The organism is Yersinia mollaretii ATCC 43969, from assembly GCF_013282725.1.
Taxonomy (GTDB): domain Bacteria; phylum Pseudomonadota; class Gammaproteobacteria; order Enterobacterales; family Enterobacteriaceae; genus Yersinia; species Yersinia mollaretii.
In genome coordinates, this window is sequence record NZ_CP054043.1 from 2,133,844 (window position 1) to 2,191,514 (window position 57,671).

The window sequence follows — 57,671 nt, forward strand, 5'->3', positions numbered from 1 at the left end:
GTCTGCATGGCCGTGATAACAGCCTTCAAACTTGATGATTTTATCGCGCCCTGTGAAGCCGCGAGCCAGACGGATAGCACTCATAGTCGCTTCAGTGCCTGAGTTGACCATGCGCACCATATCCATGGTTGGCACTAAATTGGTGACCAACTCGGCCATTTTCACTTCTATCGCTGTTGGCGCACCAAAACTTAAGCCGCGCTCGACAGCTTCAATCACCGCCTGACGGATCGCCGGGTGGTTGTGGCCCAACACCATTGGCCCCCATGAGCCGACATAATCAATGTAAGCTTTACCATCTACATCAAACAAGTAAGCGCCATCAGCACGTTCAATAAATAGTGGGATACCACCGACCCCAGTAAATGCACGCACCGGAGAGTTAACCCCGCCTGGAATTAACTGTTTTGCCTGGGCATACAGACTTTCGGATTGACTCATAAACTGGCTCCTGAATTGGGGGGCAATACTCATGCCACCTATTCTAAAGAACTGACAGCGGTTATCAAATGATTGGGCACATTTAACGACGAGCTTGCGCAGCGTGCCGCAAATCCAACTCAATACCCTTCAAACCGCCTTACTGAGCCAGATCATTTCATCAGCGTTTAAGCAGGCGCATCATGGGCGGCTAGACTAAACTTAGGCCACTGTTTATTTGTATTACTTATAATTTGACTGAAAAGCATACAAATCATGACTGATTCAACGCAAAATAGATCTGCCGAAAGCGAGACTGAGCTCAAGCGTGGGCGCTTCATCCGTGCGCTGGTTAACCGTGATAAAACCCCGCTGGTGATTCTTATCATGGCGGCTCTCGTCGGGGTGGTGACAGGGTTACTGGGTGTCGCCTTTGACCGTGGTGTCGATTGGATTCAACAACAACGATTGGCGACACTGGCGAAGGTGGCGGATTCTGCCATTTTGGTGTGGCCACTGGCGTTTATTATGTCGGCACTATTGGCGATGGTGGGCTATTTTCTGGTGCGTCGTTTTGCGCCCGAGGCAGGTGGCTCGGGGATTCCCGAAATCGAAGGAGCAATGGAGGAGATGCGCCCGGTGCGCTGGTGGCGGGTCATTCCGGTTAAGTTTATTGGTGGCCTTGGGACATTAGGGGCGGGCATGGTATTAGGCCGTGAAGGGCCGATGGTGCAGATGGGGGGCAACAGTGGGCGCATGATTGTCGATATTTTCCGTCTGCGCAGCCCTGAAGCACGGCACTCATTGTTGGCGACCGGTGCGGCAGCGGGGCTTTCTGCCGCTTTTAATGCGCCGTTGGCGGGAATTTTGTTTGTCATAGAAGAGATGCGTTCGCAGTTCCGCTACAGCTTGGTCTCCATCAAAGCGGTATTTGTTGGTGTGATTACTTCAACCATCGTTTACCGCTATTTTAATGGCGAACGCGCGATTATTGAGGTGGGTAAACTCAGTGATGTTCCCCTAAATACTTTATGGCTTTACCTTTTGCTCGGCATTATTTTTGGTGCCGTAGGGGTGATGTTCAACGCCTTGATATTTCGCACGCAGGATCTGTTTATGCGCTTCCACGGCGGTGATTGGCGCAAATTGGTGCTGATTGGCGGCTTATTGGGTGGAATGTGCGGCTTACTGGCATTGATTCATGGCGAGGCGGTGGGGGGAGGATTTGCATTAATTCCTATCGCGCTAGCCGGTAACTTCAGCATCGGCATGTTGATCTTTATCTTTATTGCTCGAGTCGTTACCACTTTGCTCTGTTTTGGCTCAGGTGCTCCGGGCGGAATATTTGCCCCAATGCTGGCGTTGGGCACCATTCTGGGGACGGCTTTTGGCCTGACTTGCGCACACTTTTTCCCAGAGTACGGTATTGAGGCTGGGACATTTGCTATTGCCGGGATGGGGGCGCTGTTTGCCGCTTCGGTCCGTGCACCTCTGACGGGGTTGGTATTAGTGTTGGAAATGACCGATAATTATCAGCTTATTTTGCCGATGATTGTGACCTGCTTGGGGGCGACATTAATTGCCCAGTTTATGGGGGGTAAGCCCTTGTATTCCGCCATTCTGGCCCGCACTCTAGAGAGGCAAGAGCAGGCTGCATCTGCGGCAGCACAGCAACAACCGGTGGTTGAAAGTGAGGCTCGAACAGGTAGATAATATGTAACATTAGTCAGCAATACTTGAATGAATTACTCAGGTATTGGATAATTGATACATAGATCAGGCTGCCATTGTAGTAACCTGCAACTCGAATATCGGTTGGGAGTGATGAGTATGAGCGATGAAACAGTACTGCCCCTACAGTTTACCGAGGCCGCAGCAAAAAAAGTTAAACTGCTGATTTCTGATGAGGAAAATCCAAATCTGAAGCTGCGGGTTTACATTACTGGTGGCGGATGCAGCGGGTTCCAGTATGGCTTTACTTTTGATGATCAAATCAACGATGGTGATATGACCATTGAAAAACAAGGCGTTGAGCTGGTCGTTGATCCGATGAGCCTGCAATATTTGGTCGGCGGTGCAGTGGATTACACCGAAGGGTTGGAAGGTTCGCGCTTTATCGTGACTAACCCGAATGCGAAGAGTACCTGTGGGTGCGGTTCTTCTTTCAGCATCTAACTTACCCTTCGTCCTTGACGTTGGATATCAAGTCCCGCCAAAATTTTGATAAAAAAAACCGCAACTTGGTGTGAGCTGCGGTTTTTTTACATCTGAATCTTACCATTCTACCGTAATCAATTGCGCCATCTGGCGAGTGCTGCTGGTGCTGTTTTTACTCAGTAGCACACCGTCTGGAGCAATAAAGGCATGGCTGATTTTAGGTTCTGTAATCAATCCACCGCCTTTATGACACTGTATTTTGGGGTAATTCACTTTTGTATCAGTAGCGGTGTGTGCACTCTGATTCGGTGGTTGTACCTGACAAGATGACACAATCGTCAGGCGTAAATCTAGGGTGCCGCCAAGCCCCTGAGCCAGCGACGGACTGGTAAAAAATACCAGCCAAAACATAAGGAAAATAGATTTCATAATTTTAACTGTGCTTATACTGTCGGTGTCCCATTCAGTCAGCTAAACGGGGATATCCTTCTTCCTTGATGCCGCAGCGTTGTTAGCTGCTCTCATTCACCCAAATCACTGACGAGTGTCAGCTCATTGGGATTCATTCATTGGCTGCCTAGCTGCAACACCAATGAATTTGGATAACATCCTTCTTCCTTGACGCTGCAGCGTTGTTAGTCGCAAGCAGCCATTATTTTGATTGATATCGGCTAATTATTTAAAAACTTGAAGATTTAAATCACACTAATGCAGATGTTTTATCTTGATTGGTGGGATCATAAAGAGAGCTAATAGACTCGATGAGAGCCGAAAAGTTCGGCAATAAGACTAAAAACGCAGCGTATTGTACAATAAACGCTCTCCATTTGACAGTGAATCTGCTGGGAGTCGCTATCAATGCTCTATTTCAAATGTGGGCAGTTTTAAGCGCCAGCGGATGGCGGCTAGGCGGATACCGAGTGTTATTACCATGCCCAACATCATGGCTTGCTGCAATGGCATCCCAAAAGTATAGAACGCCGTGGCATGGACGATACCGCCAATAATGCAGGCTGTGGCGTAGATTTCAGTCCGCAGAATCATTGGGATCTCGCGGGCTAAGACGTCGCGGATAATTCCGCCACCGACGCCGGTTATAACACCCATGCAGATAGCAACCAGCGGGCTGGCACCCGCAGCAAAGGCTTTATTGACGCCAATACCGACGAACACGGCCAAACCAATAGCATCGAGCACCGGCAGTATCCATTTGGGGGTTCGCCTCGGCTGACGTACCAGCAAAATCGTTGCCAGACAAGTCACCATCGCAACCACCAGATCAGTAGGATCCTTTACCCAAAATACCGGGCCGTTGGCTAATGCCATATCACGTATTGTGCCACCACCGACAGCGGTCACCACACCCAAAACCAGCACGCCAAACGGGTCCATTCGCAACTTCCCCGCCAGCAATACACCAGAGATAGCAAATACCGCAGTACCTAAAATATCCAGCCAATAAACCAGCATTAATGTGACTCCGCCACTGGGGATGGAAGGCTGGCCATTTGTTGGCACAGCTGCTCAGCGGCCAGCAGAATACGTGGACCAGCGCGATTAAACCAGTCCTCATTAAGGGTTATCACCGATACAGCAAGCTGAGGCTGCCAGAAGGCGCTGACGTTTTCGGCCTGAGCCTTATCACCACTTACCACAATCACCTGAGGTTGGCGGATCATCACTTGTTCGCGACTCACCTGCGGCCAAGGAACCCGACTACCTGCAAAAATATTCTCTCCACCACAGAGGGAGACGATTTCGCTCTGCAATGTATGCCCAGAGCTGGTAAACAGGGGCTGTGTGCCAAATTGCAGGAAGGTACGTAATGGGGTTTTACGGGCATAATGGCTGCGTAACTCAGCCACTTGCTGACGTAGCTGCTCAGCAGCTTGATGGGCTTGATCAGGATGGGGGCTGTATTGTGCCAATTTATCCAGATCATCGGCAATTTGATCAATATTCACCGGATCAGAATAGAGGATCGGAATACCAAAAGAGGCCAGTTGATCCAGTGGGCGTTGTGGGTTACCGCCACGCCAAGCAAGGATCAGATCAGGTTTGAGTGCCAGAATACGCTCGACATTGACCCCTTGCCACGATGCCACATGCTCCAGTTTCTTTGCTGCTTCCGGGTAATCGGAGTAAGCGCTTACAGCAACCAGCTTATCCCCCAATCCAGCGGCATAGGCCAGCTCGGTGGTACTGGGTGACAAACTGATCACTCGCTCTGCCGCCAGTGCCCGTGAAGAGAATAGAGTAAAGGCAAGCAGCCCGAGCAATAATAGGATAATTGCTCGGGGCAAGGTAATTGTGGCTCGTGCCGAAGGGGCACTATTGAACAGCCCCATTAACCGCGTTGAGCCAGTGTGGTTAACATGGTTTCGATCATCAGTGTCGACTGTTTAGCAGCGACAACTAAGAATTCATCAAAACTTAGGTGGGACTCTTGATCCGCTACATCTGAAATAGCGCGCACGACAACAAATGGTGTCTTGAATAGGTGACAAACATGGCCGATAGCCGCCGCTTCCATTTCAACTGCCGCCACGGTCGGGAAAGTGGTGCGAATACGCTCCAGAGGGGTGGCACCATTGATAAATGCATCGCCGCTGCAAATCAGGCCACGTACTGCGTTTAAATTCAATTGCTTGATGCAACTCTCTGCCAATGCAATCAGGTCAGCATCAGCAACGAAAGCCGCTGGACAACCCGCCATTTGGCCCGGCTCATAGCCGAAGGCCGTGACATCGGCATCGTGATAGCGAACTTCAGTCGAGACCACGATATCGCCCACTTTCAGGCTGGAAGCCAAGCCACCCGCAGAACCGGTATTGATCACGATATCAGGCTGGAAATGTTCTAGCAGCAAGGTCGTCCCCATGGCTGCGGAGACTTTACCGATACCTGATTTCAGCAATGCGACGTCCACGCCATTGAGTCTGCCACTGTAAATTTCGCAACCCGCACGTGTTAAGGTTTGGCGATTTTCAATTTTGTCACGTAGCAGTGTCACTTCTTCTTCCATTGCACCAATAATGCCGACTTTCATAAGGATACCTGCTGATTTTAACGAATGGATTAATCTGTAATTATCGGCATACAGTTTATCAGCTAAGTGAGATAGTCGGGTAGCTAAGCAAAGATAATGCGTAATGCGCCGCAGTTCATACGTTATCAATTGCTTCTACGGACAAGAGTGGGTATCACTGTTTGTATTGAAATATCAGGGGGGCAATATGTCTGGGATCGACTTTAAGCAGAAAATCAGTGTTCAGCGGCCATTTGGTAAACCCAGTTCGGCGGAAGAGGAATATGAGATTACCCGGGTATTTGAAAGCGACCGTGGGCGTATTGTAAACTCTGCCGCTATTCGCCGTTTACAGCAAAAAACGCAGGTCTTTCCGCTGGAGCGGAATGCTGCCGTGCGCAGCCGCTTAACCCATTCGCTGGAAGTCCAGCAGGTGGGCCGTTACATTGCCAAAGAGATCCTTAATCGCTTTAAACAGGATAAGAAAATCACGGCTTATGGGCTGGATAAGCTGCTTGATCCTTTTGAAAGTATTGTGGAAATGGCCTGCCTGATGCATGACATCGGTAACCCGCCCTTTGGCCATTTTGGTGAGTCCGCGATCAATAACTGGTTTACCCAGCAGATGGACCCGAATAGCGGGGGCAGTGAACCCCGGAGCAAGGATAAATGCCAAGTTGATGCATTAAAGCTGCGGGAGGGGGAAGCCGAACTTAATGTGCTGCGCAGTAAAATTCGCCACGATTTGAGCCAATTCGAAGGTAACGCGCAAGCGATACGGCTAGTTTACAGCTTATTAAAACTGAATCTGACCTATGCTCAGGTGGGTTGTATCCTTAAATATACTAAGCCAGCTTATTGGTCAGGCGCTATTCCAACTTCCCATCACTATTTGATGAAAAAACCCGGTTTTTATCTTGCCGAAGAAACCTATGTTAAAGATTTACGTCGTGAACTCAATATGGGGGAGTTTGATCGTTTCCCGCTGACATATATTATGGAAGCCGCCGATGATATTTCTTACTGTATTGCTGATTTAGAAGACGCCGTAGAAAAAAACATTTTTAGCGTCGAGCAACTTTATGATCATATGATGCAGGAGTGGGGCGATGTCGCTCATGGCGATCTGTTTGATAAAGTCGTGGGCGGTGCATTTCGGCAATTAGGGCGCGAACAAGGTCGGCGCAGTACCGAAGATCAATTCTTTATGTATTTGCGGGTCAATACGGTGGGAAAATTGGTTCCCCATGCCGCACAGCGTTTTATTGAAAATCTACCCGCCGTCTTTTCCGGCTCGTTTAATCAGGCATTATTAGAAGATGCTAGCGCGGCATGTAAATTACTGCAAATTTTTAAGAAGGTCGCCGTAAAACACGTATTTAATCATCCGGAAGTAGAACAGCTTGAATTACAAGGGTATAGAGTTATTAGTGGATTGCTTGATATTTATAGTCCGCTATTAGCTATGCCGCAAACGGCATTTACGCAATTAGTCGCAGAAGACACACACCGTAAATATCCTATTGAGACCCGACTATTCCATAAGTTATCGACTAAGCATAGGTTGGCTTATGTTGAATCAGTGGATCGGTTGCGTGATTTAATGCCAGAACAATATGAGATATATGAGTATTATTATCGTGCTCGTTTAATTCAGGACTATATCAGTGGTATGACCGATCTTTATGCTTATGATGAATATCGGCGCTTAATGGCAGCGGAATAGTTTGCGAACAACTTAAATTGTCCGCTTAATTAACTGTAGTTTTGTAAAGACGGACAATATTTTTTACTATTCTAATTCTTGGGTCTGTGAACTTCATCCCCCATATTTAATCTTACTATGCAAGACGACATTAGTCTGCCACTCACCATTTATTGAATCATTATTAATTGTATAGCGAGAAACAGAATAGATGAAGAAAACAACTTTAGTGTTAAGTGCATTGGCATTGAGCATCGGTTTAGCCATGGGGCCGGTTTCTTCTGCCATTTCGGCAGAGACGGCATCTTCTAGCAGCCAGCAGCTCCCTAGCCTGGCGCCAATGCTAGAGAAAGTGATGCCTTCCGTTGTCAGTATCAATGTGGAAGGCAGCACCCAAGTCAGCAATGCCGGTGCTGGTGGTATACCCCCCCAGTTCCAGCAGTTCTTTGGTGACGACTCACCCTTCTGCCAAGATGGTTCTCCGTTCCAGGGTTCTCCAATGTGTCAGGGAGGGCAAGGCGGTAAAGGTGGCGTGCCAAGCAAGCAGGAGTTCCGAGCGCTAGGCTCGGGGGTAATCATTGATGCTGCTAAGGGTTATGTTGTTACCAATAACCACGTGGTGGATAACGCGACCAAAATCAACGTCAAGTTGAGCGATGGCCGCAGTTATGAAGCGAAAGTGATCGGTAAAGATCCCCGTACTGATATCGCGTTGTTGCAACTGAAAGATTTTAAAAATCTGACCGCAATTAAAATGGCAGATTCTGATCAACTGCGCGTAGGTGATTATACCGTTGCTATCGGTAACCCATATGGCCTGGGTGAAACCGTCACCTCCGGTATTGTCTCTGCCTTGGGCCGTAGCGGCTTGAACGTGGAGAACTACGAAAACTTTATCCAGACTGATGCGGCGATTAACCGTGGTAACTCTGGTGGTGCGTTGATCAATCTGAACGGCGAGCTGATCGGGATCAACACGGCGATTTTAGCTCCGGACGGCGGTAACATCGGTATTGGTTTTGCCATCCCAAGTAACATGGTGAAAAACCTGACATCTCAGATGGTTGAGTTCGGTCAGGTGAAACGGGGTGAGCTGGGTATCATGGGTACTGAGCTGAACTCTGAGCTGGCAAAAGCGATGAATGTCGATGCACAAAAAGGGGCCTTTATCAGCCAAGTCGTGCCGAAATCTGCTGCGGCTAAAGCTGGGATTAAAGCGGGCGATGTGATTGTCAGCATGAATGGTAAGGCAATCAATAGTTTCGCCGGCTTCCGTGCTGAGATTGGCACTTTGCCTGTTGGTAGCAAAATGACCTTAGGTCTGCTGCGTGACGGTAAACCAGTCAGTGTTGAAGTGACTCTGGAGCAGAGCAGCCAGACACAGGTTGAGTCAGGCAATATCTATACCGGTATTGAAGGCGCTGAATTGAGCAACTCTGATGTTAATGGCAAGAAAGGCGTGAAAGTCGATAGCGTGAAGGCCGGGACTGCTGCTGCGCGCATTGGCCTGAAAAAAGGCGATATCATCATTGGGATTAACCAGCAACCCGTTCAGAATCTGGGGGAACTGCGCAAAATCCTCGATACCAAGCCATCGGTATTGGCATTGAACATTCAGCGTGGTGATACTTCACTCTATTTGTTGATGCAGTAACTGATATTCACGCCGTGCTAAGCACCAAATAACATGCTAAGCACCCAATAAATAGCGCCAAAAAGGGCACAGTGTTTTATTGCTGTGCCCTTTTTATTTCCGCCGCACACCCTGCTCAAACTATGGTTACACTTCCCCCCAAGTAGCTTTTGGCGGCATAGCGGACATTCTCTATTTCATCTAGCAATTCAAGCCATTCAGGTTGCAGATCCTGCAAATCTGTTTGCTGACGCAACTGCTGTTCGATGGTCATGCACAACTGTTTTAGCCGTGGTACACCACTACAGGCACAACTACCATGGAATTTATGAATCAGATTCAGGATATCTTCGTCATGGGTTCCCGCCAGAATAACCTGCACGCGGTCTATGACTTGCGGCATAAACGCCAACAGCATGGTTAACAGATCCTTAGCGAGCGTCTCTTTATTTGCCGCTTGCCTGACGGCTAATGGCCAATCTATTACCCCTGCATATTCAAGTGGCGCGATAGGGCGATTATCAGCCGCTACCTCATGCGGTGGCGAGTTTTCATGCTGATAACGGGAGAGCGCTTGTATCAACCGAGTTTCATCTATAGGTTTTGCCAGATAATCAGCCATGCCCAATTTTAATAATTGTTCTTGCTGCCCCCTGACCGCATGAGCGGTGACGGCAATGATCGGCGTGTCCAGATGATGGGACATCTGATGAATGATTTCACTGGCGCGGATGCCGTCAATTTCTGGCATTTGAATATCCATTAAAATGATATCCAGTGTGTGTTCGCGAGCGTAAGCAATGGCTTTCGCCCCGCTGTCGCAGAGCACGGTTTCTGCAACTTGCTCTTCCAGCAGGGTGCCAATCAATTTTAGATTAGCCGGATTGTCGTCAACGGCCATCACTTTAAACGGCAATTTCAGCGGCTTCTCTGCTTGTTCTTCAACCAGTGACACACCGAGCGGCTCTTCAGATAACAGTGTAGGGATCAATCGATTAGATGATAATGGCTTGATGAGACAGGCTTTGGCTCCTAGCTGTTTAAGCTGCTCGGCTTCCACCTGTGACTGACTTGGCAGCGCCAAAATAACGCGCTCGGAGATTTTCATCGCCGCAACCAATTTATCCTGATGAACTGCCATATTATTCCGGAACGGAATGGGCACGCCGACCAGCAGAAAATCATAATGTTGAGCTGGCAATAGCGCCAACGTCGGGCTATGCGTGATCAGCAATGGTGTGATGCTGAGAATATCCAGAGCGGCTCTTGCTGCAGAGGCGTTGCGCTCAATATAGGCCAGCGTTTTCCCCTCTAAATAGGACATGTCGGGTTGGCGATAAGAGAGGGATTCGTTGAGATCCAAAGTGAGGTGGAATCTGAAGGTTGAGCCGCGATCCACCTGACTGAGGAAGCTGATATCACCGCCCATCTCTTTGACCAATCTTTCGGTAATCACCAGCCCAAGCCCTGTTCCACCATGGCGGCGTGAGATACTGGCATCCGCCTGACGAAATGCCTGGAATAACTGAGCCTGTTGCGATTCGGAAATACCGATGCCCGTATCGTGAATCTCGACCACCAGCGTCACTCTCTGCGCGGTTAATGCTTGCACGGCAACCAGAATATCAATATTGCCCTGTTCGGTGAATTTAATGGCATTACCGAGCAAGTTCGTGACAATTTGCTGCAAACGCATCGCATCCCCAACCACCTGTTCTGGGACATCATTGTTAATGTGCAGTGTCAGTTCCAGTCCCTTCTCATGGGCCGTATGTGCCAGCAGGATAACTACCTCATCCAGCGCACCACGCAGCGGGAAGGGGATGTGCTCAAGAATCAGTTTTTCGGCTTCCAATTTAGAGAAGTCCAGCACGTCATTAATGATGCACAACAAATTATTGGCCGAGCGCTGGATCGTTTGTAAATAATCGGTTTGCGTCGGTGTCAGTGAGGTTTTCAGTGTTTGACGGGTAAAGCCAATCACCCCGTTCAATGGGGTTCGCAGCTCATGAGACATATTCGCCAGAAACTCAGATTTAATTCGCGCAGCTTCCTGAGCGCGCTTATTTGCCAACCCTAACTCAACGTTTTGTATCTCCATCTGTTCCAGCGTTTCACGCAAATCAGAGGTGGCTTGATCAATATTTTGCTGCATCTCTTCGTGATAGGCCGCCAATGACATTGCCATTGAGTTGATACCATTTTTCAAAATATTCAGCTCACCGAGCATATGCCCCTCAACCCGGCTATCTAATTGCCCACGGCGAATCCGGTCGACAGCATTCACCATGTTGCGGATCGGGCCGGTGACATCGCGCATTAGGCGATAAGCAAACAAAATGGCCACACACATGCAGAACAACAGCAGTAGGGTCGAGATAAAGATCTCTTTATATTGCTGCAAACGCACGGATTGAAGATCCAGATCGATGGCGATATAGCCCAATGGCCGACTGGTAATGTCTGAATCTGACTCCCGATCACTGGCTAAACTCGATTCGGAGACAATGGGCATGCGCATGACCAGAGAGTCGCCGCGATAGGAGAGCATCAGTGAACGAGGGATAGGGTCGCCCTTGGGTAACCTTAATTGTGAGGAGTTGTAATTATAGTTAGAGGTGACAAAAAGATTATTATCTGCGTCGAAAACAGAAATTGACCGAACAATATTTGAGTGCCGACGGTGAAAAAGATTTATCAACTGGCGGACGGTATCGCGGTTACGAAAGGTCATTCCGTACTCACTAGCAACGGCCAGTGGCTCGATAATGTTAGTGCCGGCATTAACTATTTGATTTTGCAACTCATTATAACGATTGACCATAAAGGAGGTGCTGAGTAACAGCCCAAGCAGCAGCGTGGGGGCCAGGATTAAAATCATCATGCGCGCGCGAAGACTGTATTTGGTCATGGTATTCCAATGTGGGAGAATTGACAGCTTACAAAACTGACGCTCGATCAATCATTATGGCGCAATTCTACCCTGCAAACCGACGTGTGACGACCCGGCAAGCAATAACTGTGACAGTAAACTCTCTATACCCTTTGGGGCTGGGGGTGCCCGCCACCAAGGTGAAGCTATTTTTATCCTCGGTGCTTTGCAGAGAGAGCAAGCTGAAATTAAGCAGATCGAGCAAAAGCACCTCGGTGAGGAACCCTTTTACCGGATAGAGGGTCTACGATTAGGATTTCATCTGTAAGAAGACGTTATCGGGGGGAAGGAGTTGCGGCGCTGGTGGCGAATGGGCAGTATAATGCGCGGAACAATGCATTTACCGTCTTGCTCAGGTGCGAATGTTGGATATGTTCCCCACACCGGGCATCTTGAATCTATGGCGCTGTTCATGCAGGCGTCAGGGGTCGCAAAGTAGGGAGAAGTTATGGTTGCGGTACGAAGTGCACATTTGAATCCAGCGGGCGAGTTTGCTCTCGACGACTGGATCGCCAGTTTGGGGCTTCCCAATCCGCAGTCATGTGAGCGATTAGCCGAAACCTGGCGTTACTGTGAGCAACAGACGCAAAACCATCCCGATGCCTCGTTGCTGCTGTGGCGTGGCCTTGAAATGGTTGAGATTCTTTCCACCCTGAGCATGGATAACGACAGTATGCGCGCGGCGCTGCTGTTCCCGCTAGCGGATGCTAATGTGGTGGATGAAGCCACATTGACTGAGCAATTCGGCAAAGGCATCACCTATCTGGTGCACGGTGTGCGCGATATGGACGCCATCCGTCAGTTGAAAGCTACCCACAATGACTCTATGAGCTCTGAGCAAGTGGATAACGTGCGGCGTATGCTGCTGGCGATGGTGGAAGACTTCCGCTGCGTGGTGATTAAACTGGCAGAGCGCATCGCGCATCTGCGTGAAGTGAAAGATGCGCCAGAAGAGATTCGTGTTCTGGCCGCCAAAGAGTGTTCCAATATTTATGCGCCGCTGGCGAACCGCTTGGGGATCGGCCAGATCAAGTGGGAGCTGGAGGACTTCTGCTTCCGCTATCTGCACCCCGATGAATATAAGCAAATTGCCAAATTGCTCCACGAACGGCGTATTGATCGTGAGCAATTCATTGATGACTTCGTGGCTTCATTGCACAAAGCAATGGCGGATGAGGGTATCAAAGCGGATATTTATGGCCGCCCTAAGCATATCTACAGTATCTGGCGCAAAATGCAGAAAAAATCGCTCGCCTTTGATGAGCTATTTGATGTGCGTGCGGTGCGGGTGGTTGTGGAGCGCTTGCAAGATTGCTACGCCGCGCTAGGGATTGTGCATACTCATTTTCGTCATTTGCCTGATGAATTTGATGATTATGTCGCTAACCCTAAACCTAATGGTTACCAGTCTATCCATACCGTAGTCCTTGGGCCACGCGGAAAAACGCTGGAAATTCAAATTCGTACCCGCCAGATGCATGAAGATGCCGAACTGGGGGTCGCCGCACACTGGAAGTACAAAGAAGGGGCTGTGGTCGCAGGCCGCTCTGGTTATGAAGGGCGAATTGCGTGGCTACGTAAACTGATTGCTTGGCAGGAAGAGATGGCAGATTCCGGCGAAATGCTGGATGAAGTGCGCAGTCAGGTCTTTGACGATCGGGTGTATGTGTTTACCCCGAAAGGCGATGTTATTGATTTACCTGCCGGTTCTACGCCACTGGACTTTGCTTACCATATCCACAGTGATGTGGGCCATCGCTGTATCGGCGCGAAAATCAGTGGGCGCATTGTGCCCTTTACCTATCAGTTGCAGATGGGTGATCAGATTGAAATCATCACTCAGAAACAGCCAAACCCAAGTCGCGACTGGCTGAATCCTAACCTCGGTTACGTCACCACCAGCCGTGGGCGTTCCAAAATACATAACTGGTTCCGAAAACAAGATAGAGACAAGAATATTCTTGCTGGCCGGCAGATGTTGGACGACGAACTGGAGCATATGGACATCAGCCTGAAAGAGGCTGAGAAGCTACTGGTGCCGCGCTACAACATGAATTCTATGGATGAAGTGTTGGCAGCCATTGGTGGTGGTGATATCCGTCTGAATCAGATGGTGAACTTCCTGCAAGGGAAGCTGAATAAGCCGACGCCGGAAGAGGCTGATTTAGAAGCATTACGCCATCTGAAGAATAAAACGCAGCAACCGCCGCGTAATGCCAGCAAAGACAGCGGGCGCATTGTGGTTGAGGGTGTTGGTAATCTGATGCACCACATTGCTCGCTGCTGCCAGCCGATCCCCGGTGATGAAATTATTGGTTTTATCACGCAGGGGCGGGGGATATCGATCCATCGTGCCGATTGCGAACAGTTGACTGAATTGCAGTCTCACGCGCCAGAGCGGATTGTCGATGCTGTCTGGGGTGAGAGTTACTCCAGCGGTTATTCGCTGGTGGTGCGGGTCACCGCCAATGATCGCAGTGGCCTGTTGCGCGATATCACCACCATCTTGGCGAATGAAAAAGTAAACGTGCTGGGTGTTGCCAGCCGTAGCGATACCAAAAAGATGATGGCAACCATCGATATGGATATCGAGATCTATAACTTGCAGGTGCTGGGTCGGGTGTTGGCGAAGCTGAATCAGTTGCCGGATGTCATAGACGCCCGTCGCCTCCACGGCAACTAAGTTTTTAATCTGGACGGCTACTGCGCTTTGCCATTTTAGTCTTGGGCTGTGCTCGGCTTCCTCATGTACTCAAGTACATTCCGGAGCCCTGCGCGCAGTCCGCAACTAAACTGGCTGCGCTCGCTACGCCTAGACTTACAGAGTGAAAATAATGAATAAAAATCAATCCACACCTGATACTACCGCTCTAGCTCTGCAACGTTTGTTGGATATTATGCGCACTTTACGTGACCCGGAGCAGGGTTGTCCGTGGGATCGCAAACAGACATTTGACACTATCGCTCCTTATACGTTGGAAGAGACTTACGAGGTGCTTGACGCGATTCAGCGCAAGGATTTTGACGATCTACGTGATGAACTGGGTGATTTGCTGTTTCAGGTGGTGTTTTATGCCCAAATGGGGCAGGAGCAGGGGCTGTTTGCGTTTGATGATGTGTGTCATGCCATCAGCGACAAACTGGTGCGCCGCCATCCACATGTGTTCCCAGATGAAGCGCAGCAGGCCGCCGAGGGGACGATAGGCAGTGAGGCTGCACTGGCTGGTTGGGAATCCCGTAAAGCAGAAGAGCGGGCCGAGAAGGCGCTGTATTCGGCCTTGGACGATATCCCCGATGCGCTACCGGCGTTGATGAAAGCCCATAAAATCCAGAAACGCTGTGCCTCGGTGGGATTTGATTGGGATACGCTAGGGCCAGTGCTGGATAAAGTCTACGAAGAGATCGATGAGGTGATGTTCGAGGCGCGGCAGGCGGTGGTGGATGATGAGAAACTGGGTGAAGAAATTGGCGATTTGTTGTTTGCTACGGTGAACTTATCCCGCCATTTAGGCCATAAAGCGGAAAATGCCTTACAGGCCGCCAATCGTAAGTTTGAACGTCGTTTTCGTCAGGTAGAACAAATAGTTACAGCATCAGGTCAGACCATGGAGAGTGCTACGCTTGATGAAATGGAAGCCGCCTGGCAACAAGTTAAAAAGCAAGAAACTGAAATGTAAGGTGTTTTAATTCATTTCACGGATGGTTGTGGAATTTTAATTACGTTAATATATTGAATTATAACGAATAGCAAGACGACGTTCCGTGCGGTTTTGGCAGCGAAAACCGCCATGGTCGTGGAGATCATTTGTAGCGAAACCCAGGTTCCGGTATACTACTTTCCCGTCCTGGTACTTCCATCGTCTTTAAACCTAAACTCTCAGGTTCAGCATGACAACTAATTATATTTTTGTGACCGGCGGGGTCGTATCCTCTCTGGGTAAAGGCATTGCCGCAGCCTCTCTGGCGGCTATACTTGAAGCCCGTGGCCTCAACGTTACCATCATGAAACTGGACCCGTATATCAACGTGGATCCGGGCACCATGAGCCCGACTCAACACGGGGAAGTTTTTGTCACCGAAGATGGTGCTGAGACCGATCTGGACTTAGGGCACTATGAGCGCTTCATTCGCACCAAAATGACCCGTCGCAACAACTTCACTACGGGCCGCATCTATTCCGAAGTCCTGCGTAAAGAGCGTCGTGGCGACTATCTGGGTGCAACTATTCAGGTTATTCCTCATATCACCAATGCTATCAAAGAGCGCATCATCGAAGGCGGCGAAGGCCACGATGTGGTATTGGTTGAGATTGGCGGCACTGTCGGGGATATCGAATCCCTGCCATTCTTGGAAGCGATTCGTCAGATGGCGGTTGATGTTGGCCGTGAGCACACGCTTTACATGCACCTGACGTTGGTTCCTTATCTGGCTGCTGCCGGTGAAGTGAAAACCAAGCCAACGCAACATTCGGTAAAAGAGCTACTTTCCATTGGTATTCAGCCAGATGTGCTGATTTGCCGTTCTGATCGCGCAGTTCCTGCTAATGAGCGGGCCAAAATCGCCCTGTTCTGCAATGTGCCAGAAAAAGCCGTTATCTCCCTAAAAGACGTTGATTCCATTTATAAAATCCCAGGGCTATTGAAATCACAGGGCCTTGACGATTATATTTGTAAACGATTCAGCTTAACTTGTCCTGAAGCAAATCTCGCAGAGTGGGAACAGGTATTATACGAAGAATCAAATCCGGGTGGCGAAGTGACCATCGGGATGATTGGTAAATACGTAGAACTACCGGATGCCTATAAATCTGTGATTGAAGCCTTGAAGCACGGCGGGTTGAAAAATCGCCTGACGGTGAACATCAAGCTGATTGATTCGCAGGATGTTGAGACACGCGGCGAAGAGATGCTGAAAGGGCTGGATGCTATCCTTATCCCCGGTGGCTTCGGTTACCGTGGTGTGGAAGGCAAGGTTCTGGCGGCACGTTATGCCCGTGAACACAATATTCCATACCTAGGCATTTGCTTGGGGATGCAAGTTGCACTGATGGAGTTTGCCCGCAATGTTGTGGGAATGGAAAACGCGAACTCCACAGAATTTGTGCCAGACTGTAAGTATCCGGTGGTTGCATTAATCACCGAATGGCGTGATGAAGACGGCAACGTTGAAGTCCGTACGGAAGAGAGCGATTTGGGCGGTACTATGCGTGTGGGTGGGCAGCAATGCAACCTGACCGAAGGGAGTCTGGTACGTCAGATGTATGGCGAGCCAACCATCGTTGAGCGCCATCGTCATCGCTATGAAGTAAACAATATGTTGTTGAAGCAAATTGAAGCTGCCGGGTTGCGTGTTGCCGGGCGTTCTGCGGATAACAAACTGGTGGAGATTATCGAGTTGCCAAACCATCCATGGTTTGTGGCTTGTCAGTTCCATCCAGAATTTACTTCGACGCCACGTGATGGTCACCCGTTGTTTGCCGGCTTTGTGAAAGCGGCTGGTGATTATCAGAAGCGCCAGGTGAAATAAAATATTTGGTAGAAGGGGCGGCAGCGATGTCGCCCCCTCTGTCTGGAGTTTTAGTTTAACTTGTACTGAGGAAAATCTAATGTCCAAAATCGTTAAAGTCATCGGTCGCGAAATCATCGACTCCCGTGGTAACCCAACTGTAGAAGCCGAAGTTCATCTGGAAGGCGGTTTCGTTGGTTTGGCTGCGGCACCATCAGGTGCTTCTACTGGTTCCCGTGAAGCACTGGAACTGCGTGACGGTGACAAATCCCGTTTCCTGGGCAAAGGCGTTCTGAAAGCCGTTGCAGCAGTAAATGGCCCAATTGCTCAGGCAGTTTTGGGTAAAGATGCCAAAGATCAGGCTAACATCGATAAAATCATGATCGATTTGGACGGTACTGAGAACAAATCCCAATTTGGCGCTAACGCCATCTTGGCTGTTTCTCTGGCAGCAGCGAAAGCAGCAGCAGCGTCTAAAGGCATGCCTTTGTACGAGCACATTGCTGAATTGAACGGCACCCCAGGCAAATTCTCTATGCCACTGCCTATGATGAACATCATCAACGGCGGCGAACATGCTGATAACAACGTTGATATTCAAGAGTTTATGATTCAGCCTGTTGGCGCTAAAACTCTGAAAGAGGCTGTTCGTATCGGTTCTGAAGTGTTCCATACCTTGGCTAAAGTTCTGAAATCCAAAGGCATGAGCACTGCAGTCGGCGACGAAGGCGGTTATGCACCAAACTTGGGTTCTAACGCCGAAGCACTGGCTGTTATCGCTGAAGCGGTAAAACAAGCTGGCTACGAGTTGGGCAAAGACGTGACTCTGGCGATGGACTGTGCAGCATCTGAATTCTACAAAGATGGCAAATATGTTCTGGCTGGCGAAGGCAACAAAGCTTTCACTTCTGAAGAGTTCACTCACTTCCTGGAAGACCTGACCAAACAGTACCCAATCGTCTCCATCGAAGATGGCTTGGACGAATCTGACTGGGCTGGCTTCAAATACCAGACCGAAGTTTTGGGTGACAAAATCCAGCTGGTGGGCGATGACCTGTTTGTGACCAATACCAAGATCCTGAAAGAAGGTATCGAGAAAGGTGTTGCTAACTCTATCCTGATTAAATTCAACCAGATCGGTTCTCTGACCGAAACTCTGGCTGCGATCAAGATGGCGAAAGATGCAGGTTACACCGCAGTTATCTCTCACCGTTCAGGCGAAACTGAAGATGCTACCATTGCCGATCTGGCAGTAGGTACTGCAGCAGGCCAGATCAAAACAGGTTCTATGAGCCGTTCTGACCGTGTTGCTAAATACAACCAATTGATCCGTATCGAAGAAGCGCTGGGTGACCGCGCACCATTTAACGGTCTGAAAGAAGTGAAAGGCCAGTAATTACTGCGCTTTGTCTTCTATCACAGTTGATTGATAAAACCCGCTTCGGCGGGTTTTTTTATGATTAAAATTCGTCTGAATATAGCCATTTTTCTTGCCAATGTGTGAGCCGTTATCTGAAGAATTTCGCTCATGTACCTAAGAATAAATATTACTCCTAAAAGACGTATGGACTCTGATAATGTGTATATATAGACAATTGTTTCAAATTTAAATTAATAATAAATAATATTAATTATAAGTAAATTAAGTTATTAAAAAGATAATGTGAATATATTTAAGGGGTGATTTTATTTCCCCTATATATACTCATTGACTTACTTTTATCACAATAAGTTATGAGGATTTATTATGGATCGTAGTATTCACTATATGTATTCAAATGAAATGCACTCTAAGGGTATAAGTCACGAAATTAATCAGGAAAGTGCGAATATATACAAGAAAGAGATTAATGTGTCTAAATATTCAGTGAAAGACATATTAGCCTCAAGTGATGTCAGTGAAAGTATAGCTGGGTTAATGTATAAAAATAAAATCTATGATCGACAGTTAGCTGCGAAACTATCTATTCTTGAAAAATATGGAATAGGGAGTGATGTGCTAGATTTTATTGCTTCTTATCCTGCTTCTATTGATATTACTGACTTTGCTACAATGGCTAAACATGGTGTTAAAAATATAGAAGAGTATCGTTTTCATAAAGAAACATTCAATTATAGCGATGAAGGAAGGATGGTTTTTCGTGAGCTTGTTGTTGAAATATCTAAAAGAGGGAGTTCAATTAGCGAGCTGGAGTTATTTATAGGTAAATATCCAGAGCATAAAGAGGTGATAACTACACTGCATATAAAAAATGGACTTGATGGTCGTATTTCATTAAATGATCTTGCCAGTGCGATTATGCAAGAACGCTATAAAATATCAGATGCACTAATCAATCAGGCTCTAAAGGTAGGTGTCAGCAATGAAAATATTTTTGCTGCCATCCAATTAAAAGGAGGTCATGAGGAGGTAATGACTATATTAAGTGAAATGGAAGAGAAAGGGGTTTCTGATAGTAAATTTATTGATATTGTTATTGGAGAGTTAAAAATAGACGATATTGAATCTAAATATATTTATCTTGATGATTGGGAGTTTGATTTTGATAGTGAATTCGTCTCAAATTCTCATGATGAATTTAATGATAGTCGGCTTATCGACGCTACGGCCGCGATACCCGACCGTAATGATCAATTAGCGCCTGTTATTACTGCTCAGCCAGCACCTTATAGTCTAAATGCCTCTCTGTCCTTATCTATAGCCAGTTCATAGATATTCCACTCTCACCATGGTAAGTGGTGGAGCTAGATTTCACTTTCTACTATAACCTTGGTGGAGCGGTTGGCGTCAGAACAACCTAAGGCTATATCTCTATTAGCCTCGGCGAGATTCATCTGAATCTCGCCGGAACCCCTTACTTGACTCACATCTATCACTCCACTGTCGTGCAGATAATTCATCATCCGTTATCATTAACCCATACCCGAATGACTCGGCAATCATGCATAAAGGAAGATAACTGATGAAATTGAAATGCTTACTGTTACCCGCGATACTGTTCTCCAGTAGCTTACTGGCTGCGGAGGTTACCGTGACCATGAATGAATCCCTGCCAGACGGTAATGGCAAAGCGCTGGGTACTGTGACGGTGACTGAAACCGCTTATGGCCTATTGTTTACCCCCCATCTGACTGGGTTGGCAGCCGGTATTCATGGTTTCCATCTACATGAAAACCCAAGTTGTGCACCGGGCCAGAAAGACGGCAAAGCCGTGCCTGCCCTTGCTGCGGGCGGCCATCTTGACCCGCAGAAAACCGGCACTCATCTTGGTCCTTATAATGACAAAGGGCATCTGGGTGACTTACCGGGGCTGGTCGTGAATACTGATGGCACCGCCACTTATCAGGTTTTGGCCCCGCGCCTGAAATCGTTATCTGAGCTGAAACAGCACGCGTTGATGATTCATGCTGGCGGTGATAACTACGCTGACCACCCCATGCCACTGGGTGGTGGCGGCGCTCGCATGGCCTGCGGTGTTATTGAGTAACCGCCTGATACAAACAAACTGGCGGCCCAAGGGTTGCCAGTTTGGTCATCGCCACGAGAATCTGCGATAATCATCTATTGGCTTGCGTGACGATAGAGATACTGATGCTGTACCCGATTAATGAGATGTTCCAGACCTTGCAGGGCGAGGGTTACTTCACCGGCGTGCCGGCGATCTTCGTGCGATTGCAGGGCTGCCCAGTAGGTTGTAGCTGGTGCGATACCAAACACACCTGGGAAAAAGAGGCTGATCGGGAAGTCGATATGCAGCGCATTATGGTGAAAACCGCTGAAAGTGATGCTTGGGGGTCTGCCACTGAACAGCAGCTATTGGATATCTTCTCTCAGCAGGGATACACCGCGCGTCACGTGGTCATCACTGGTGGTGAGCCATCCATCTACGATTTGCGACCGCTCACTTCTCTGCTTGAGCAAGGCGGTTATAGCTGCCAGATTGAAACCAGTGGGACGCACGAAGTGCAGTGCTCAGCCACCACTTGGGTAACCGTTTCGCCGAAAGTGAATATGCGCGGTGGCTTGAAAGTCTTGCCGCAAGCATTGCAACGTGCAGATGAAATTAAGCATCCGGTAGGCCGCTTGCGGGATATTGAAGCGCTGGAGGCATTGCTGGCGACACTGCATGATGACAAAAAGCGGATAATTGCGTTGCAGCCTATCAGTCAGAAGGAGGATGCGACCAAACTCTGCATTGAAACCTGTATCGCCAAGAATTGGCGGTTATCGATGCAGACGCACAAATACTTGAACATAGCATGACCCCCTTCGTCCTTGCCGCCGCAGCAGTGTTGCGGCGCTCATTCACCCAAATCACTTACTGATGTAAGCTCATTGGGGTTCATTCACTTGCTGCCTTGCTGCAACATCAATGACTTTGGGAGGCACAGCTGTTACAGCATTGCTCATTTACCCGCGATAAACACAACCCGCAGAGCAGGTCTCTTTCACCATCACGGCGCTTAATTCGGGTAATTGCGGTTTAAGTTGCTGCCAAATCCAGCTCGCCAGCACTTCACTGGTTGGGTTTTCCAAGCCGGGAATATCGTTCAGATAGTTGTGGTCCAGACGTTCCCAAATAGGGTTAAATGCCGATTTTAGCTCAGCAAAATCCATCACCCAGCCAGAGTGTGCATCGACTTCACCCGTCACCTCAATACGGACCATAAATGAATGACCGTGCAAACGACCACATTTGTGCCCTTCTGGGACATGGGGCAGCCGGTGAGCGGCTTCAAACTGAAAATCTTTAAATAGGGTGGTGCTCATTATTCTGACCTTAATTGACTCAAAAACCGCCGCATAGTACCGGAAAGTACTGATGCTGGCTATGAAAGCACATCATCGCGAACAGAATTTAGCTCACTGTGGCCCGGTAATCATTACGTAGCTTACTGATTTCTATACAGACATACCAAACCAACGGCTTGCTACCCATTGGTGCGAATTTTCCTAATAAGTTGAACACTTTAACTCATATCAATTATCTGAAAAACTGCTTAGTCGTTTTAGTTATTTATTATGTCCATCGCTTCTTTAATTGTTCCTAGCGGGGTGGTTAACCTTACAAACTATCAAGACATTTAGGCGCAAACCCTTTGCGTCGGCAATGATTCGCACCAACGACTATTCGTGCCAACCACGGTTAACGCATAAAGGAATTCGTACTGCAATGACGACTCAGGCTCCTCCTACTTCTTTACTTCCGCTATCGCCGGAGCAGTTGACCCGCTTACAAGCAGCGGTTGGTGAGCTATCCCCAACCCAAATGGCATGGTTGTCTGGCTACTTCTGGGGCAGGGTTAACCAGCAGCCTGATACCGTTGTTGCTCCTGCGGCGATAGTGCCAGCGGTGACAGTGACCCTGATTTCGGCCTCACAGACCGGTAATGCACGGCGTTTAGCTGAACAGCTACGCGATGACCTGTTGGCCGCTAAGCTGAGTGTCAATCTGGTTAATGCGGGTGACTATAAGTTTAAACAAATTGCGCAGGAGCGCCTGTTAGTTGTAGTGGCCTCGACTCAAGGCGAAGGTGAGCCAGCAGAAGAAGCGGTGGCATTGCACAAATTCCTCTTCTCTAAAAAAGCCCCGAAATTGCCAGAAACTGCGTTTGCGGTATTTGGTTTGGGGGACACCTCCTACGAACATTTCTGTCAGGCGGGCAAAGATTTCGACAACAAACTGGCTGAGTTGGGCGCTGAGCGGTTATTGGATCGCGTCGATGCCGATGTGGAGTATCAGGAATCGGCACAACAGTGGCGTCAGCAGGTGGTGGCGGTGTTGCAGGCCAGAGTTCCAGCTCAATCCCCGGCGGCGGTCGCGGCAACACAAAGTGGTGCTGTCGATGAAATTACCTCCAGCCCCTACAGCAAAAGCGCGCCACTGACGGCACAGTTATCAGTTCAGCAAAAAGTGACGGGTCGTCACTCAGAAAAAGATGTGCGCCACATTGAAATTGATTTAGGCGACTCAGGGCTGCGTTACCAGCCGGGTGATGCGCTGGGAGTCTGGTTTGATAATGACTCGGCACTGGTCGAAGAGCTGCTCGCACTATTGTGGCTCAAAGGTGATGAGCCAGTGAGCATTGATGGGCAGAATATACCGCTGGCCAAAGCGCTGCGCAGCCACCTTGAACTGACTCAAAATACCACGGTGATTGTCGATAAATACGCGGCGCTCTCCCGCGATGAAACACTGATTGCATTGCTGGCCGATAAACCCGCACTCCAACTGTATGCGAAAAATACCCCCATCGTTGATATGGTGCGTCAGGCTCCATCGGACTTGAATGCTGATCAGTTGGTGGCGCTACTGCGGCCACTGACACCGCGCCTTTACTCCATCGCCTCTTCGCAGGCTGAAACTGAAAATGAAGTGCATATTACCGTGGGCGTGGTCCGTTATGATATCGATGGCCGACCTCGCACCGGGGGCGCTTCTGGTTATCTGGCTGACCGGCTGGCGGTGGATGACGACATTCGTATCTTCATAGAACATAACGATAATTTCCGTTTACCTGCTAACCCAGAAACGCCAGTGATCATGATTGGGCCGGGCACAGGTATCGCCCCATTCCGCGCCTTTATGCAACAGCGTGAGGCCATTGGTGCCAGTGGCAAGAACTGGCTGCTCTTCGGCAATCCGCATTTTACCGAAGACTTCCTCTATCAAGTTGAATGGCAGCGCTACGTCAAAGAGGGCTTGCTGACCCGCATTGATCTGGCTTGGTCCCGCGATCAGGCTCATAAAATATATGTGCAAGATAAGCTGCGCGAACAGGGCGCAGAACTGTGGAGCTGGATACAGCAAGGTGCCCACATTTACGTCTGTGGCGATGCTAACCGCATGGCGAAAGACGTTGAGCAGGTTTTACTGGACGTGGTGGCTGAGCACGGTGCGATGGATACCGAGCAGGCTGATGAATATTTAAGTGAGCTGCGCTTAGCGCGCCGTTATCAGCGGGATGTGTACTGATGAGTGAAAAACACCCAGGGCCACTGGTCGTGACCGGAAAACTCTCCGATGGCGAGCGCATGAAGTCGGAAAGCAATTTCCTGCGCGGAACCATTGCCCAAGACCTGAATGAGGGGCTGAGCGGGGGATTCAACGGCGATAACTTCCTGTTGATCCGTTTCCACGGCATGTATCAGCAAGATGACCGCGATATCCGTGCAGAACGTGCCGAGCAGAAGCTGGAACCCCGCCACGCCATGATGCTGCGCTGCCGCTTACCGGGCGGGATTATTACCCCGCAACAGTGGTTGGGCATTGATAAATTCGCGGCGGATAACACCTTATACGGCAGCATTCGTATCACTAACCGCCAAACTTTCCAGTTTCATGGCATTCTGAAGGGCAATGTGAAACCGGCTCACCAGTTGCTTAATCAATTGGGGCTGGATGCGCTGGCGACGGCAAATGATGTCAACCGTAACGTGCTCTGTACCTCGAATCCGGTGGAGTCCGTACTGCATCAAGAAGCTTACGAATGGGCGAAAAAGATCTCTGAGCACCTGCTGCCACGCACCCGCGCCTATGCCGAAATTTGGCTGGATGCGGAAAAAGTGGCCACCACAGATGAAGAGCCGATTCTCGGTGCGACCTATTTACCGCGTAAATTTAAAACCACAGTGGTCATTCCGCCACAAAATGATGTCGATCTCCATGCCAATGATCTCAACTTTGTTGCGGTGGCGGAAAAAGGCAAATTAGTGGGCTTTAATGTGCTGGTCGGGGGCGGGCTATCCATTGCTCATGGTGATAAGAATACTTATCCACGTAAAGCTAGTGAATTCGGTTATATCCCGCTGCAACACACATTGGCGGTTGCGGAAGCGGTTGTCACCACTCAACGTGATTGGGGTAACCGCACCGATCGTAAGAATGCCAAAACCAAATACACACTCGAGCGCGTGGGTGTTGAGACCTTCAAAGCTGAAGTTGAAAAACGGGCTGGCGTGAGCTTCGGTGCCATCAAGCCCTACCAGTTTACTGGCCGTGGTGATCGTATCGGCTGGGTGAAGGGCATTGATAAGAAGTGGCATCTGACCCTCTTTATTGAGAATGGGCGTCTGCTGGACTACCCCGGCCGCAGCTTGAAAACGGGCGTTGCCGAGATTGCTAAAATCCATCAGGGCGATTTCCGCCTGACCGCTAACCAGAACTTGATTGTGGCGGGTGTGCCGGAAAAAGATAAATCGCGCATTGAGGCATTAGCGCGCGAGCATGGCTTGATGGACGACAGTGTCAGCCCGCAACGTGAAAACTCTATGGCGTGCGTTTCCTTCCCCACCTGCCCACTGGCGATGGCGGAGGCGGAGCGTTTCTTGCCAGAATTTGTGACCCGCATCGAGGGGATTTTGCAGCAGCATGGTCTGCCCGATGAGCATATTGTGATGCGCGTGACAGGCTGCCCGAATGGTTGTGGTCGTGCTCTACTGGCTGAGATGGGGCTGGTGGGGAAAGCGGTGGGCCGTTATAACCTGCATCTGGGCGGTAACCGCGAAGGCACTCGTATCCCACGGATGTACCGCGAAAATATCACCGAAGATGAAATTTTGGCGATTACTGATCAGTTGGTGGGTCGCTGGGCCAAAGAGCGCCATCACGATGAGGGTTTCGGTGATTTTGTTATTCGTGCCGGAGTTATCGCGCCAGTGATTGATTCAGCCCGTGACTTTTACGAAGTGCAGGAGGCGGTGTGAGCCAAATAAATTTGAGTGAGCTTAATACGCTACCTAAAACCGAACAAACGGCGGCATTAGCCGAGATTAACCGCGAACTTGAGTCCCTAACGGCACAAGATCGCGTGAGTTGGGCGTTGGACAATCTGCCCGGAGAGTTTGTGCTCTCCTCCAGTTTTGGTATTCAGGCGGCCGTTTGCTTGCATTTGGTGACCCGTCTGCGGCCCGATATTCCGGTTATTCTGACGGATACCGGTTATCTGTTCCCAGAAACCTATCAGTTTATTGATGCGTTGACCGAGAAACTGCAACTTAACTTGCAGGTGTTTCGCGCCCCGCAAAGTCCTGCTTGGCAAGAAGCGCGGTACGGCAAGTTGTGGGAGCAGGGTGTCGAGGGCATTGAGCGCTACAACGAGCTGAACAAAGTGGAACCGATGAATCGGGCGCTGGAGACCTTAGGCGCACAAACGTGGTTTGCCGGTCTACGCCGTGAGCAATCGGGCAGCCGCGCGCAATTACCGGTTTTGGCTGTTCAGCGCGGCGTATTTAAGTTGTTGCCGATCATTGACTGGGATAATCGCCAGATTTATCACTATTTAACCCAAAATGGCTTGAGCTATCACCCGCTGTGGGAGCAGGGCTACTTATCTGTCGGTGATACCCATACCACCCGTAAATGGGAGCCAGGAATGAGCGAGGAAGAGACCCGCTTCTTTGGCCTGAAACGCGAATGCGGCCTGCATGAAGGCTGAGGTGACTGATTGTGATAAATGGGGCGCAGATAGCGCCCTTACTTTTGCCACCATTAGCTGATAATTCGCTCTCGAGCCAACTCTGCCAGAAACTGGCTGCGGTTCTTATAGTCAGGGTGTGTCGCGATAAATTTATCAATCGCGGTCAGCAGATTTTGCGACATGGTCAGATTGAATTTGACCGCCTTACTTTCATATTTGGCCGGATCAATCTCAACAAAGCCCAAAATTCCGCCATCTTCTTTTAAGCGCGGATCACCAATGTAGCGCTGCGGATCTTGGGCGGGTACCGGCAATGGAAAGCCCTCATCCATCAGCGCTTCAATATGAACAGCAAAGGCTTCCTCCGCGTTTTTGCTGATATCGGCAAAGGTATCGCCCGCAAAAAAACAGCCGTCAATATCGGGAAAGTAGCCGTCAAATCCAGCCTCGGTACTGAAGATAAAAATAGGGTAGATCATGGTTAACTCCCTAAGCATTTTTGCTCTGGTTAAATCAATTCATTCCGGCAGTCCGCATAGCTTGTCGTAGTATGCCTTTGGAAACATCCTTACGCGGGTGGGGCAGCGTAATAATTTTTTGAACCCCTGGTTTGCACATAGTGATATGGCTACCGCTATTGGTTTTTTTACCACCTCTGACTTGCCAGCCTATATTCTGTAATCGTTTTATTAAATCGCCACTCTCCATGTGACCTCCTGGTGAGTTGCTAATGGGTATTATACCCACCAGCGAAATTGAGTCAATTGATTATAGGTGTCATACCCACCGCGAGTTATACGCGAAAAACAGAAAAAAGGGCGGTCAAAATGATCGCCCTGACATTGAATAGGGGGTATTTTTGTTCGTTTTGCGTAGCGTTTCGCAGGCTGAAACTACTTCTTAGCGGCCGCTAACGTTTCGATCAGGGGCAGTACTATTTTGACCGTGTCATGGGTGCGTTTAGTGATACGGCCCGGCAAAAACTTATCCAGATAGTTTAAGTTATCCAACTGGCTTTGATGGCGAGTGGTGCCTTGTGGGAAGTGGCTGCTGATGGCCCGTTGCTGGCAGCCATCTTTGTTACCTAACCTATTATTTTTGTTGCCTAAATTAGAGTTGCTGGCTTCGACGGATAACAGCGGCACTCCAGCAGTCGCAAACAGATTTTTATCGACTCGACAGGACGCGGTGACCTGATTTTTAACCGTCGCGGCGCTAATGCCATAACGCCGTGCCAGCTTCAGTGCCTGCTCTCTTGCGGCGATGGCTGAGGGTTGATTGCTGGCATTAAAGTAGAGGCTGTCGCCAGTGATCAGATTATCCAAATTGATCACCAACAAGGTGTTAGCTCTCTCTGTCTTACTCATCCGTTGCAGATAGTTCTCGGTGCCTTGCGCCCCAATTTCCTCGGCGCTGAGTGCGACAAAACGCAAATCATAGCGCAGCGGAATAGTTTTCAGGCGCTCCGCCAGCTCCAGCATCACCCCCACGCCCGCTGCATTATCATCAACCCCTTGCAGTGTCAGACCCCCTAGATTCTTATCTAAATCGATATCACTTTTTGGGGTGTAGGTATCAAAGTGCGCCATGATGATGATCTGCTTTTGATCATCGGCTTTGCTGGCAGCCTCATCTGTCGAGGCATTGCGGGCCGCAATCACGGAGGTGGCACTGACATTTCGCCAGCTCTGCTTGCCATTTTTGCTGGTATAGAGATAGCGGGTATTAAAACCGCGCATATTGCTCTGATAGCCCATCTGTTGAAAGCGGTGATTGATGTACTCGGCAGCCAGTAATTCAGCCGGACTGCCCGCCATGCGGCCGGGGAAGTAGGTGCTAATATGGCGAGTTTGCTGTTCCGCAATGTTGCCAACGGCTTGAGTCGTGGCGGCCTGCAATGGCAGAGCGGCACTGAAATACAGGGTGAATAATGCCCACTTTAGGCGACGGCGAAAAAACATACCGAAATATCCTTGTTATAGTCTGGGCCATGCCTATTGGCATGGGTCACGCGGCACTGAGCGGTGCTTAGTATGAAACTCTCCGCACAAATTAACAATTTGTATGATTCTTAAATTGCAGAAAGATAAACCAGAAAAACGGCCCATAGAAAACGGGCTAACATAGCTGCAAGCCATATTATTAAGCCTATATATCATTATGGAACTTGTAATTACTTTTCGTCATTTCATAAGGTCATGGCCCCCCCCTATAGTCACCCTACGCTTTATCATGTAATCGAAGGCCGTTGTGGACTATCTACCTCTATTTGCCGACTTAAAACAGCGCCCGGTACTGGTCGTTGGCGGCGGTGAAGTTGCTGCGCGAAAAATTGAATTGCTACACCGCGCGGGCGCTCAAGTGCGGGTAGTGGCTCAGACGCTCTCATCTGAACTCGAACAACAGCATCAGGATGGTCGTATTCACTGGCAGGCACTGGTTTTCTCGCCTGAGCAGTTGGATGAGGTATTTCTGGTGATTGCGGCGACCAATGATAGCGCGCTGAATGCCGCTGTTTTCGCCGCCGCTGATCAACGACATCTCTTGGCAAATGTGGTGGATGATCAACCGCTCTGCTCATTTATCTTCCCGTCAATTGTCGATCGCTCCCCCTTGGTGGTGGCTATCTCCTCTGCCGGACAAGCCCCGGTGCTGGCGCGGATACTGCGCGAGAAACTGGAGGCGCTATTACCGGCCAGTCTGGGTGAGATGGCCGCTGTCGCTGGGCGCTGGCGTGGTCGCGTCAAGCAGCAAATTGCTTCAATGGGCGCACGTCGCCGCTTTTGGGAAAATGCCTTCAGTGGTCGTTTTGCCAGCTTGATCAGCCGTGGACAGTTAGCGCAAGCAGAAGAGGAATTACAGCAGTCGTTAGAGGGCAAGGGCAGTCCGCTCGGTGAGGTCGCCTTGGTGGGCGCTGGTCCCGGTGATCCCGGTTTGCTGACCCTACGTGGCCTACAGGTTATTCAGCAGGCTGATGTGGTGCTGTATGACCATTTAGTCAGCCCCGAAGTGTTGGATTTAGTTCGCCGCGATGCTGAGCGTATTTGTGTCGGCAAGCGGGCGGGGGCGCACTCGGTGGCGCAGGAAGAGACCAATCAATTGCTGGTGACGCTCGCGCAGCAAGGAAAGCGGGTGGTGCGGCTAAAAGGGGGCGATCCCTTTATCTTTGGCCGAGGTGGCGAAGAGTTACAAGTGGTGGCACGCGCGGGCATTGCGTTTCAGGTGGTGCCGGGGGTGACGGCGGCTGCGGGGGCGACCGCCTATGCCGGTATTCCTCTGACTCATCGTGACCATGCGCAGAGCGTGACCTTTATTACCGGCCATTGTCGCGGTGATGGCGATGAGTTGGATTGGCAAGCACTGGCCCGTAGCCGCCAGACCTTGGCTATCTACATGGGCACGGTGAAAGCGGCGGAGATCAGCCAACAGCTGATCACTCATGGCCGCACGGGCACCACGCCCGTGGCGGTGATCAGTCGGGGGACGCGTGCGGACCAGCAGGTTCGGACTGGCACCTTGGCACAGCTAGAAGCATTAGCGCATCAGGCTCCTACGCCAGCACTGCTGGTGATCGGTGAAGTGGTGGATCTCCATCACCAAATCGCCTGGTTTGGGCAACAACGACAGACTGAACAGGCCATCAGCCCGTCAGTTGTGAATTTGGCATAAAGGATCTGTTATGGACGAAAAACGACTCACTCATTTGCGGCAATTGGAGGCGGAGAGCATCCATATCATCCGTGAAGTGGCCGCCGAATTCGGTAACCCGGTGATGCTCTACTCCATCGGCAAGGACTCCTCTGTGATGCTGCATCTGGCGCGCAAGGCATTCTTCCCCGGCAATTTGCCCTTCCCGCTATTGCATGTGGATACCGGCTGGAAATTCCGCGAAATGTACGAATTCCGCGACCGCACGGCCAAGGCTTTTGGTTGCGAACTATTGGTTCATCGCAATCCCGAAGGCGTGGCAATGGGGATTAATCCGTTTGTCCATGGCAGTGCCAAACATACCGACATCATGAAAACCGAGGGCCTCAAGCAAGCGCTGAACAAATATGGTTTTGATGCCGCTTTCGGTGGCGCACGGCGTGATGAAGAGAAGTCACGAGCCAAAGAGCGAATTTACTCTTTCCGTGACCGCTTCCACCGCTGGGACCCGAAAAATCAGCGCCCTGAACTGTGGCACAACTACAACGGCCAGATTAACAAAGGCGAAAGTATCCGCGTCTTCCCGCTCTCCAACTGGACTGAGCTGGATATCTGGCAATATATCTTCTTGGAAAAAATCGACATTGTGCCGCTCTATCTGGCGAAACCGCGCCCGGTAGTGGAACGCGATGGGATGCTGCTGATGGTGGATGACGATCGCATCGATTTACAGCCGGGTGAGGTCATTACTCAGAAAATGGTGCGTTTTCGCACGCTGGGCTGCTGGCCACTCACTGGAGCGGTGGAGTCGGAAGCCGAAACTTTGCCCGCCATCATCGAAGAGATGCTCATCTCGACCACCAGTGAACGTCAGGGTCGAATGATCGACCGCGATCAATCCGGCTCCATGGAGCTTAAAAAGCGTCAGGGATATTTCTGAGGAGCGCCCGATGAACACCCAATTACAAAATCAGCCTGTTGCAGTCGATCAATCAACATCAGAAAACCGGTCGATGATTCTACAAAGCAGCTCCATCGCCGAACAAATTGCCAACGAAGGCGGGGTCGAGGCTTACCTTCATGCGCAGCAGCATAAAACCATGTTGCGCTTTTTGACCTGCGGCAGTGTCGATGATGGCAAAAGCACCCTGATTGGGCGGTTACTGCACGATACCCGCCAAATATACGAAGATCAGCTCACTACGCTGCACACTGACAGCAAGCGCATTGGCACACAGGGCGAAAAACTGGATCTGGCGCTACTGGTGGATGGGTTACAGGCCGAGCGCGAGCAGGGCATCACCATTGATGTAGCTTATCGTTACTTCTCGACTGAGAAGCGCAAATTTATCATTGCCGACACGCCGGGGCATGAGCAGTACACCCGCAATATGGCGACCGGGGCGTCGACCTGTGATCTGGCAATTTTATTGATCGATGCCCGCAAAGGGGTGCTGGATCAAACCCGTCGCCACAGCTTTATTGCGACCTTACTGGGTATTCGCCATTTAGTGGTGGCGGTGAACAAGATGGATCTGGTGGATTATCAGGAGAGTGTCTTCGAGCAATTCAAAGAGGATTACCTGAGTTTTGCCGAGCAATTACCCACGGATCTGGTGATTAAGTTTGTCCCGCTCTCCGCGTTGGATGGCGACAATGTGGCCTCACCGAGCGAGAGAATGAATTGGTACTCCGGCCCGACGTTGCTTGAAGTGCTGGAGAGTGTTGATGTGGTGAGCACCAGCCGTCAACAGCCGCTGCGCTTCCCGGTGCAGTATGTTAGCCGCCCCAATCTGGATTTCCGTGGCTATGCTGGCACCTTGTCTGCGGGCATAGTGCGGGTAGGGCAAAAAGTGAAAGTGCTGCCCTCCGGCGTGGAGTCAACGGTGGCTCGCATCGTTACTTTTGATGGCGATTTGACCCAAGCCGTCCCCGGCGAAGCTATCACGCTGGTGCTGGCTGATGAAGTGGATATTAGCCGGGGTGACTTGCTGGTGGATGCCAGTGAAACCCTAAAAGCCGCACAGAATGCACTGGTGGATATTGTGTGGATGGCGGAACAGCCGCTGGTGGTTGGGCAGAGTTATGACATCAAAGTAGCGGGTAAAAAGACCCGTGCACGGGTTGAAAATATCCAATATCAGGTCGAGATCAACTCACTGACGCAGCGGGTGGTGGAGAGTTTGCCGCTCAATGGTATCGGCTTGGTTGAACTGGCGTTCGATGAGCCGCTGGTGCTGGACAGCTATCAGCGCAATCGCGATACCGGCGGCATGATCTTTATTGATCGGCTGAGTAATGTCACGGTCGGCGCGGGCTTGATTCGAGAAACACTGGAGTCGGTTTATCAGGAGAGCACGGTCTTTAGTGCGTTTGAGCTGGAGCTGAATGCGCTGGTTCGTCGCCACTTCCCACATTGGGGTGCGCGTGATCTGTTAGGGGGAAAATAGCGTGCTAACAGATCAGGTGACGCCAGCCGATGACAATATCGTCTGGCACCCTCATGCGGTGACGCGGCAGGATCGTGAGCAGCAGCATGGGCATCAGGGCGTGGTGCTCTGGTTTACCGGTTTGTCCGGCTCAGGAAAATCCACAGTGGCGGGGGCGCTGGAGCAGGCGCTGTTCGCCCGTGGAGTTAGCACTTACTTGCTGGATGGCGACAATGTGCGCCACGGTTTGTGTCGTGACTTGGGGTTTTCTGATGAGGATCGGCGCGAAAATATCCGTCGGGTCGGCGAGGTCGCCAAACTGATGGTGGACGCGGGTCTGGTGGTGCTGACAGCATTTATTTCGCCTCATCGTGCAGAGCGGAAAATGGTGCGAGATATGCTGGCGACAGGCCAGTTTATCGAGGTGTTTGTGGATACGCCGTTGGCGATTTGCGAGGCGCGCGACCCTAAAGGTTTATACAAAAAAGCCCGTGCGGGTGAGCTGAAAAACTTCACTGGCATTGACTCTATTTACGAATCACCTGAGCATGCAGATATTCATTTGCAGGGTGAACAATTAGTAACAAATTTGATTGAACAATTGTTAGACGTACTGCGTGGTAGCGCTATTATCAAATCCTAAATGTATCTGCCTTCGCCATGGCTGCGACAGGGTTGCGAACACGCAAGCTGCCTACCTGTCACGCCAATGGCATTGGACATAATTACCCCTCCGGCAAAACGTCCTCAGAACGTGCTGGTAAATTGTACCTACAGGATTTTTATGCAGAATGTCACCCAAATGATGATCGACGAACAACGGGATCGGGATGAACCCTCATACTCCTTTCTCGGTGGCGTCACGGGCTTTGTGTTTTATTGGCTGGCGTTTGCGATCCCCTTCTTTATTTATGGCCCCAATACCGTCTTCTTTCTGCTGTACACTTGGCCGTTCTTCTTGGCGCTGATGCCAGTTTCAGTGCTGATTGGTATTGCGCTCAGTGTGCTAACGCGGGGTAATCTGCTGTTTACTATCGGTGGTACGGGGATTGCGGTGCTGTGCCTATTCTGGATGCTGTTCTCATTTCTCACTGGCTGGTGAAGGTTGAGTCAGCGGGCTGTTGAGGTATCATTCGCTAACAGCCCGCAGTCTCCCGCCATTGACCATCGTCTCCCTTCTTATGTTGCTATCCGCTTAATGAATGGCTGTCAGAGATTTTGCCGTTGCTCATATATTTTGCTGTTGCTCATAGTAACTAATGCGTTCCACTTTTTCGGTTGAGCCGCCCCCATCGAAATCACAATCAAGCCACGTATCGACCAAGGTTTTGGCTAACTCAATACCAATCACCCGCGCGCCCAAACAGATGATCTGTGCATTATTACTTTTTCTGGCTCGTTGAGCGGAGAAGGGGTCATGGCACTGTGCGGCACGAATGCCCAGCACTTTATTGGCAGTGATGCTCATGCCAATACCGGTTCCACAGATCAGAATTCCGCGTTCATGCTTGCCGTCCTTAATAGCCTGAGCCACCTGAATGGCGATATCGGGGTATAGGGTGGATTCGCGCTGTTGGTCACAACTGTAATCAACCACAGTCATGCCTCTATTTTGCAGAAAGGCAAGAATCTGATTTTTCATATCAATGGCCGCATCATCACAGCCGATGGCAATAGACAGCATATTTCACCCCTTAACATATTGAACGGAAACCCGATTAATCACTTTTATTGCCGCCACCGCTTTATGATTTGCGAGTGAATCGCGGGCGGTTTCAGCATCAAGAACGAGAGATAACAGATCAATCAAAAGTTATATCTATGTTCATATGTTTATCATCCTCACTCTTTTCAGATGTTCAGTCAATAAACTTATGATCAATTTAAAATCAATCTTAGTGTTGATTTCCCTCTTATTGCTTCTCTATTAAGTGATTAAACTCGCATCAAATCAGGGGTTATTGTGATTTTGATTTTATTTATGATCTCCCTCACAGCCTGAGTATTTTTTAATGGCGTAACTCTGCGGCTTAATCGTACTGTTCAATAGTACGATTGTGGATCTTATGTTCATATCGTGTTTATGGCGAATTTAAATTTATGACAAGAATAATTGTTGAAGGAGTCAATCATGTATAACGAACGTTCTATAGATGCTCAGATGGTTGCCGGTATTCCTGAAAAAATGCGTGCCGTTGTGGCCTACGGGCCGGGGGATTATCGGCTTCAGATCGTGTCGGTCCCCACAATTGATGCGAAAGAGATTTTAGTGAAGGTCGAAGGTTGCGGTATCTGTGCTGGTGATACTAAAGCTTTTGGCGGTGCACCCAGTTTTTGGGGCGATGATAAGCAGCCTGCTTATATCAAGGCCCCGATGATCCCTGGCCATGAGTTTATCGGCCATGTGGTGGGATTAGGGGCGGAAGTGGAGGGGTTTAAATTAGGTGATCGTGTGACCTCGGAACAGATCGTTCCTTGCTGGGAGTGCCGATTCTGCAACCGTGGGCAGTATTGGATGTGTGAAAAACATGACCTCTACGGCTTCCAGCACAATGTTAATGGCGCGATGGCTGAATACATGAAATTTACCAAAGAGGCGATTAATTATCATGTTCCTGCCGATCTTCCCTTAGAAAAAGCCATTCTGATCGAACCCTATGCGTGCTCTTTCCACGCCGTGCAGCGCGCCAATATCAAACTCGGTGATGTTGTGGTGCTGGCAGGAGCAGGAACATTGGGATTGGGCATGGTGGGGGCGATCAAAAAGTCAGGTCCCGGCAAGCTGATTGTGTTGGATCTGTCCGATGACCGTCTGGCGCTGGCGAAGAAATTTGGTGCTGATCTGGTGCTTAACCCCACTAAAGACGACGTGATTTCGATTATCAAAGAGATGACCGACGGCTATGGCTGCGATATCTACATTGAAGCCACGGGTGCACAAAAAGCGGTCGAGCAGGGACTCACACTGCTGCGCAAGTTGGGGACTTTTGTGGAGTTCTCGGTGTTCAAAGATCCCGTGACCGTTGACTGGAGCATCATCAGTGACCGCAAAGAGCTAGATGTTTTGGGTTCACATCTGGGGCCATATTGCTATCCGCTGGTCATTGAAGGGATCTGCAACGGCGACCTGCCAACCGAAGGCGTGGTGACCCATATCCTACCGCTGGAAAAATTTGCCGAAGGCTTTGAAATGGTCACCAAAGGTGTCGGCTCTCTTAAAGTGGTGCTCAATCCCAATATCCAATAATCAGTGAAAGATAACTCGATATTAATCATCGCATTATTTCCAAATCATAGGTGATGCACCATGTTAGACATGTTGATTAAAAGGATAGGGCTGCCTAAGAAAATATTATTAGGTTATATCGGCGTACTGATATTTATGGCCGGAGAGGGGCTGGAGCAGAGTTGGCTATCCGACTTCATTATTCGCCGTGGTCTGACGGTTGAAGAGTCTGGCCTGATGTTCAGTGTCTACGGCTTTGCCGTGGCGATTGCCGCATGGTTGTCCGGTGTCTTAGCGGAAATGTATACCGCAAAAAAGGTGATGGCAGCGGGCGTGGTAATCTTCCTGATAGGCTCTGTGCTGTTTTTATCCCTCGGCTTACCCAGCAATAACTTGTCCATTATGATCCCAACCTATGCACTCCGCGGACTCGGCTACCCCTTGTTCTCATACGGTTTTTTAGTGTGGATTGCCTATGAAGCCCCGAGAGCCAAACTGGGATCAGCGGTGGGAATTTTCTGGTTTGTATTTACTGGCGGATTAAGTGTTCTAGGGGTGTTCTACGCCAGTATCGCGCTGCCGATATTAGGTGAGATACACACCCTGTGGAGCGGAATTGTCTTTGTGTTGATTGGGGCGGTTATTGGCCTGATGTTGAGCAAAGACAGCAAAGTCACTGTGGAAACTGATGTGCCCGCTAAAACCTTCGCCTATCTGTTCAAAGGGGTGTCGATCGCTTTTGAGAATTACAAAATCGGGCTAGGTGGACTTGTTCGGACCATCAACCTGTCGTTTGCTTTTGGCATGATCGTTTTCCTGCCAACCTACCTGCAAGATGTCATTGGCTTTACCCGCGACCAGTGGTTGTCTATCTATGCCTTTATGTGGACGGTCAATATTGGCTTCAACTTATTGTCTGGTGTGATCAGTGATCGATGGGGCTGGACGAATACCGTGATGTGGTTTGGCTGTGTGGGCAGCGCCATCTCTATCCTGTTGCTCTACTACATCCCGACCCACTTTGGCGTCGAAGGTTACACCTACACCCTGCTGGCAGCCGGTGCGCTGGGGGCCTGTTTCGCCGGGTTTGTTCCCCTCTCTGCCATTATGCCGAGCCTTGCGCCCAATGATAAAGGGGCGGCGATGTCAGTGCTGAACTTGGGGGCGGGGCTGTGTGCCTTCGTCGGGCCACTGATCGTCACCCTCTTTATTACCCCATTAGGTATTGAAGGCATTATTTGGCTCTTCTCGGGGCTATATATCGTCGCCGCCGTGCTGATGAAATTTGTCACCTTGCCGGCAGAAAACCCTGATGAATCTCTGAAAGAGCACGAACAGGTCTATGAGGCGAATAAAACACATTAATTCAGCATGTTATCTGAAGGAAAATAGTGATAACCAGGGCGTCATTGATGAGGAGTTAAAACATGAAAATTGAATATGACGGACTCAATATTGATTTTTGTCTGCACGGTAAAGTTGCTGCTATTACCGGTGGAGCCGCAGGTATTGGTTACGCCATTGCCGAGCTTTATCTGGCTAGAGGGGCGAAAGTGATTCTGATGGATCGCAACGATAATGTCGCCGAGGTGGCAACGCAGCTTAATCCGGCTAACGCGAGCGGGTTGTATTGCGATGTCAGTGATAGCGAATCGGTCAAAATAGCGGTCGCCATGGCGATTAATACCTTTGGCAAACTGGATATTTTAGTCAACTGCGCCGGAATTGTGGCACTGGATTCGGCGGAAAAAACCACTGAGCAAGATTGGGACAACACGATTAATGTCAATCTGAAAGGGGTTTTCCTCATGAGTCAGGAAGTGGGGAAGCGCTTTATTGCACAGGGACATGGCAAAATCGTGAATTTAGCCTCTCAAGCCGGGATCGTGGCGTTACCCAATCATCTGGCCTATTGCACCAGTAAGGCGGGGGTGATCGGCATGACGAAAGTGCTGGCGCTAGAGTGGGGGCCGCTCGGCATCCAAGTTAATGCCATTTCACCCACCGTGGTCTTAACCGAATTGGGCAAAAAGGCGTGGTCGGGGGAGGCGGCTGAAGAGATGAAACTGAAAATTCCCGCGCGCCGTTTTGCCTACCCCGTCGAAGTGGCTGCCTGTGCGCTATTCCTGTCCAGCGACGCGGCTAACATGATCACTGGCGCAAACTTGGTGATTGATGGCGGCTATACCATCCAATAATCCATCCGGTATTTTCTGTTGCAAGGAGAGTGTCATGAACCGAATTATTAACGATCCTGACCATGTTGTTGAGGATGCCATCAAGGGCTATCTGGCGGCTTACCCCCATTTTTTCGCTAAAACGGATCATGAGAAAGTGTTGAAACACCCCAAGGCACCCTATAAAGGAAAGGTGGGGGTTGTCACTGGGGGCGGTTCGGGGCATGAACCCGCATTTTTGGGTTATATCGGCAAAAACATGCTGGATGCGGTGGCGGTCGGGGAGATTTTCTCCTCTCCGGCGGCGGGTGCCTTTTTAGCCGCATTTAAAGCCGCCGATGGCGGGGCGGGGGTGGCTTGTCTGTACGGCAACTATGCCGGTGACAATATGAACGTCAAAATGGCAGCTAAAAAAGCGCAGGCGCTGGGCATCAAAGTCAAAACGGTGGTCGCCAATGATGATGTAGCCTCCGCACCGCCGACAGAAAAAGAGAAGCGCCGTGGGGTCGCCGGTGAGATTTTTATGTGGAAAGTGGGGGCGGCAGCGGCAGCGCAAGATTATGAATTAGATGCTGTTATCGACGTCGCGCAAAAAGCCATCGATAACTGTCGCTCAGTGGGGGTGGGCCTCACCTCGTGCACCATTCCGGCGGTAGGCAAACCTAACTTCCATATTGAAGATGGCATGATGGAGGTGGGTATTGGTCACCATGGCGAACCGGGGATTCGGGTGGAGCCATTACAAACGGCTGATCAGATTGCTAAAACGATGGTGGATATCGTGGTCGGTGATGTGCCTTTTGGCGATGGTGATGAGGTAGCGGTTTTGATCTCTGGTTTAGGGGCTACGCCGACTCTTGAGTTGTACATTTATTATGCTGAAGTGGTCACCTTATTGAAGGAGAAAGGGATCAATATCTATCGCCCCTATATTGGCAACCACTTTACCTCGCTGGACATGATGGGGATCACCCTGACATTGATGAAACTGGATGATGAATTGAAGGCGTTAATTGACGTACCGACTCATTCACTCGGCTTAACGCAGGTGGAGTAAGGGATGATGAGCGCATTCTGTCACAAACACGGCACGCCGATTGTCGAAGAGTTAGTCGAGACGATTATCGCCAATCGCGACTATCTGAGTGAGATCGACGGCGCGATTGGCGATGGCGACCACGGCATCAATATGGCCAAAGGCTTCAATCTCTGTGCGGAGAGTATCAAAGGGAGAGATCTGACGGTATCCGAGGCGCTGGATGTGCTGTCTGACTCTCTGATGGAGGGGATTGGCGGTTCAATGGGGCCACTTTATGGCAGCATTTTTATGGGCATGGCAGAGAGCATTCGTGACTGCGATAAAATTGATGCCACCGCCTTTAGCGGCATGTTGCGAGACGGGCTATCCTGCTTACAAGATATCAGCGAGGCGGGGGTGGGGGATAAATGCATCATGGATACGCTGATTCCGACGGTCGAAGCCTTTGAACTGGCACAACAGCAAAATAAATCTTTCGTCGAGTCACTCCACCTGATGAAAAATGCGGCCCATGCCGGGCGTGACTCCACCCTTGATCTCGTCGCCAAAATTGGCCGAGCCAGCCGTCTGGGGGAGCGTTCTCGCGGTGTTTTAGATGCGGGCGCAACCTCATGTTGCTTAATACTGACTCAATTGGCAGATTCGGTAGAGCAGCGGCTGGTCTAATCAATGTCTCAATGGCGGTCAGCAGGGGACTGACCGCCATCTTGGCGCACCCTTCGAATACCAGATTAAGGCTGTTGTTGAATCATTTTCAAAATCGTCCGCGCATTGGATGCGCTGGTGGCAATAATATCAATTGCGCCGGTGCGCAAGGCTCCCAGAATCGCCAATGCTTTGGTGCTTTCGGAGGCGATAGCAATCACGCAAGGTATCTGGCGCAGCTCTTGGGTACTGATGCCGATAACCCGATCGTTCATGACGGTATTCGCCGGTTGGCCTTGGGCATCAAAAAAATCATATCCGGCAATCTCACCGGTGACCCCTTGGTGCATACTGGCATCGACAATCTCTTGCGGCGTAAACCAGCCCAATTTCACCATATAGCTGTTTTCATTCATATCGCCAATACCGACCAGCGCGATATCCGCCTTTCTGGCGCGATCGAGTGTCTCTTTGATGGTGCCGTTCTGCATAAAGGCTTCTTTTAACGCACGATTTTCCACATAAGCGGGCGCGTAGAGGGTTTCGCTGGTGCCACCAAATTTCTTGGCTAGACGACGGCTGATATGGTCGGCATTAATGGCATCGCCGGGACGATGTGTGCCGCCAATACCACAGATAAACTTGCACTGCCTTTCCGGCACGATGCTGACGTGATCCGCGATGGCGGCAATATTACGCCCCTGCCCAACCGCTAATACGGTGTTATCTTTCAAATTCGTGGCCAGATAGCCGGAAACTAATGAGGCAACCTGACGCCGCTGCTCATCTTCATCTTGATAATCCAGCGCAATCAGCGCCCGTTTCAGGCCAAAATGCTCAATCAGTTGTTGCTCGAGACGAGTGCTAAACACCGGATGATAACGTACTGTAATCTCAACAATGCCTTCGGCTTTTGCCCGCTTAAGTAACCGCCCAACCTTGATTCTTGAAATGCCAAACTTATGTGCAATCTCTTCCTGAGTCATTTCATCTTGGTAATAAGACACAGCAATTTCAGTTAACAATTCATTGTCTGGTGGAATTGTCTGTTTTTCCATGGGTTTTGCCCCCGGCAAAAGAAGAATTGGCCTTTTTGACCGTGTTTATCTAACACGTAAAATTCAGAATTATCCTGTCGGATTGGGTAAAATAGTAGAACATTTGTTTAATATAGTGAACGTAAAACGTCCTTATTTCTTTGCTTATTTTCGTTATAACGTCGGAAAAAGGCCATTTATTGAGGTGAAAGGCATTAATTAGTGGATTAATCCATTTGTTGGCTTATTTTTCTTTCTATTAATCTTGATTTGTTACGCATAAATGCAAACAAAAGTACGTGTATTGCTCATTTGTTATGCGAAAGCTCGACGAAACCGGGAGACACCGCCGTGATTCAGTGACGTTAGTGAAAAATCGCGTTGTTATTGGGTTGAAAATCGTCCTTAATCTGAGTGTTGTGGCCTATTTCCGTCACAGAGTGGAGTCCGACGAAAAGTTGTGGGATGATTAGGCAGTTTTCGGGGGGCGGGAATGGGAAAACTTACACTACTATTGCTGATTTTACTTGGCTGGCTCCAGTATTCACTGTGGTTGGGCAAGAATGGTGTTCATGATTTTGTTCGGGTTAAGGATGACGTGGCTCTTCAAGAGACCAACAACGGCAAACTTAAAGCCCGGAACGACCAGCTATTTGCTGAAATTGATGATTTAAACGGTGGTCAAGAGGCGATCGAAGAGCGCGCACGTAACGAACTGGGTATGATTAGACCCGGCGAAAGTTTCTATCGTCTGGTTCCTGACCAATCCAGACGCAATGCGAGTCCCCCTTCGACGCAAAATAACGCGCAACAATAAATAATGAGTCATTTTGCAGTTTCCCTTCCTAAAGTCATTGCGGTTTTACCGGCTGCGGGTATTGGCAGCCGTATGCAGGCTGATTGCCCTAAACAGTATTTAACTGTGGGCGGTAAGACCCTCATTGAGCACGCCATCGCTTCTTTGCTGGGTCACCCGCGAATCCAGCAGATTATTGTCGTCATACATCCGCAGGACACGCAATTTTCTACCTTACCCATTGCGCTGGACCCCCGTATTCGTCTTGTTCACGGTGGTGAACAGCGGGCCGACTCGGTGATGGCGGGCTTACAATGTGCGGGGCAGGCGGAGTGGGTATTGGTCCATGATGCGGCTCGTCCTTGTCTGCACCGTGACGATCTCGACAAGCTGTTGTCGATTATCGGGCACAGTAAAGTGGGGGGGATTCTGGCCGCTCCAGTGCGCGACACCATGAAACGCAGTGAGGCGGGGATTCAAGCCATCGCCCACACTGTCGATCGTCAAGCACTGTGGCATGCCCTAACACCCCAACTTTTTCCGCTTGAGCTATTAAAATTGTGTCTATCCCGCGCTTTGCGTGAGGGGGCTGTTGTCACCGATGAAGCCTCTGCATTAGAGCACTGCGGCTACCATCCGATATTAGTGTCTGGCCGTTCGGACAATATCAAAGTGACGCGCCCAGAGGATCTGGCGCTGGCAGAGTTTTATCTAACGCGATTACATCATATGGAGAAAAACTAATGCGGATCGGTCATGGTTTCGATGTACATAAATTTGGCGAAAATGGCAGTGGCCCACTGATTATTGGCGGAGTGCGCATCCCCTACGAAAAGGGCCTGTTGGCGCACTCTGATGGTGATGTTGCCTTGCACGCGGCCACTGATGCCTTACTGGGCGCGGCTGCTTTAGGCGATATCGGCAAGTTATTCCCCGATACCGATCCAGCCTTTAAAGGGGCTGATAGCCGTGGTTTGCTGCGCGAAGCCTACCGCCGTATTCTGGCAAAGGGCTATAAACTGGGGAATTTGGACATTACGATTATTGCCCAAGCGCCCAAAATGGCCCCCCATATCCCACAGATGCGTGTTCATTTGGCGGAAGATCTGCAATGTCATATGGATGATATCAACGTCAAAGCGACCACTACTGAGCAGCTTGGTTTTACTGGCCGTGGCGAAGGTATTGCTTGTGAAGCTGTCGCCCTGTTGATTAAGGCATAAAAAATGGACATGGAAAATCTCACTTGGCTGCACGGTAAACCCAAGGCGAGCGGCACGCTAAAGGCCAATCCGGAAGACTTCGTGGTGATCGAAGATCTGGGCTTTGAGCCGGATGGTGAAGGCGAGCATCTATTGGTTCGTATCCGCAAAAACGGCTGTAATACCCAGTTTGTCGCTGACTATCTGGCGCGTTTTGCCAAGATACATCCACGGCTGGTGAGCTACGCGGGCTTGAAAGATCGTCACGCCGTCACCGAACAGTGGTTCTGTTTGCATCTGCCGGGTAAAGAAGCCCCAGATCTCTCCACCTTCGAACTGGAAGGCTGCGAAGTGCTGGAGTCTGTGCGCCAAAAAAGAAAACTGCGCATTGGCTCACTGAAGGGCAACGCCTTTACCTTGGTATTGCGCCACATCACAGATAACCAAGATGTAGAGCAGCGATTGCAGCATATTGCGGCGCAGGGAGTACCGAACTATTTTGGCAGTCAACGATTTGGTCGCGGCGGCAATAATCTGGTGCAGGCGCGCTTGTGGGCGAATAACGAAATTCGAGTCAAAGAGCGCAGTAAACGCAGCTTTTATCTGTCGGCTAGCCGTAGTGCCATGTTCAACCTGATTAGTAGTGCCCGTTTGGCACAACAGCAGGCGACGACAGTGCTGGAAGGCGATGCATTGCAGCTTTCTGGTCGCGGCAGTTGGTTTGTTGCCACTGCCGATGAACTCGCCGCGCTACAGCAACGTGTCGATGCGGGTGAACTTAATATCACTGCCCCGCTGCCGGGGGAGGGTGAGCTGGGCACTCAGGGTGAGGCATTGGCTTTCGAACTGGCTTGTTTGGCGGATCAAAGCGAATTACTGGCGCTGATCAAGCGCGAACGAGTCGAAGGTGCACGTCGGGCCGTACTGCTGAAACCGCAGAATATGGCGTGGAGCTGGTGGGATGATGTGACCCTCGAGCTCCACTTCTGGTTACCTGCCGGCAGCTTTGCCACCAGTGTGGTGCGCGAAATCATGAATCAGGATAATGCTGATGCTGCGGATATTGCTGAGTAACGACGATGGTATTTCCGCGCCGGGCATCCAAACGCTCGCCAGCGCATTGCGGGCATTTGCGCAGGTACAAATCGTCGCTCCCGATCGTAATCGCAGTGGCTCGTCCAATGCATTGACACTGGATAGCGCACTGCGCATCACCACCTTATCTAATGGTGACATTGCGGTTCAGCAAGGCACGCCGACCGATTGTGTCTACTTGGGGGTGAATGCCTTAATGCGCCCTCGGCCCGATATTGTGGTTTCCGGTATCAATGCGGGACCGAATCTCGGGGATGATGTTATCTATTCGGGGACGGTGGCAGCCGCGATGGAAGGGCGGCATTTGGGCTTTCCTGCTCTGGCTGTCTCACTGAATGGGCATCAGCATTATGAGACAGCGGCGGCGATCACTTGTTGTATATTGCGCACGTTACAACATAAACCATTGCGTACCAGCAAAATACTGAATATTAATGTACCTGATTTACCCTTATCTGAGATTAAAGGTATTCGGGTAACACGTTGTGGTAGCCGTCATCCCGCAGAGCAGGTATTTTGTCAGCAAGACCCTCGAGGGCAAGATCTCTACTGGATTGGCCCTCCGGGGGATAAATTTGATGTGGCACCTGACACGGATTTTGCGGCGATTGAGCAAGGTTATGTTTCTATCACGCCACTTCAGGTTGATTTAACGGCCTATGGGGCGCAAGACGTAGTTGAAAACTGGTTAGCCAGCATTCATGAGGTTGATGGAGAATGGTAAATAAACGCATGCAAACATTGTTGATGCAGTTACGTCAGCAAGGTATCCAAGACGAGCGCTTGTTACAGGCGATCGAAGCGGTACCGCGCGAGCGTTTTGTTGATGAAGCTTTGGCGCATAAGGCGTATGAGAACACTGCTCTGCCTATAGGTTTGGGGCAAACTATTTCTCAGCCTTATATGGTGGCGCGAATGACTGAATTGTTGCAATTGACGCCGACCTCGCGGGTCTTGGAGATCGGCACCGGTTCTGGTTATCAGACTGCAATTTTGGCGCATTTAGTCGAACATGTTTGTTCAGTCGAACGAATCAAAGGGCTACAGTGGCAGGCAAAACGCCGCCTGAAACAGCTGGATCTGCATAATGTCTCTACCCGCCATGGTGATGGCTGGCTAGGTTGGGCATCACGCGGGCCATTTGATGCGATCATTGTGACAGCCGCCCCGCCGGAGATCCCGCAAGCATTACTTGAACAGTTAGATGAGGGTGGGATCTTGGTTCTTCCGGTCGGCGAGCAGGCTCAGACATTGAAATGTGTGCAGCGCCGTCACAATGAATTTCAGATTGAAACAGTAGAAGCGGTCCGCTTTGTCCCCTTGGTCAAAGGAGAATTGGCCTGAATTCAATCTCTTTCATTCAGCCTTAAATCTTTTATCTCATCCGAAACGTGTCGTTTTACGTGAAAGATCGGCTAAAAAATCAGTAACATAAATTTTATGGTATGGCAGGCGTGGTATTGATAGCATGCGCGCTTCTGTATTTGATACATCGTTTATTATTGCTGTCATGGGGGAAGCATGAGCACGGGAAGCCCAATGATTACATTACGCCGAGTCGCGGCATGTACGGTTATGAGTTTATGGTTGGTGGGTTGCAGCAATGAGAATACAACCTCTGCGCCAATCAGCAGTGTCGGTGGTGATCGTTCAGGGACTATGCTAAGTGGCTCGGATACCAATAGTTCGGGTGAGCGCATCGTTTACAACCGCAGCTATGGCACTATCCCCAAAGGAAGTTACAGCGGTGATACCTATACCGTTAAGCGTGGTGACACGCTGTTTTATATCGCCTGGATCACCGGGAATGACTTCCGTGATCTGGCCGCCAAAAACAATATTGCTGAGCCATATGGCCTAAATGTGGGGCAATCCATTCAGTTGGGTAATGGCTCTGGCGGTGGAATGTTAGCTGCGACTGATGCCACATCAGGCGGAATAGCAAAACCGCCGTCAAATATTCAGAACACAACTACAACGGTTGATTCTCAACCAACTAGCGCGTATTCTGGAAATTCGGGTAAACAGAGTGTTGGTAAAATGTTACCAGCATCAGGGGCTGTCGCTACGACAACGGCACCTGTTACTGCACCAAGCAGTCCCATCAGTGATCCAACCAGCAATGGTGGTCCAGTCAGTAGCTGGAAATGGCCAACTGAGGGCAAAACGATCGATAGCTTCTCTGCTTCCGAAGGGGGCAATAAAGGGATTGATATCGCCGGTTCTCGTGGGCAACCCATCTTCGCTACAGCAAATGGGCGGGTTGTGTATGCTGGGAACGCACTGCGTGGTTACGGTAATCTAATCATCATCAAACATAATGATGATTACCTGAGCGCCTACGCTCACAACGATACAATGCTGGTCCGGGAACAAGAAGAAGTGAAGGCGGGTCAAAAAATAGCCACCATGGGTAGCACCGGAACCAGTTCAGTAAGATTGCATTTTGAAATTCGTTACAAGGGGAAATCCGTAAACCCGCTGCGTTATCTTCCGCAGCGATAGATTGGGCAGAATACGCTGTATTCTGCTCGCCGGATTCACGGGTAGGAGCAGCATATGAGCCAAAATACGCTGAAAGTTAACGAGTTGAATGAAGATGCTGATTTTGATGAAAACAGTACGGAAACTGAAATTTTCGATGAAAAAGCATTAGTTGAAGATGAACCGACTGAAAGCGAGTTAGCGGAAGATGAGCTGTTGGCGCAAGGCGTTACCCAGCGCGTGCTGGATGCGACACAGCTCTACCTTGGTGAGATTGGTTATTCGCCACTGCTGACCGCAGAAGAAGAGGTTTATTTTGCCCGACGTGCCTTGCGCGGAGATGTGCCTTCACGTCGGCGTATGATCGAAAGTAACTTGCGGTTGGTGGTGAAGATCGCCCGTCGTTACAGCAATCGCGGCTTAGCGCTGCTGGATCTGATTGAAGAGGGCAACCTCGGCCTGATCCGTGCGGTGGAAAAGTTTGATCCTGAACGCGGTTTTCGTTTCTCCACTTATGCCACTTGGTGGATTCGTCAAACGATTGAACGGGCAATTATGAACCAAACCCGAACCATACGTTTGCCTATCCATATCGTTAAAGAATTAAACGTTTATTTGCGTACCGCCCGAGAACTTTCTCATAAATTAGATCATGAACCGAGCGCTGAAGAGATTGCCGAGCAACTCGACAAGCCGGTCGATGATGTGAGCCGCATGTTACGTCTTAACGAACGTATCACTTCCGTTGATACACCTTTAGGCGGCGACTCAGAGAAAGCTTTGTTGGATATTCTGTCTGACGAGAATGAAAACGGTCCGGAAGATACCACGCAAGATGATGATATGAAACAAAGTATCGTCAAATGGCTGTTTGAATTGAATGCAAAACAGCGCGAAGTATTGGCCCGTCGTTTTGGTCTGTTAGGATACGAAGCCGCAACCTTAGAAGACGTTGGCCGTGAAATTGGTTTGACACGCGAACGTGTCCGCCAGATTCAGGTTGAAGGTTTACGCCGTCTGCGGGAAATTCTGCAAACGCAAGGTTTAAGCATTGAGGCGTTGTTCCGCGAATAAAGAGACCCGTCATACTTCAGATGGTATTTAGGGTATAGGCAGTGACTCAGATAGAACATAAAAACGGTGAACTGATGTTCACCGTTTTTTTATGGGCGCTATACCATGTTTTTCAGACGGTAAATCCACTCTAGCGCTTGGCGAGGCGACAGCGAATCAGGGTCTAGTGCTTCCAATGCCTCAACAGCCGGAGGAGTCTCTTCATTGAGCAGCGTCAGTTGTGAGCCATCAATTTTGCTCGCCGCCGCATTATTGGAGAGCGTCTCCAACTCTTTCAGTTTCTGCCGCGCCCGCTTGATCACATCTCGTGGCACACCCGCCAGTGCAGCAACCGCCAAACCATAACTTTTACTGGCTGCGCCATCTTGTACGCTGTGCATAAAGGCGATAGTTTCCCCGTGTTCCAGCGCATCAAGGTGCACATTCACGACGCCTTCCATTTTTTCCGGCAGGGTCGTCAGCTCAAAATAGTGGGTGGCAAATAGTGTCATCGCTTTAATGCGGCTCGCCAGATTTTCAGCACAGGCCCAAGCCAGTGATAAGCCATCATAAGTTGATGTACCGCGACCAATCTCATCCATCAGCACCAAGCTTTGTTCTGTAGCGTTATGCAGTATATTGGCGGTTTCCGTCATTTCCACCATGAAGGTAGAGCGGCCTGATGCCAGGTCGTCTGCTGCGCCGACGCGGGTAAAGATGCGATCAATCGGACCAATAATGGCCTGATCCGCAGGCACATAACTACCCATGTGGGCCAACAGCACAATCAATGCTGTTTGGCGCATATAGGTACTTTTCCCCCCCATATTCGGGCCAGTAATGATCAACATACGCCGTTGAGGTGACAGTGTTAGCGGGTTAGAAATAAAGGGTTCGCTCAAGACTTGCTCAACCACCGGATGACGACCTCCGGTAATTTTGATCCCCGGTTTATCACTCAGGGTAGGGCAGTTGTAGTTGAGTGTTTCAGCTCGCTCCGCCAGATTCGACAGTACATCCAGCTCAGCCAGTGCATTGGCGCTGCTTTGCAATTCGGGCAGATGGGGCAACAACAGATCGAAAATCTCTTCGTATAGCCCTTTTTCGATCGCCAGCGCTTTTCCTTTAGAGGTCAGAACTTTGTCTTCATACTCTTTCAACTCAGGAATAATGTAGCGCTCGGCATTCTTCAGCGTTTGTCTGCGGACATAATGGATTGGAACCAGATGACTTTGCCCCCGGCTGACCTGAATGAAATAGCCGTGGACCCCATTGAAGCCCACTTTTAGCGTATCCAGACCCAACTTTTCACGTTCGCGAATTTCTAGTCGATCCAGATAGTCAGTCGCGCCATCGGCTAATGCTCGCCATTCATCCAACTCGGCATTGTAACCCGGTGCAATGACGCCTCCATCGCGCACTAATACCGGCGGTGTTTCAACAATCGCCCGTTCCAGCAGATCTTGTAGCTCGTCAAACTGACCGACTTGCGAGAGCAGGTTTTGCACATGAGGCACATTGACCGGTTGCAGTAAACGGTGGATCTCCGGCAATTGCTGAAAAGCGTGGCGCATGCGGGCCAGATCTCTCGGGCGGGCGGTGCGCAGTGCCAGTCGCGCTAAAATACGTTCTAAATCGCCCACTTGGCGCAGCGGAGTTTGCAGTTCTGCTGTCAGTTCTTGCAGGCCACCAATCGCTTGCTGGCGATCCGTCAGCACCTTGATGTCGCGCACTGGCATATGGAGCCAGCGTTTTAGCATTCGACTCCCCATGGCGGTCACGCTGCAATCCAGAATGGCGGCCAGCGTATTCTCTGTGCCACCGGAGAGGTTGAGAGTCAGTTCGAGATTTCGACGGGTAGCGGCATCCATAACAATGCCATCTTGCTGACGCTCCATGGTCAAACCACGGATATGGGGCAAGGAGGTGCGCTGGGTATCTTTGACATATTGCAGCAGGCAGCCCGCAGCACGTAATGCTTGGTGGGCTTGCTCAACACCAAAACCGATTAAATCACGCGTGCCGAATTGCAGGTTAAGCTGCTGTTTGGCGGTTTCCAGCTCAAACTCCCACAATGGGCGGCGGCGTAAGCCATGTCGATGCTCAATCAGCGCCATCTGCTCGAAGTTTTCTGGGTACAAAAGCTCGGCGGGATTGGTGCGTTGCAGCTCGGCGGCCATGGTTTCAATATCAGCGGGTTCGGCAACGCGGAATCGACCCGAGCTGATATCCAAAGTCGCATAACCAAATCCACGTGCATCCTGCCAAATCGCCGCCAACAGATTATCCTGCCGCTCTTGCAACAAAGCCTCATCACTGACTGTACCCGGTGTCACGATCCGTACGACTTTTCGTTCAACCGGCCCTTTACTGGTTGCCGGGTCACCGATTTGCTCACAAATTGCCGCTGATTCACCCATCTGAACCAGTTTCGCTAGATAAGGCTCAATCGAATGATAGGGGACACCCGCCATCGGGATTGGCTCACCAGCGGAAGCGCCTCGTTTGGTCAGTGAGATATCCAGTAGCTGTGAAGCACGCTTCGCATCACTGTAAAACAGCTCATAAAAATCCCCCATCCGGTAGAACAGCAGTATGTCAGGATGCTGGGCTTTAAGCCGAAGGTACTGCTGCATCATGGGGGTGTGGGAGTCGAGTTTATCAGTATTATTCATGCGGTTATCTTTTCTAATCCATTGAATTTAAAGTAAATTGTGATTTTTATTATTCTCGTTAGACATCACATAATTTTACGGATAACACAGAAGTCCAACTATCAATAGCGGCACAAAGCTTTACAGCATAGGCTATGAGATTGAAATAAAAGGAAATTATAGTTTCCAGTGCTGTGGTGTTATGCGCTGTTATCACGTTTTTTCCAGCCGATATACTAGCCTAGCAGCGCTAAAACTGACATAGGTAAATATGTGGACGCGATGGCATATCACGCAGATTAGCCCCTCAGTCAGGGGCTATGCGGTCATCTTTTTCTATTGATTAACAGGTATTGATTGGGCAACAGGTGACTACTGGAAGGCAGGGTTGCCGGGGAATAACGCTTTTGCCGTCTGGTGCAACTGATTGGCTTGAGCAGCATGATTTTGATATTGGTTAATCATGATGAGACTTTGATAAACATTCGGATCATTGTGCAGCTGAATGTACTGTTCCGCCCATGCGCTAAATTGCGTCAGCAACGCCGGATCTTGGTGCTGATTAAATTGCAGTAACAAGTTGATATGGCGGATGTATTGATACCTTTCCCATTGGATATAGGGATTTTCCAGGTTATCGAGTGGCCGCATGTCAACTAACCCACCTCTTTCGGCCAGTGTCAGCACTCGGCCGGTTTTGAAACCCGTCACCATAAATAGCAGAGTTAATAATGCCGAGAAGATGACGGCATAGTGCAGCCAGCGTTGCCATGAGGCGGGGGTCGTGGTTGCGCTCTCCAGCATGTTTTCTGGGATCATCAGTCGGCCAAGCAGAATCAATAGCAACCAATGTGCGGCGGATTGATAAAGAGGCAGCTCGGTCATCAGATGTAACGCGATCGGTAAGGTGAGTACCCACAGCGGGAATACCGTTTTCGGCCGCATCAGCAGGGGTTTTATATACCCGACAGCGAGCACCAGCATCCCTATCAGCGCCACAATACCTCCCTCCGCCCAGCCATAAAGCACTTCATTATGCGGGTGAGAAGGGAAAGTAAAGAGATTCGGGACTTGCCCGGCCTGCGACAGCGCGTGAGCAAAAGCCGACTCAAAACTGCCGTAGCCCCAGCCTAGCCAAGGATGCTGCTGTATCAGCTGCCAAGTATAGTTGAGGATCAACCCGCGCTCTCGGTTGCTGGCTTCTTTGGCGATCAGCAAGCTCTCACTTAATTGGCTCAACAGATAAAAAGCGGCCAGCAAACTTATCAGGCTCAACAACCATAACCAGCCGATCTGCCGCTGACGCCAGTAATAGAGTGAAAGCAAGAGTAAGGTGGATATCCCGCCGACCCAGCCGATCCGTGATTGCAGCAGCATCAATAAGCCGGGGAAAACCAGTAGCGTCACTGTGCTGATGCTGCGCACGACTTGACGGCCCGAGACCATAAACAGATAGGCGGCGATGGCATAACCTGTCGCCAGATAACTGGCCAACACATTCGTTTGCTGAAAGATGCCATAAGGGCGCTGGGCAATATCGAATTCCATCCAGTTATCAGATGTAAAAACAAAGAGTTGCATTAGGGCCAGCATAGCCTGACCCCAAGCGGATAGGAGGATCAGCATTAACCACAGTTGTCGCGTACTGGCGCTCAGCTTTAAGCGGAACAGCCCAAACAGCATGATGATGCCAGCCCACAAGCCCAAAATGCGCGGTAGCCAAGATCCTACGTGCAGTAAGGAGGCGGGCCATAAGGCAGGAAGGCTCATCATCAGTGCGCCAAGCAGTAGCCACCGACCACCCGGCGAATTCAGGGTATGGTTCGCTTCTTTATGTGGCCAGTAGAGTGCCACCGTCAGCAGCGCCATCATGGCCCAGATGACAATGTTGGTGGGAAGATGAAGCCCAGCACCGCCTCGATTGACCTCATAGTGCATCATGGCAATAAATGTCATGGCGATGATCACGCTAATAATAAGATTGTTTTTTTGCCCTAGCCCCATGGACCGCACATGCACAGGAAAGTTAAATTTCATTTTATATCAACATGTTACTTATTTATCTAACAAAGCGTTGTAGGCTAACGTATTAACGATTAGCCCCTATTCGTGCACCAAACCGCTTAATCATGGCGGTTAGGTTCATTCTCTGTCGGATGAGCAATAAACCAGCGCAATGAATTCATGACTTTGGTTTCTGACATCCTGACGCGCTTCTCATCAACCAGCTTCATTAATACCAATCTGGCAGTATAAATATCCAAGTGAGCCTTATCAGCAAGCTCTCTGGTTTTTGGCCAATGGATAACGGGAGGTGGTGATTCAGTAAATTGCTCTTTCAGAACGGAGCACCGTTCAAGCAATATTTCCATGACTTCTTCTTTACGTTGATGGTTAGGTTTCATTGACTATTACCTCATACAATTTATGTTTTAAGAATGTCTTGTTTTTAATTTCCTACATTCTTTATTTTATATTCATATTTCCCATATATTGGTAGGACGTTTCCTACAAAAATAAAGAAAACTCATACATAAGTTAAGTTATGTTCTTATTTATTTTTTAATAACTTTTTCCGTGATTATTTATTATGACAAAACACTCATGCTTAAAATGTAAATATACCATGAGTAAGCTGCCCAATAGGTAATATTGTAAATTGCTAGCAATAAATAAATTGTTTTTCTTCATAATTAAAATAATAACTTGAGGTAATATTAATTTATCTATTAATTTCAATTGCTTGTGGGGTTTTATATGTGAGAAACTCTCACTAACTTCAGAGAGAATCAAAGAGTTAGCGAGACTTTATTTTTTAAAAGCCAAGTTTTTTCTGCTTCAGGTGTTAAAGTTTTGAGTATTTAATATCGATTATAATTTCACTTATAAAATAAGCAATCGTTAATTTTGGAAAAGCGACTTTTAGCGATCTAATGTGTCGATTTGTTCGTTTTCGCAGTGCTATCTGTCGAAGGTGCTATGTTTATCGATCAAAGTTATCGATATTATTGTTTTAATTTAGACAATTAAGATAAACACTCTGAATTTTGATTGTTTGAATTAAATAACTATCTTGTAGGTATGTAAGTTTGTATTATCTGCGTCGAACAAAAAGGTCTTAAACGTTATTTAAAGGTTTTTTTAAATGTAGGCATTTTTCAATGTCTGCATGTTGAATCTATAGCTCTCGGTAGTCAGTGACTTATTTCCTCGTATTTAAATGAGAATAAGTCGCATGAGTTCTTATGTTTCAACTACTTCGATGCGGTATTTACCTTGAGTCTATTAAGGTAGGTGAACTTGCTAAACTTAAATGTGTGTATAAAGGAATTACGTAATGAAACTGAATAAAACGATCTTGGCAGCAGCTTTGGTATTGGGTTTTGCTTCTGTAGCTAACGCAGCAGATCAAGGTCAAGGTACTGTGACTTTCAATGGCTCTATCATTGACGCGCCATGCTCAATCGCATCAGGTTCTGATTCTCAGACTGTTGAAATGGGTCAGATCTCTAACGTTGCTCTGCAGAACGGTGGCAAATCATCTGCCCAAGATTTCGACATCAAACTGGAAAACTGCGATACCACTACTCTGAAAACAGTAACCACTACTTTTAGCGGTGCTGAATCTGCTGCAGTCCCTGGCCTGCTGGGTATCGTTGGTTTGGCTGAAGGCGCTGGTATCGCTATCGTTGATGGTTCTGGTTCTGTTGTAACTTTGGGCACCGCGACTGCTGAACAGACTCTGATCACTGGCAACAACACCCTGGCTTTCTCTGCTTACCTGCAGGGCAGCACTGCTTCTGACGCTATCAAACCAGGTAGCTTCTCAAGCGTAGCTAACTTCATGCTGGCTTACCAATAAGCACCCCTTTTTAAATTGGGCATGCGGATTTTTCCGCATGTCTTTTTATCTTGAGAAAGATACGTGTTGGATGAGCTAGGTGATTTATGTCCAGGTCATTTTTTCTGATAGTGCCTCCTTCCTTGCTAATGGCGTCATTGTTGAGTTTTTCGGCAATGGCTGATCCCATGAAGACAGATTTGGGCTACGTGAGTATGGAAGGAAGTATTACTGATACATCTTGCGCGATAGACCCCGGAAGTCTGGAGCAGACTATTGATATGGCGATTATGCCGATCGGTCAGTTGGTTGAGAACGGCGTGGGAAATGAGCATCCGTTCGCGATTCGCTTACTGGATTGCACGATAGTCCATGCCGACCCAGATAAGTCTAATCGGCAGCATTTTACAGTGTCATTTGATGGCGCAGCAGACGGCAATAATTTCGCGGTTTATGGCGAGGCTGAAGGCGTCGCAATGCAGATCATTGATGATAAAGGAAATGCTTCGACGCCAGGGGTGCCGTCACCGGAAATTAATATTATCCCTGCTGATGATATGAGACTCAATTATGCCCTGCGGTTAGTGGGCAATGGCAAGATGCTGCGTGCTGGAAACTACTATTCCAGTGTTCGTTTCAAATTGGATTATTACTGATTTCAATGAGTAAGGTGACATATTCCATGGTATCCGCTCGTTCCATCACCCAGGGTATTGCCCGTAGCGGTTTATTACGCATTTTGATTGCAGTTGCGTTAAGTGGCAATGCCTATGGCGTGTCAGCCAGTGATGATATTCAGTTCAATACCGACGTGTTGGATACCAAGGATCGCGCCAATATCGATCTGAGCCAATTCTCCCAACGTGGCTATATTATGCCGGGGAGTTATAACTTATTGGTTCACATGAATAAACAGGAACTCAACGAACAACCTGTGGTGTTCTACGCTTCCGAGAAAGACCCTAAAATTAGTGAAGCGTGCTTATCACCTAAGTTGGTTGAGTTGATGGCGTTGAAAGAAGATAGCCTCCATAAGCTCACTTGGTGGCGCAACGGGGAGTGTTTGGATATCAGCAGCTTGCCCGGTCTGACCGTGCAAGGCGATTTGGCGACCTCATCACTCCATTTGAGTGTGCCGCAAGCTTGGTTGGAATACAGCGAACCCGATTGGGATCCGCCTTCTCGCTGGGAAGAGGGGATTCCGGGGGTGCTGTTTGACTACAACCTGTTGGGGCAACTGAACCGACAGCAGACGAACAATACCAGCAACAACAGTTTGAGCGGTAACGGCACCACCGGGGCTAACTTAGGGGCTTGGCGTTTCCGTGCGGATTGGCAGACGCGTGTCGATCAATCTTCCGGCACACCAACGGAACGCCAGTGGGACTGGAGTCGTTATTACGCCTACCGCGCGATACCGAGTCTGGGTGCCAAGCTGACGTTGGGTGAGGATTTTCTGAAGTCGGCCATCTTTGACAACTTCCGTTTTAGCGGGGCCAGTTTAGTCACCGATGACAATATGTTACCGCCGAATTTACGCGGTTATGCACCTGAAATTATGGGTGTTGCACGGACCAATGCGCGGGTTATTGTGAGCCAGCAAGGGCGTGTATTAAGTGAAACACTGGTCGCTGCCGGTCCTTTCCGTATTCAGAACCTGAACAGTTTTGTCTCCGGGACTCTGGATGTCCGAGTGGAAGAGCTTGATGGCCAAGTTCAGCAATTTCAGGTGAATACCGCCAGTATTCCCTATCTGACTCGTCCCGGTATGGTGCGCTATCGAGTGGCCGCCGGTAAACCCTCAAGCATCGGGCATCGGGCTGAAGGACCAACATTTGGCACCGGGGAGTTCTCTTGGGGGGTCAATAGCGGTTGGTCACTGTTTGGTGGTGGGATCAGCGGCGAGAACGAATATCAAGCGGCATCCGTAGGGGTGGGGCGTGATTTGATGGAGTTTGGCGCGGTATCGGTTGATATGACGCAATCGTGGGCCAATTTACCGGACCAAGGCACCTTGAGTGGTGGCTCTTACCGAGTCAACTACTCGAAGAACTTCCAAGAAACAGGCAGTCAGGTGACGTTTGCGGGTTATCGCTTCTCAGAACGCAACTTTATGAGCATGACCGAGTATCTCGATGCGCGTTATCGCGGTGACAGAGTGGGTGGTAATAAAGAGATGTATACCATCAGCTTCAACCAGCAATTTAGCGATCTGGGGCTGAGTGCTTACTTAAACTATAGTCATCAAACCTATTGGGATCGCTCGGCTAATGACCGCTATAACCTGTCATTAGCGCGCTATTTTGATGTGGGCAAATTCAAAAACGTCAGTCTGTCACTGTCTGCTTTCCGCAACCGGTATAACGACAGCAATGATGACGGGATGTACTTGTCCTTATCCATGCCGTTCGGTAACAACGCCACGGTCAGTTATAGCGCATCAGTTAGTGGTGGTGAAAACACCCACCGAGTGGGCTATGCCAATCGTCCAGATGCCCACAATAACTACCAGATTACTACGGGTGTAGCACGTAGCGGCGCGTTGGTCAGTGGTAACTATAACCACATAGGCAGTAGCGCGGATATTAACGGTAACGCCAGTTATCAGGAAGGGCGGTACTCTTCTGTCGGTTTAGGGATTCAGGGTGGCGCGACTGTTACCGCTGAAGGTGCGGCACTGCATCGAGCAAATATTTTAGGTGGCACACGATTACTGCTCGATACTCAAGGTGTGGCAGGTGTTCCGGTTCAGGGCTACGGCTCCACCGTGCGCACTAACCGTTTTGGTAAAGCCGTGGTCAGTGATGTAAACAGCTACTACCGCAACCGAGCAAGTATTGATATCGACAATCTGGCAGACAATGTTGAAGCCAGAGGCACCGTAGCACAGGTCACATTGACTGAAGGGGCCATTGGTTATCGCCGCTTTAATGTGATTTCGGGTGAGAAAGCGATGGCCATGCTGCGTATGGCAGATGGTTCGGCACCGCCATTTGGGGCCACAGTATTAAATAAGAATCAGCAAGAAACCGGCATTGTGAATGACGATGGTTCTACTTATCTCAGTGGGATCAAAGCCGGTGAAACCATGTCAGTACACTGGAATGGGAAGGCGCAATGTAGCGTGACACTTCCGACGATGCTTTCTCCAGCAGTATTGACGAATCTACTGTTGCCTTGTCAGCCGATAACGGAAGGGGATAAACCCCCGGTATCACAGTAGAAAGGTTGAGCAATGGACCTGCGGATAACAGCTCGTTTAGCGAACAGAAAACGATCGGCGCCACTAGGTTCTGACATAATTAATTCGAAGGAAAAGGTCATGAAATTGAATAACAAACTGCGCATCACCACCCTTTTGGTGACGGCATTGATAGCTCATCAGGCGACTGCGGCGATTGCGCTGGACAGAACGCGGGTGGTGCTCAATGGCGGCGATAAGTCGATCAGCCTGAACATCAGCAACCAGAATAAGCAACTGCCTTATCTGGCGCAGGGATGGATCGAAGATGAGCAGGGGAACAAGATTAACTCCCCACTGACCG

Annotated in this window: 51 protein-coding genes and 2 pseudogenes (2 of these 53 only partly in view); 38 read left to right on the forward strand and 15 right to left on the reverse strand. The window is 49.6% G+C overall.

Going from position 1 to position 57,671, the window contains the following annotated elements; genetic code table 11:
• Window positions 1-441 carry the 5' end (the start) of a glutamate-1-semialdehyde 2,1-aminomutase gene (hemL, locus tag HRD69_RS09435; RefSeq protein WP_004875052.1) on the reverse strand. The gene continues 840 nt to the left of window position 1, outside the view, so the window shows 441 of its 1,281 coding nt (coding positions 1-441); the start codon lies at window positions 439-441; its stop codon lies off the left edge, out of view.
• 255 nt (window positions 442-696) lie between these two features.
• Here hemL and clcA point away from each other — a divergent pair, with 255 nt between their 5' ends.
• Together clcA and erpA are read left to right on the forward strand one after the other, a co-directional pair.
• Window positions 697-2,133, forward strand: coding sequence for a H(+)/Cl(-) exchange transporter ClcA (gene clcA, locus HRD69_RS09440; protein WP_004875051.1), 1,437 nt, complete (start codon window positions 697-699; stop codon window positions 2,131-2,133).
• A gap of 117 nt (window positions 2,134-2,250) precedes the next feature.
• On the forward strand, window positions 2,251-2,595 hold the full coding sequence (erpA, locus tag HRD69_RS09445; RefSeq protein WP_004706254.1) for an iron-sulfur cluster insertion protein ErpA: 345 nt from the start codon (window positions 2,251-2,253) through the stop codon (window positions 2,593-2,595).
• Between the two features lie 99 nt (window positions 2,596-2,694).
• Here the strand turns inward: erpA and HRD69_RS09450 are convergent, their stop codons facing one another.
• The 4 genes from HRD69_RS09450 to mtnN form a co-directional block, all read right to left on the reverse strand.
• Window positions 2,695-3,006 (reverse strand): hypothetical protein, encoded by a 312-nt coding sequence (locus HRD69_RS09450; RefSeq protein ID WP_004875050.1) that lies wholly within the window; start codon window positions 3,004-3,006, stop codon window positions 2,695-2,697.
• 426 nt (window positions 3,007-3,432) lie between these two features.
• Complete coding sequence (locus HRD69_RS09455; protein WP_019211026.1) at window positions 3,433-4,047, reverse strand: TRIC cation channel family protein; 615 nt, start codon at window positions 4,045-4,047, stop codon at window positions 3,433-3,435.
• Window positions 4,047-4,925 (reverse strand): vitamin B12 ABC transporter substrate-binding protein BtuF, encoded by an 879-nt coding sequence (btuF, locus tag HRD69_RS09460; RefSeq protein ID WP_004875049.1) that lies wholly within the window; start codon window positions 4,923-4,925, stop codon window positions 4,047-4,049. The genes HRD69_RS09455 and btuF overlap by 1 nt, the downstream gene beginning before the upstream one ends.
• Window positions 4,925-5,626, reverse strand: a complete 702-nt coding sequence (mtnN, locus tag HRD69_RS09465) for a 5'-methylthioadenosine/S-adenosylhomocysteine nucleosidase (protein ID WP_032814252.1) — start codon at window positions 5,624-5,626, stop codon at window positions 4,925-4,927. The genes btuF and mtnN overlap by 1 nt, the downstream gene beginning before the upstream one ends.
• 187 nt (window positions 5,627-5,813) lie before the next feature.
• Here mtnN and dgt point away from each other — a divergent pair, with 187 nt between their 5' ends.
• Both dgt and degP read left to right on the forward strand, forming a co-directional pair.
• Window positions 5,814-7,331 carry a dGTPase gene (gene dgt, locus HRD69_RS09470; RefSeq protein WP_032814299.1) on the forward strand — a complete coding sequence of 506 codons (1,518 nt, stop codon included), beginning with the start codon at window positions 5,814-5,816 and terminating at the stop codon, window positions 7,329-7,331.
• Between the two features lie 190 nt (window positions 7,332-7,521).
• A complete protein-coding gene (degP, locus tag HRD69_RS09475; RefSeq protein ID WP_004875047.1) occupies window positions 7,522-8,964 on the forward strand; it encodes a serine endoprotease DegP in 1,443 nt (480 codons plus the stop codon).
• Between the two features lie 115 nt (window positions 8,965-9,079).
• Here degP and barA read toward each other — a convergent pair whose 3' ends face one another.
• Window positions 9,080-11,854 (reverse strand): two-component sensor histidine kinase BarA, encoded by a 2,775-nt coding sequence (gene barA / locus HRD69_RS09480; RefSeq protein ID WP_032814250.1) that lies wholly within the window; start codon window positions 11,852-11,854, stop codon window positions 9,080-9,082.
• Between the two features lie 56 nt (window positions 11,855-11,910).
• Here barA and rumA point away from each other — a divergent pair.
• From rumA to queE, 9 genes and pseudogenes are all read left to right on the forward strand, one after another.
• A pseudogene (gene rumA / locus HRD69_RS20600) lies at window positions 11,911-12,083 on the forward strand (23S rRNA (uracil(1939)-C(5))-methyltransferase RlmD); the annotation flags it as partial.
• A gap of 130 nt (window positions 12,084-12,213) precedes the next feature.
• A pseudogene (locus tag HRD69_RS20605) lies at window positions 12,214-12,314 on the forward strand (23S rRNA methyltransferase).
• Between the two features lie 9 nt (window positions 12,315-12,323).
• Entirely contained in the window at window positions 12,324-14,558 is a 2,235-nt protein-coding gene (gene relA, locus HRD69_RS09485; RefSeq protein ID WP_004875044.1) for a GTP diphosphokinase, read from the forward strand.
• 151 nt (window positions 14,559-14,709) lie between these two features.
• Window positions 14,710-15,552, forward strand: a complete 843-nt coding sequence (gene mazG, locus HRD69_RS09490) for a nucleoside triphosphate pyrophosphohydrolase (RefSeq protein ID WP_032814249.1) — start codon at window positions 14,710-14,712, stop codon at window positions 15,550-15,552.
• Window positions 15,553-15,763: 211 nt separating this feature from the next.
• The gene (gene pyrG / locus HRD69_RS09495) at window positions 15,764-17,401 is read left to right on the forward strand and encodes a glutamine hydrolyzing CTP synthase (RefSeq protein WP_032814247.1); all 1,638 of its coding nucleotides are present in this window, start codon (window positions 15,764-15,766) and stop codon (window positions 17,399-17,401) included.
• A gap of 79 nt (window positions 17,402-17,480) precedes the next feature.
• Complete coding sequence (gene eno / locus HRD69_RS09500) at window positions 17,481-18,776, forward strand: phosphopyruvate hydratase (RefSeq protein ID WP_004875041.1); 1,296 nt, start codon at window positions 17,481-17,483, stop codon at window positions 18,774-18,776.
• A 351-nt stretch (window positions 18,777-19,127) separates the two neighbouring features.
• Complete coding sequence (locus tag HRD69_RS09505; RefSeq protein WP_032814245.1) at window positions 19,128-20,093, forward strand: hypothetical protein; 966 nt, start codon at window positions 19,128-19,130, stop codon at window positions 20,091-20,093.
• 250 nt (window positions 20,094-20,343) lie between these two features.
• Window positions 20,344-20,868, forward strand: coding sequence for a superoxide dismutase family protein (gene sodC, locus HRD69_RS09510; RefSeq protein ID WP_004875038.1), 525 nt, complete (start codon window positions 20,344-20,346; stop codon window positions 20,866-20,868).
• 104 nt (window positions 20,869-20,972) lie between these two features.
• Entirely contained in the window at window positions 20,973-21,644 is a 672-nt protein-coding gene (gene queE / locus HRD69_RS09515) for a 7-carboxy-7-deazaguanine synthase QueE (RefSeq protein WP_032814243.1), read from the forward strand.
• Between the two features lie 147 nt (window positions 21,645-21,791).
• Here queE and queD read toward each other — a convergent pair whose 3' ends face one another.
• Window positions 21,792-22,151 carry a 6-carboxytetrahydropterin synthase QueD gene (gene queD / locus HRD69_RS09520; RefSeq protein WP_004875036.1) on the reverse strand — a complete coding sequence of 120 codons (360 nt, stop codon included), beginning with the start codon at window positions 22,149-22,151 and terminating at the stop codon, window positions 21,792-21,794.
• 403 nt (window positions 22,152-22,554) lie between these two features.
• On the opposite strand from queD, the gene cysJ reads away from it, so the two are divergent.
• From cysJ to HRD69_RS09535, 3 genes are read left to right on the forward strand one after another with little or no spacing between them, the layout of a single operon-like run.
• Window positions 22,555-24,357: an NADPH-dependent assimilatory sulfite reductase flavoprotein subunit gene (cysJ, locus tag HRD69_RS09525; protein ID WP_004875035.1), complete on the forward strand. Its 1,803-nt coding sequence runs from the start codon at window positions 22,555-22,557 to the stop codon at window positions 24,355-24,357.
• Window positions 24,357-26,087, forward strand: a complete 1,731-nt coding sequence (gene cysI / locus HRD69_RS09530; protein WP_032814241.1) for an assimilatory sulfite reductase (NADPH) hemoprotein subunit — start codon at window positions 24,357-24,359, stop codon at window positions 26,085-26,087. The genes cysJ and cysI overlap by 1 nt, the downstream gene beginning before the upstream one ends.
• Window positions 26,084-26,818 carry a phosphoadenylyl-sulfate reductase gene (locus tag HRD69_RS09535; RefSeq protein WP_032814238.1) on the forward strand — a complete coding sequence of 245 codons (735 nt, stop codon included), beginning with the start codon at window positions 26,084-26,086 and terminating at the stop codon, window positions 26,816-26,818. The genes cysI and HRD69_RS09535 overlap by 4 nt, the downstream gene beginning before the upstream one ends.
• Window positions 26,819-26,871: 53 nt before the next feature.
• Here HRD69_RS09535 and HRD69_RS09540 read toward each other — a convergent pair whose 3' ends face one another.
• The 3 genes from HRD69_RS09540 to HRD69_RS09550 form a co-directional block, all read right to left on the reverse strand.
• Window positions 26,872-27,279, reverse strand: a complete 408-nt coding sequence (locus tag HRD69_RS09540; protein WP_004875033.1) for a type II toxin-antitoxin system HicB family antitoxin — start codon at window positions 27,277-27,279, stop codon at window positions 26,872-26,874.
• Between the two features lie 34 nt (window positions 27,280-27,313).
• Window positions 27,314-27,508: a type II toxin-antitoxin system HicA family toxin gene (locus HRD69_RS09545; protein ID WP_032814235.1), complete on the reverse strand. Its 195-nt coding sequence runs from the start codon at window positions 27,506-27,508 to the stop codon at window positions 27,314-27,316.
• A gap of 185 nt (window positions 27,509-27,693) precedes the next feature.
• Window positions 27,694-28,761: an aminopeptidase gene (locus tag HRD69_RS09550; protein WP_004875032.1), complete on the reverse strand. Its 1,068-nt coding sequence runs from the start codon at window positions 28,759-28,761 to the stop codon at window positions 27,694-27,696.
• A gap of 289 nt (window positions 28,762-29,050) precedes the next feature.
• Here HRD69_RS09550 and cysG point away from each other — a divergent pair, with 289 nt between their 5' ends.
• The 5 genes from cysG to HRD69_RS09575 all read left to right on the forward strand — a co-directional run bounded on the left by cysG (window position 29,051) and on the right by HRD69_RS09575 (window position 33,979).
• Window positions 29,051-30,469: a siroheme synthase CysG gene (gene cysG, locus HRD69_RS09555; RefSeq protein WP_004875031.1), complete on the forward strand. Its 1,419-nt coding sequence runs from the start codon at window positions 29,051-29,053 to the stop codon at window positions 30,467-30,469.
• Window positions 30,470-30,479: 10 nt separating this feature from the next.
• Complete coding sequence (gene cysD / locus HRD69_RS09560) at window positions 30,480-31,388, forward strand: sulfate adenylyltransferase subunit CysD (protein ID WP_004706274.1); 909 nt, start codon at window positions 30,480-30,482, stop codon at window positions 31,386-31,388.
• A gap of 10 nt (window positions 31,389-31,398) precedes the next feature.
• Window positions 31,399-32,898: a sulfate adenylyltransferase subunit CysN gene (gene cysN, locus HRD69_RS09565; protein ID WP_004875030.1), complete on the forward strand. Its 1,500-nt coding sequence runs from the start codon at window positions 31,399-31,401 to the stop codon at window positions 32,896-32,898.
• A 1-nt stretch (window position 32,899) separates the two neighbouring features.
• A complete protein-coding gene (gene cysC / locus HRD69_RS09570) occupies window positions 32,900-33,520 on the forward strand; it encodes an adenylyl-sulfate kinase (protein WP_004875029.1) in 621 nt (206 codons plus the stop codon).
• Between the two features lie 141 nt (window positions 33,521-33,661).
• Window positions 33,662-33,979 carry a DUF3561 family protein gene (locus HRD69_RS09575; protein ID WP_004875028.1) on the forward strand — a complete coding sequence of 106 codons (318 nt, stop codon included), beginning with the start codon at window positions 33,662-33,664 and terminating at the stop codon, window positions 33,977-33,979.
• Between the two features lie 126 nt (window positions 33,980-34,105).
• On the opposite strand, the gene rpiB is transcribed toward HRD69_RS09575, so the two are convergent.
• Window positions 34,106-34,561, reverse strand: a complete 456-nt coding sequence (gene rpiB / locus HRD69_RS09580) for a ribose 5-phosphate isomerase B (RefSeq protein WP_004875027.1) — start codon at window positions 34,559-34,561, stop codon at window positions 34,106-34,108.
• A gap of 447 nt (window positions 34,562-35,008) precedes the next feature.
• Here rpiB and HRD69_RS09585 point away from each other — a divergent pair, with 447 nt between their 5' ends.
• The 5 genes from HRD69_RS09585 to dhaL all read left to right on the forward strand — a co-directional run bounded on the left by HRD69_RS09585 (window position 35,009) and on the right by dhaL (window position 39,985).
• Window positions 35,009-36,124, forward strand: a complete 1,116-nt coding sequence (locus HRD69_RS09585) for an erythritol/L-threitol dehydrogenase (RefSeq protein ID WP_004875025.1) — start codon at window positions 35,009-35,011, stop codon at window positions 36,122-36,124.
• A 60-nt stretch (window positions 36,125-36,184) separates the two neighbouring features.
• Window positions 36,185-37,468: an MFS transporter gene (locus tag HRD69_RS09590; RefSeq protein ID WP_032814232.1), complete on the forward strand. Its 1,284-nt coding sequence runs from the start codon at window positions 36,185-36,187 to the stop codon at window positions 37,466-37,468.
• Between the two features lie 62 nt (window positions 37,469-37,530).
• Window positions 37,531-38,301 (forward strand): SDR family oxidoreductase, encoded by a 771-nt coding sequence (locus HRD69_RS09595; RefSeq protein WP_004875023.1) that lies wholly within the window; start codon window positions 37,531-37,533, stop codon window positions 38,299-38,301.
• 34 nt (window positions 38,302-38,335) lie between these two features.
• Complete coding sequence (locus tag HRD69_RS09600) at window positions 38,336-39,337, forward strand: dihydroxyacetone kinase subunit DhaK (RefSeq protein WP_004875022.1); 1,002 nt, start codon at window positions 38,336-38,338, stop codon at window positions 39,335-39,337.
• A gap of 3 nt (window positions 39,338-39,340) precedes the next feature.
• Window positions 39,341-39,985, forward strand: a complete 645-nt coding sequence (gene dhaL, locus HRD69_RS09605; protein ID WP_004875021.1) for a dihydroxyacetone kinase subunit DhaL — start codon at window positions 39,341-39,343, stop codon at window positions 39,983-39,985.
• A gap of 65 nt (window positions 39,986-40,050) precedes the next feature.
• On the opposite strand, the gene HRD69_RS09610 is transcribed toward dhaL, so the two are convergent.
• Window positions 40,051-41,022 carry a sugar-binding transcriptional regulator gene (locus HRD69_RS09610; RefSeq protein WP_004875019.1) on the reverse strand — a complete coding sequence of 324 codons (972 nt, stop codon included), beginning with the start codon at window positions 41,020-41,022 and terminating at the stop codon, window positions 40,051-40,053.
• 472 nt (window positions 41,023-41,494) lie between these two features.
• Here HRD69_RS09610 and ftsB point away from each other — a divergent pair, with 472 nt between their 5' ends.
• From ftsB to rpoS, 8 genes are all read left to right on the forward strand, one after another.
• Window positions 41,495-41,818: a cell division protein FtsB gene (gene ftsB / locus HRD69_RS09615; RefSeq protein ID WP_004875017.1), complete on the forward strand. Its 324-nt coding sequence runs from the start codon at window positions 41,495-41,497 to the stop codon at window positions 41,816-41,818.
• Window positions 41,819-41,821: 3 nt separating this feature from the next.
• Entirely contained in the window at window positions 41,822-42,541 is a 720-nt protein-coding gene (gene ispD / locus HRD69_RS09620; RefSeq protein ID WP_004875016.1) for a 2-C-methyl-D-erythritol 4-phosphate cytidylyltransferase, read from the forward strand.
• Window positions 42,541-43,020 (forward strand): 2-C-methyl-D-erythritol 2,4-cyclodiphosphate synthase, encoded by a 480-nt coding sequence (ispF, locus tag HRD69_RS09625; RefSeq protein WP_032814229.1) that lies wholly within the window; start codon window positions 42,541-42,543, stop codon window positions 43,018-43,020. The genes ispD and ispF overlap by 1 nt, the downstream gene beginning before the upstream one ends.
• A gap of 3 nt (window positions 43,021-43,023) precedes the next feature.
• Window positions 43,024-44,073: a tRNA pseudouridine(13) synthase TruD gene (truD, locus tag HRD69_RS09630; RefSeq protein WP_032814228.1), complete on the forward strand. Its 1,050-nt coding sequence runs from the start codon at window positions 43,024-43,026 to the stop codon at window positions 44,071-44,073.
• Window positions 44,051-44,818: a 5'/3'-nucleotidase SurE gene (gene surE, locus HRD69_RS09635; RefSeq protein WP_032814293.1), complete on the forward strand. Its 768-nt coding sequence runs from the start codon at window positions 44,051-44,053 to the stop codon at window positions 44,816-44,818. Before truD ends, surE begins: the two co-directional genes overlap by 23 nt.
• Window positions 44,812-45,438, forward strand: coding sequence for a protein-L-isoaspartate(D-aspartate) O-methyltransferase (locus HRD69_RS09640; RefSeq protein WP_032814226.1), 627 nt, complete (start codon window positions 44,812-44,814; stop codon window positions 45,436-45,438). The genes surE and HRD69_RS09640 overlap by 7 nt, the downstream gene beginning before the upstream one ends.
• Window positions 45,439-45,633: 195 nt before the next feature.
• Window positions 45,634-46,599, forward strand: coding sequence for a murein hydrolase activator NlpD (gene nlpD / locus HRD69_RS09645; protein WP_032814225.1), 966 nt, complete (start codon window positions 45,634-45,636; stop codon window positions 46,597-46,599).
• Between the two features lie 54 nt (window positions 46,600-46,653).
• Window positions 46,654-47,652: an RNA polymerase sigma factor RpoS gene (rpoS, locus tag HRD69_RS09650; RefSeq protein WP_004875011.1), complete on the forward strand. Its 999-nt coding sequence runs from the start codon at window positions 46,654-46,656 to the stop codon at window positions 47,650-47,652.
• 98 nt (window positions 47,653-47,750) lie between these two features.
• Here rpoS and mutS read toward each other — a convergent pair whose 3' ends face one another.
• From mutS to HRD69_RS09665, 3 genes are all read right to left on the reverse strand, one after another.
• Window positions 47,751-50,306, reverse strand: a complete 2,556-nt coding sequence (gene mutS / locus HRD69_RS09655) for a DNA mismatch repair protein MutS (RefSeq protein ID WP_172984612.1) — start codon at window positions 50,304-50,306, stop codon at window positions 47,751-47,753.
• Window positions 50,307-50,657: 351 nt separating this feature from the next.
• Window positions 50,658-52,289 (reverse strand): PglL family O-oligosaccharyltransferase, encoded by a 1,632-nt coding sequence (locus HRD69_RS09660; protein ID WP_004875008.1) that lies wholly within the window; start codon window positions 52,287-52,289, stop codon window positions 50,658-50,660.
• Window positions 52,290-52,408: 119 nt separating this feature from the next.
• Entirely contained in the window at window positions 52,409-52,690 is a 282-nt protein-coding gene (locus HRD69_RS09665; RefSeq protein WP_004875007.1) for a FaeA/PapI family transcriptional regulator, read from the reverse strand.
• A 932-nt stretch (window positions 52,691-53,622) separates the two neighbouring features.
• Between HRD69_RS09665 and HRD69_RS09670 the strand changes: the two genes are divergently transcribed.
• The 4 genes from HRD69_RS09670 to HRD69_RS09685 form a co-directional block, all read left to right on the forward strand.
• On the forward strand, window positions 53,623-54,147 hold the full coding sequence (locus HRD69_RS09670; RefSeq protein ID WP_004875005.1) for a fimbrial protein: 525 nt from the start codon (window positions 53,623-53,625) through the stop codon (window positions 54,145-54,147).
• Between the two features lie 128 nt (window positions 54,148-54,275).
• Entirely contained in the window at window positions 54,276-54,782 is a 507-nt protein-coding gene (locus HRD69_RS09675; RefSeq protein WP_004875004.1) for a fimbrial protein, read from the forward strand.
• A gap of 26 nt (window positions 54,783-54,808) precedes the next feature.
• On the forward strand, window positions 54,809-57,349 hold the full coding sequence (locus tag HRD69_RS09680) for an outer membrane usher protein (RefSeq protein WP_004875003.1): 2,541 nt from the start codon (window positions 54,809-54,811) through the stop codon (window positions 57,347-57,349).
• Between the two features lie 99 nt (window positions 57,350-57,448).
• Window positions 57,449-57,671, forward strand: the beginning of a protein-coding gene (locus HRD69_RS09685) for a fimbria/pilus periplasmic chaperone (RefSeq protein ID WP_004875002.1). 524 nt of this gene lie beyond the right edge of the window; only the first 223 of its 747 coding nucleotides appear in the window; its start codon is at window positions 57,449-57,451; the stop codon falls past the right edge of the window.

What these genes read in the sequence shown, in the direction of transcription:
- nlpD (WP_032814225.1), top strand. Translation starts at nt 45,634, where the DNA reads ATGATTACATTACGCCGAGTCGCGGCATGTACGGTTATGAGTTTATGG.
- mtnN (WP_032814252.1), bottom strand. Translation starts at nt 5,626, where the DNA reads ATGAAAGTCGGCATTATTGGTGCAATGGAAGAAGAAGTGACACTGCTA.
- sodC (WP_004875038.1), top strand. Translation starts at nt 20,344, where the DNA reads ATGAAATTGAAATGCTTACTGTTACCCGCGATACTGTTCTCCAGTAGC.
- rpiB (WP_004875027.1), bottom strand. Translation starts at nt 34,561, where the DNA reads ATGCTGTCTATTGCCATCGGCTGTGATGATGCGGCCATTGATATGAAA.
- eno (WP_004875041.1), top strand. Translation starts at nt 17,481, where the DNA reads ATGTCCAAAATCGTTAAAGTCATCGGTCGCGAAATCATCGACTCCCGT.
- HRD69_RS09680 (WP_004875003.1), top strand. Translation starts at nt 54,809, where the DNA reads ATGGTATCCGCTCGTTCCATCACCCAGGGTATTGCCCGTAGCGGTTTA.
- rpoS (WP_004875011.1), top strand. Translation starts at nt 46,654, where the DNA reads ATGAGCCAAAATACGCTGAAAGTTAACGAGTTGAATGAAGATGCTGAT.
- ispD (WP_004875016.1), top strand. Translation starts at nt 41,822, where the DNA reads ATGAGTCATTTTGCAGTTTCCCTTCCTAAAGTCATTGCGGTTTTACCG.
- HRD69_RS09455 (WP_019211026.1), bottom strand. Translation starts at nt 4,047, where the DNA reads ATGCTGGTTTATTGGCTGGATATTTTAGGTACTGCGGTATTTGCTATC.
- HRD69_RS09590 (WP_032814232.1), top strand. Translation starts at nt 36,185, where the DNA reads ATGTTAGACATGTTGATTAAAAGGATAGGGCTGCCTAAGAAAATATTA.
- HRD69_RS09545 (WP_032814235.1), bottom strand. Translation starts at nt 27,508, where the DNA reads ATGGAGAGTGGCGATTTAATAAAACGATTACAGAATATAGGCTGGCAA.
- relA (WP_004875044.1), top strand. Translation starts at nt 12,324, where the DNA reads ATGGTTGCGGTACGAAGTGCACATTTGAATCCAGCGGGCGAGTTTGCT.
- degP (WP_004875047.1), top strand. Translation starts at nt 7,522, where the DNA reads ATGAAGAAAACAACTTTAGTGTTAAGTGCATTGGCATTGAGCATCGGT.
- truD (WP_032814228.1), top strand. Translation starts at nt 43,024, where the DNA reads ATGGACATGGAAAATCTCACTTGGCTGCACGGTAAACCCAAGGCGAGC.
- HRD69_RS09660 (WP_004875008.1), bottom strand. Translation starts at nt 52,289, where the DNA reads ATGGGGCTAGGGCAAAAAAACAATCTTATTATTAGCGTGATCATCGCC.
- HRD69_RS09595 (WP_004875023.1), top strand. Translation starts at nt 37,531, where the DNA reads ATGAAAATTGAATATGACGGACTCAATATTGATTTTTGTCTGCACGGT.
- dhaL (WP_004875021.1), top strand. Translation starts at nt 39,341, where the DNA reads ATGATGAGCGCATTCTGTCACAAACACGGCACGCCGATTGTCGAAGAG.
- erpA (WP_004706254.1), top strand. Translation starts at nt 2,251, where the DNA reads ATGAGCGATGAAACAGTACTGCCCCTACAGTTTACCGAGGCCGCAGCA.
- HRD69_RS09575 (WP_004875028.1), top strand. Translation starts at nt 33,662, where the DNA reads ATGCAGAATGTCACCCAAATGATGATCGACGAACAACGGGATCGGGAT.
- HRD69_RS09550 (WP_004875032.1), bottom strand. Translation starts at nt 28,761, where the DNA reads ATGTTTTTTCGCCGTCGCCTAAAGTGGGCATTATTCACCCTGTATTTC.
- cysN (WP_004875030.1), top strand. Translation starts at nt 31,399, where the DNA reads ATGAACACCCAATTACAAAATCAGCCTGTTGCAGTCGATCAATCAACA.
- HRD69_RS09585 (WP_004875025.1), top strand. Translation starts at nt 35,009, where the DNA reads ATGTATAACGAACGTTCTATAGATGCTCAGATGGTTGCCGGTATTCCT.
- clcA (WP_004875051.1), top strand. Translation starts at nt 697, where the DNA reads ATGACTGATTCAACGCAAAATAGATCTGCCGAAAGCGAGACTGAGCTC.
- mutS (WP_172984612.1), bottom strand. Translation starts at nt 50,306, where the DNA reads ATGAATAATACTGATAAACTCGACTCCCACACCCCCATGATGCAGCAG.
- queD (WP_004875036.1), bottom strand. Translation starts at nt 22,151, where the DNA reads ATGAGCACCACCCTATTTAAAGATTTTCAGTTTGAAGCCGCTCACCGG.
- cysI (WP_032814241.1), top strand. Translation starts at nt 24,357, where the DNA reads ATGAGTGAAAAACACCCAGGGCCACTGGTCGTGACCGGAAAACTCTCC.
- HRD69_RS09540 (WP_004875033.1), bottom strand. Translation starts at nt 27,279, where the DNA reads ATGATCTACCCTATTTTTATCTTCAGTACCGAGGCTGGATTTGACGGC.
- cysJ (WP_004875035.1), top strand. Translation starts at nt 22,555, where the DNA reads ATGACGACTCAGGCTCCTCCTACTTCTTTACTTCCGCTATCGCCGGAG.
- queE (WP_032814243.1), top strand. Translation starts at nt 20,973, where the DNA reads ATGCTGTACCCGATTAATGAGATGTTCCAGACCTTGCAGGGCGAGGGT.
- pyrG (WP_032814247.1), top strand. Translation starts at nt 15,764, where the DNA reads ATGACAACTAATTATATTTTTGTGACCGGCGGGGTCGTATCCTCTCTG.
- HRD69_RS09665 (WP_004875007.1), bottom strand. Translation starts at nt 52,690, where the DNA reads ATGAAACCTAACCATCAACGTAAAGAAGAAGTCATGGAAATATTGCTT.
- ftsB (WP_004875017.1), top strand. Translation starts at nt 41,495, where the DNA reads ATGGGAAAACTTACACTACTATTGCTGATTTTACTTGGCTGGCTCCAG.
- HRD69_RS09640 (WP_032814226.1), top strand. Translation starts at nt 44,812, where the DNA reads ATGGTAAATAAACGCATGCAAACATTGTTGATGCAGTTACGTCAGCAA.
- barA (WP_032814250.1), bottom strand. Translation starts at nt 11,854, where the DNA reads ATGACCAAATACAGTCTTCGCGCGCGCATGATGATTTTAATCCTGGCC.
- HRD69_RS09505 (WP_032814245.1), top strand. Translation starts at nt 19,128, where the DNA reads ATGGATCGTAGTATTCACTATATGTATTCAAATGAAATGCACTCTAAG.
- HRD69_RS09600 (WP_004875022.1), top strand. Translation starts at nt 38,336, where the DNA reads ATGAACCGAATTATTAACGATCCTGACCATGTTGTTGAGGATGCCATC.
- HRD69_RS09675 (WP_004875004.1), top strand. Translation starts at nt 54,276, where the DNA reads ATGGCGTCATTGTTGAGTTTTTCGGCAATGGCTGATCCCATGAAGACA.
- dgt (WP_032814299.1), top strand. Translation starts at nt 5,814, where the DNA reads ATGTCTGGGATCGACTTTAAGCAGAAAATCAGTGTTCAGCGGCCATTT.
- surE (WP_032814293.1), top strand. Translation starts at nt 44,051, where the DNA reads ATGCTGCGGATATTGCTGAGTAACGACGATGGTATTTCCGCGCCGGGC.
- btuF (WP_004875049.1), bottom strand. Translation starts at nt 4,925, where the DNA reads ATGGGGCTGTTCAATAGTGCCCCTTCGGCACGAGCCACAATTACCTTG.
- ispF (WP_032814229.1), top strand. Translation starts at nt 42,541, where the DNA reads ATGCGGATCGGTCATGGTTTCGATGTACATAAATTTGGCGAAAATGGC.
- HRD69_RS09610 (WP_004875019.1), bottom strand. Translation starts at nt 41,022, where the DNA reads ATGGAAAAACAGACAATTCCACCAGACAATGAATTGTTAACTGAAATT.
- HRD69_RS09670 (WP_004875005.1), top strand. Translation starts at nt 53,623, where the DNA reads ATGAAACTGAATAAAACGATCTTGGCAGCAGCTTTGGTATTGGGTTTT.
- mazG (WP_032814249.1), top strand. Translation starts at nt 14,710, where the DNA reads ATGAATAAAAATCAATCCACACCTGATACTACCGCTCTAGCTCTGCAA.
- cysD (WP_004706274.1), top strand. Translation starts at nt 30,480, where the DNA reads ATGGACGAAAAACGACTCACTCATTTGCGGCAATTGGAGGCGGAGAGC.
- HRD69_RS09450 (WP_004875050.1), bottom strand. Translation starts at nt 3,006, where the DNA reads ATGAAATCTATTTTCCTTATGTTTTGGCTGGTATTTTTTACCAGTCCG.